The 56,007-nt window shown below is 63.9% G+C and carries 56 protein-coding genes (2 of these 56 running past the window's edge); 43 read left to right on the plus strand and 13 right to left on the minus strand.

What is annotated here, in order from left to right; translation table 11 throughout:
* A protein-coding gene (gene trpA, locus KPL81_RS06220) for a tryptophan synthase subunit alpha (RefSeq protein ID WP_219791108.1) crosses the window boundary here: on the minus strand, positions 1–405 show its 5' end (the start). Its footprint begins 441 nt before the window's first position; 405 of the gene's 846 nt are visible here — the first part of the coding sequence; the start codon lies at positions 403–405; the stop codon falls past the left edge of the window.
* Complete coding sequence (trpB, locus tag KPL81_RS06225) at positions 402–1,607, minus strand: tryptophan synthase subunit beta (protein ID WP_219791109.1); 1,206 nt, start codon at positions 1,605–1,607, stop codon at positions 402–404. Before trpB ends, trpA begins: the two co-directional genes overlap by 4 nt.
* A gap of 104 nt (positions 1,608–1,711) precedes the next feature.
* On the opposite strand from trpB, the gene KPL81_RS06230 reads away from it, so the two are divergent.
* The 3 genes from KPL81_RS06230 to KPL81_RS06240 all read left to right on the plus strand — a co-directional run bounded on the left by KPL81_RS06230 (position 1,712) and on the right by KPL81_RS06240 (position 7,034).
* The gene (locus KPL81_RS06230; RefSeq protein WP_219791110.1) at positions 1,712–2,620 is read left to right on the plus strand and encodes a LysR family transcriptional regulator; all 909 of its coding nucleotides are present in this window, start codon (positions 1,712–1,714) and stop codon (positions 2,618–2,620) included.
* A gap of 76 nt (positions 2,621–2,696) precedes the next feature.
* The gene (locus KPL81_RS06235; RefSeq protein ID WP_219791111.1) at positions 2,697–4,520 is read left to right on the plus strand and encodes a DEAD/DEAH box helicase; all 1,824 of its coding nucleotides are present in this window, start codon (positions 2,697–2,699) and stop codon (positions 4,518–4,520) included.
* A 6-nt stretch (positions 4,521–4,526) separates the two neighbouring features.
* Entirely contained in the window at positions 4,527–7,034 is a 2,508-nt protein-coding gene (locus tag KPL81_RS06240) for a DNA glycosylase AlkZ-like family protein (protein WP_219791112.1), read from the plus strand.
* A 3-nt stretch (positions 7,035–7,037) separates the two neighbouring features.
* On the opposite strand, the gene KPL81_RS06245 is transcribed toward KPL81_RS06240, so the two are convergent.
* Positions 7,038–7,196 carry a hypothetical protein gene (locus KPL81_RS06245; protein ID WP_209476434.1) on the minus strand — a complete coding sequence of 53 codons (159 nt, stop codon included), beginning with the start codon at positions 7,194–7,196 and terminating at the stop codon, positions 7,038–7,040.
* Positions 7,197–7,771: 575 nt separating this feature from the next.
* Between KPL81_RS06245 and KPL81_RS06250 the strand changes: the two genes are divergently transcribed.
* The 6 genes from KPL81_RS06250 (at position 7,772) to KPL81_RS06275 (ending at position 13,638) form a co-directional block, all read left to right on the plus strand.
* Positions 7,772–8,881, plus strand: coding sequence for a TRAP transporter substrate-binding protein (locus KPL81_RS06250; protein WP_219791113.1), 1,110 nt, complete (start codon positions 7,772–7,774; stop codon positions 8,879–8,881).
* A gap of 121 nt (positions 8,882–9,002) precedes the next feature.
* Positions 9,003–9,527, plus strand: a complete 525-nt coding sequence (locus KPL81_RS06255) for a TRAP transporter small permease subunit (RefSeq protein ID WP_209476437.1) — start codon at positions 9,003–9,005, stop codon at positions 9,525–9,527.
* Positions 9,528–9,530: 3 nt separating this feature from the next.
* Positions 9,531–10,856, plus strand: a complete 1,326-nt coding sequence (locus tag KPL81_RS06260) for a TRAP transporter large permease (protein ID WP_219791114.1) — start codon at positions 9,531–9,533, stop codon at positions 10,854–10,856.
* 111 nt (positions 10,857–10,967) lie between these two features.
* On the plus strand, positions 10,968–12,401 hold the full coding sequence (locus tag KPL81_RS06265; protein ID WP_219791115.1) for a cache domain-containing protein: 1,434 nt from the start codon (positions 10,968–10,970) through the stop codon (positions 12,399–12,401).
* A complete protein-coding gene (locus tag KPL81_RS06270) occupies positions 12,367–12,990 on the plus strand; it encodes a response regulator transcription factor (RefSeq protein WP_240549080.1) in 624 nt (207 codons plus the stop codon). Before KPL81_RS06265 ends, KPL81_RS06270 begins: the two co-directional genes overlap by 35 nt.
* A gap of 99 nt (positions 12,991–13,089) precedes the next feature.
* Positions 13,090–13,638, plus strand: coding sequence for an NADPH-dependent FMN reductase (locus KPL81_RS06275; RefSeq protein WP_209476443.1), 549 nt, complete (start codon positions 13,090–13,092; stop codon positions 13,636–13,638).
* Positions 13,639–13,717: 79 nt separating this feature from the next.
* Here the strand turns inward: KPL81_RS06275 and nfo are convergent, their stop codons facing one another.
* Positions 13,718–14,566, minus strand: coding sequence for a deoxyribonuclease IV (gene nfo / locus KPL81_RS06280; protein WP_219791116.1), 849 nt, complete (start codon positions 14,564–14,566; stop codon positions 13,718–13,720).
* Between the two features lie 122 nt (positions 14,567–14,688).
* Here nfo and KPL81_RS06285 point away from each other — a divergent pair, with 122 nt between their 5' ends.
* Genes KPL81_RS06285 through pdxR form a run of 4 tightly spaced genes read left to right on the plus strand, consistent with a single transcriptional unit; the run spans position 14,689 to position 18,422 of the window.
* A complete protein-coding gene (locus KPL81_RS06285) occupies positions 14,689–15,312 on the plus strand; it encodes a LolA family protein (RefSeq protein ID WP_219791117.1) in 624 nt (207 codons plus the stop codon).
* Positions 15,313–15,351: 39 nt separating this feature from the next.
* A complete protein-coding gene (locus KPL81_RS06290; RefSeq protein WP_219791118.1) occupies positions 15,352–15,837 on the plus strand; it encodes an SRPBCC family protein in 486 nt (161 codons plus the stop codon).
* Positions 15,838–15,895: 58 nt separating this feature from the next.
* Positions 15,896–16,903, plus strand: coding sequence for a GGDEF domain-containing protein (locus KPL81_RS06295; RefSeq protein WP_219791119.1), 1,008 nt, complete (start codon positions 15,896–15,898; stop codon positions 16,901–16,903).
* Positions 16,887–18,422, plus strand: coding sequence for a MocR-like pyridoxine biosynthesis transcription factor PdxR (gene pdxR, locus KPL81_RS06300; protein ID WP_219791120.1), 1,536 nt, complete (start codon positions 16,887–16,889; stop codon positions 18,420–18,422). The genes KPL81_RS06295 and pdxR overlap by 17 nt, the downstream gene beginning before the upstream one ends.
* Here pdxR and KPL81_RS06305 read toward each other — a convergent pair.
* The 3 genes from KPL81_RS06305 to KPL81_RS06315 are packed head-to-tail and all read right to left on the minus strand — an operon-like array spanning position 18,419 to position 20,252.
* Positions 18,419–19,168 (minus strand): GNAT family N-acetyltransferase, encoded by a 750-nt coding sequence (locus tag KPL81_RS06305; protein ID WP_219791121.1) that lies wholly within the window; start codon positions 19,166–19,168, stop codon positions 18,419–18,421. The two genes, pdxR and KPL81_RS06305, sit on opposite strands and share 4 nt — an antisense overlap.
* Positions 19,165–19,776 carry an FMN-binding negative transcriptional regulator gene (locus KPL81_RS06310; protein ID WP_219791122.1) on the minus strand — a complete coding sequence of 204 codons (612 nt, stop codon included), beginning with the start codon at positions 19,774–19,776 and terminating at the stop codon, positions 19,165–19,167. The genes KPL81_RS06305 and KPL81_RS06310 overlap by 4 nt, the downstream gene beginning before the upstream one ends.
* An 11-nt stretch (positions 19,777–19,787) precedes the next feature.
* The gene (locus KPL81_RS06315) at positions 19,788–20,252 is read right to left on the minus strand and encodes a GNAT family N-acetyltransferase (RefSeq protein WP_219791123.1); all 465 of its coding nucleotides are present in this window, start codon (positions 20,250–20,252) and stop codon (positions 19,788–19,790) included.
* Between the two features lie 156 nt (positions 20,253–20,408).
* Here KPL81_RS06315 and KPL81_RS06320 point away from each other — a divergent pair, with 156 nt between their 5' ends.
* On the plus strand, positions 20,409–21,905 hold the full coding sequence (locus tag KPL81_RS06320) for an AlkA N-terminal domain-containing protein (protein WP_219791124.1): 1,497 nt from the start codon (positions 20,409–20,411) through the stop codon (positions 21,903–21,905).
* On the plus strand, positions 21,889–22,416 hold the full coding sequence (gene ogt, locus KPL81_RS06325; RefSeq protein WP_219791125.1) for a methylated-DNA--[protein]-cysteine S-methyltransferase: 528 nt from the start codon (positions 21,889–21,891) through the stop codon (positions 22,414–22,416). The genes KPL81_RS06320 and ogt overlap by 17 nt, the downstream gene beginning before the upstream one ends.
* Before the next feature lie 15 nt (positions 22,417–22,431).
* Here ogt and KPL81_RS06330 read toward each other — a convergent pair whose 3' ends face one another.
* Positions 22,432–22,923, minus strand: coding sequence for a MarR family winged helix-turn-helix transcriptional regulator (locus tag KPL81_RS06330; RefSeq protein ID WP_209476465.1), 492 nt, complete (start codon positions 22,921–22,923; stop codon positions 22,432–22,434).
* 69 nt (positions 22,924–22,992) lie between these two features.
* Between KPL81_RS06330 and KPL81_RS06335 the strand changes: the two genes are divergently transcribed.
* Both KPL81_RS06335 and KPL81_RS06340 read left to right on the plus strand, forming a co-directional pair.
* Positions 22,993–23,931: an EamA/RhaT family transporter gene (locus KPL81_RS06335; RefSeq protein ID WP_219791126.1), complete on the plus strand. Its 939-nt coding sequence runs from the start codon at positions 22,993–22,995 to the stop codon at positions 23,929–23,931.
* Between the two features lie 16 nt (positions 23,932–23,947).
* Entirely contained in the window at positions 23,948–24,586 is a 639-nt protein-coding gene (locus KPL81_RS06340) for a nitroreductase family protein (protein ID WP_219791127.1), read from the plus strand.
* Here the strand turns inward: KPL81_RS06340 and KPL81_RS06345 are convergent.
* The gene (locus KPL81_RS06345; RefSeq protein ID WP_219791128.1) at positions 24,583–24,894 is read right to left on the minus strand and encodes a cupin domain-containing protein; all 312 of its coding nucleotides are present in this window, start codon (positions 24,892–24,894) and stop codon (positions 24,583–24,585) included. The genes KPL81_RS06340 and KPL81_RS06345 overlap by 4 nt on opposite strands.
* Before the next feature lie 102 nt (positions 24,895–24,996).
* On the minus strand, positions 24,997–25,665 hold the full coding sequence (locus tag KPL81_RS06350; RefSeq protein WP_219791129.1) for an FMN-dependent NADH-azoreductase: 669 nt from the start codon (positions 25,663–25,665) through the stop codon (positions 24,997–24,999).
* Between the two features lie 261 nt (positions 25,666–25,926).
* On the opposite strand from KPL81_RS06350, the gene KPL81_RS06355 reads away from it, so the two are divergent.
* From KPL81_RS06355 to KPL81_RS06395, 9 genes are all read left to right on the plus strand, one after another.
* Positions 25,927–26,793, plus strand: coding sequence for a LysR family transcriptional regulator (locus KPL81_RS06355; RefSeq protein WP_219791130.1), 867 nt, complete (start codon positions 25,927–25,929; stop codon positions 26,791–26,793).
* A gap of 209 nt (positions 26,794–27,002) precedes the next feature.
* Entirely contained in the window at positions 27,003–33,758 is a 6,756-nt protein-coding gene (locus KPL81_RS06360; RefSeq protein WP_219791131.1) for a LysM peptidoglycan-binding domain-containing protein, read from the plus strand.
* A 288-nt stretch (positions 33,759–34,046) separates the two neighbouring features.
* Positions 34,047–34,244: a hypothetical protein gene (locus tag KPL81_RS06365; RefSeq protein ID WP_219791132.1), complete on the plus strand. Its 198-nt coding sequence runs from the start codon at positions 34,047–34,049 to the stop codon at positions 34,242–34,244.
* A 131-nt stretch (positions 34,245–34,375) separates the two neighbouring features.
* A complete protein-coding gene (locus KPL81_RS06370; protein ID WP_219791133.1) occupies positions 34,376–35,614 on the plus strand; it encodes a SctD/MshK family protein in 1,239 nt (412 codons plus the stop codon).
* A gap of 37 nt (positions 35,615–35,651) precedes the next feature.
* Positions 35,652–36,050: a hypothetical protein gene (locus KPL81_RS06375; RefSeq protein WP_219791134.1), complete on the plus strand. Its 399-nt coding sequence runs from the start codon at positions 35,652–35,654 to the stop codon at positions 36,048–36,050.
* A complete protein-coding gene (locus tag KPL81_RS06380; protein ID WP_219791135.1) occupies positions 36,047–36,379 on the plus strand; it encodes a tetratricopeptide repeat protein in 333 nt (110 codons plus the stop codon). The genes KPL81_RS06375 and KPL81_RS06380 overlap by 4 nt, the downstream gene beginning before the upstream one ends.
* Positions 36,376–38,583 (plus strand): type III secretion system export apparatus subunit SctV, encoded by a 2,208-nt coding sequence (gene sctV, locus KPL81_RS06385; protein ID WP_219791136.1) that lies wholly within the window; start codon positions 36,376–36,378, stop codon positions 38,581–38,583. Before KPL81_RS06380 ends, sctV begins: the two co-directional genes overlap by 4 nt.
* A gap of 44 nt (positions 38,584–38,627) precedes the next feature.
* Positions 38,628–39,965 (plus strand): type II and III secretion system protein family protein, encoded by a 1,338-nt coding sequence (locus KPL81_RS06390; RefSeq protein ID WP_219791137.1) that lies wholly within the window; start codon positions 38,628–38,630, stop codon positions 39,963–39,965.
* 17 nt (positions 39,966–39,982) lie between these two features.
* Entirely contained in the window at positions 39,983–40,411 is a 429-nt protein-coding gene (locus KPL81_RS06395; RefSeq protein ID WP_219791138.1) for a CpaD family pilus assembly protein, read from the plus strand.
* Positions 40,412–40,460: 49 nt separating this feature from the next.
* On the opposite strand, the gene KPL81_RS06400 is transcribed toward KPL81_RS06395, so the two are convergent.
* Positions 40,461–41,228, minus strand: a complete 768-nt coding sequence (locus KPL81_RS06400) for a tetratricopeptide repeat protein (protein WP_219791139.1) — start codon at positions 41,226–41,228, stop codon at positions 40,461–40,463.
* 34 nt (positions 41,229–41,262) lie between these two features.
* Between KPL81_RS06400 and KPL81_RS06405 the strand changes: the two genes are divergently transcribed.
* The 16 genes from KPL81_RS06405 (at position 41,263) to KPL81_RS06480 (ending at position 52,681) form a co-directional block, all read left to right on the plus strand.
* Entirely contained in the window at positions 41,263–42,021 is a 759-nt protein-coding gene (locus KPL81_RS06405) for a hypothetical protein (RefSeq protein WP_219791140.1), read from the plus strand.
* Positions 42,022–42,074: 53 nt separating this feature from the next.
* On the plus strand, positions 42,075–42,254 hold the full coding sequence (locus KPL81_RS06410) for a hypothetical protein (protein WP_219791141.1): 180 nt from the start codon (positions 42,075–42,077) through the stop codon (positions 42,252–42,254).
* Between the two features lie 60 nt (positions 42,255–42,314).
* The gene (locus tag KPL81_RS06415; RefSeq protein ID WP_219791142.1) at positions 42,315–42,740 is read left to right on the plus strand and encodes a hypothetical protein; all 426 of its coding nucleotides are present in this window, start codon (positions 42,315–42,317) and stop codon (positions 42,738–42,740) included.
* Positions 42,741–42,745: 5 nt separating this feature from the next.
* The gene (gene sctJ / locus KPL81_RS06420; protein WP_240549081.1) at positions 42,746–43,537 is read left to right on the plus strand and encodes a type III secretion system inner membrane ring lipoprotein SctJ; all 792 of its coding nucleotides are present in this window, start codon (positions 42,746–42,748) and stop codon (positions 43,535–43,537) included.
* Positions 43,534–44,229 (plus strand): hypothetical protein, encoded by a 696-nt coding sequence (locus KPL81_RS06425; protein WP_219791144.1) that lies wholly within the window; start codon positions 43,534–43,536, stop codon positions 44,227–44,229. The genes sctJ and KPL81_RS06425 overlap by 4 nt, the downstream gene beginning before the upstream one ends.
* Positions 44,201–44,797 (plus strand): type III secretion system stator protein SctL, encoded by a 597-nt coding sequence (gene sctL, locus KPL81_RS06430; protein WP_219791145.1) that lies wholly within the window; start codon positions 44,201–44,203, stop codon positions 44,795–44,797. Before KPL81_RS06425 ends, sctL begins: the two co-directional genes overlap by 29 nt.
* The gene (locus KPL81_RS06435; protein ID WP_219791146.1) at positions 44,794–46,131 is read left to right on the plus strand and encodes a FliI/YscN family ATPase; all 1,338 of its coding nucleotides are present in this window, start codon (positions 44,794–44,796) and stop codon (positions 46,129–46,131) included. Before sctL ends, KPL81_RS06435 begins: the two co-directional genes overlap by 4 nt.
* Positions 46,128–46,616 (plus strand): hypothetical protein, encoded by a 489-nt coding sequence (locus KPL81_RS06440; protein WP_219791147.1) that lies wholly within the window; start codon positions 46,128–46,130, stop codon positions 46,614–46,616. Before KPL81_RS06435 ends, KPL81_RS06440 begins: the two co-directional genes overlap by 4 nt.
* Positions 46,604–47,755 (plus strand): type III secretion system cytoplasmic ring protein SctQ, encoded by a 1,152-nt coding sequence (gene sctQ / locus KPL81_RS06445; protein ID WP_219791148.1) that lies wholly within the window; start codon positions 46,604–46,606, stop codon positions 47,753–47,755. The genes KPL81_RS06440 and sctQ overlap by 13 nt, the downstream gene beginning before the upstream one ends.
* The gene (gene sctR / locus KPL81_RS06450) at positions 47,748–48,404 is read left to right on the plus strand and encodes a type III secretion system export apparatus subunit SctR (RefSeq protein WP_219791149.1); all 657 of its coding nucleotides are present in this window, start codon (positions 47,748–47,750) and stop codon (positions 48,402–48,404) included. The genes sctQ and sctR overlap by 8 nt, the downstream gene beginning before the upstream one ends.
* Positions 48,405–48,409: 5 nt before the next feature.
* The gene (locus KPL81_RS06455) at positions 48,410–48,679 is read left to right on the plus strand and encodes an EscS/YscS/HrcS family type III secretion system export apparatus protein (protein ID WP_167111613.1); all 270 of its coding nucleotides are present in this window, start codon (positions 48,410–48,412) and stop codon (positions 48,677–48,679) included.
* A gap of 6 nt (positions 48,680–48,685) precedes the next feature.
* Positions 48,686–49,531, plus strand: coding sequence for a type III secretion system export apparatus subunit SctT (gene sctT / locus KPL81_RS06460; RefSeq protein WP_219791150.1), 846 nt, complete (start codon positions 48,686–48,688; stop codon positions 49,529–49,531).
* Positions 49,528–50,577: an EscU/YscU/HrcU family type III secretion system export apparatus switch protein gene (locus KPL81_RS06465; protein ID WP_219791151.1), complete on the plus strand. Its 1,050-nt coding sequence runs from the start codon at positions 49,528–49,530 to the stop codon at positions 50,575–50,577. Before sctT ends, KPL81_RS06465 begins: the two co-directional genes overlap by 4 nt.
* An 87-nt stretch (positions 50,578–50,664) precedes the next feature.
* Entirely contained in the window at positions 50,665–51,024 is a 360-nt protein-coding gene (locus KPL81_RS06470) for a YciI family protein (RefSeq protein WP_219791152.1), read from the plus strand.
* Positions 51,025–51,033: 9 nt separating this feature from the next.
* On the plus strand, positions 51,034–52,281 hold the full coding sequence (locus KPL81_RS06475) for an RNA polymerase sigma factor (RefSeq protein WP_338035596.1): 1,248 nt from the start codon (positions 51,034–51,036) through the stop codon (positions 52,279–52,281).
* Positions 52,282–52,318: 37 nt separating this feature from the next.
* Positions 52,319–52,681, plus strand: coding sequence for a DUF1428 domain-containing protein (locus KPL81_RS06480; RefSeq protein WP_219791153.1), 363 nt, complete (start codon positions 52,319–52,321; stop codon positions 52,679–52,681).
* Here KPL81_RS06480 and KPL81_RS06485 read toward each other — a convergent pair whose 3' ends face one another.
* Positions 52,682–53,959, minus strand: a complete 1,278-nt coding sequence (locus tag KPL81_RS06485; protein WP_219791154.1) for an MgtC/SapB family protein — start codon at positions 53,957–53,959, stop codon at positions 52,682–52,684.
* A gap of 170 nt (positions 53,960–54,129) precedes the next feature.
* Here KPL81_RS06485 and KPL81_RS06490 point away from each other — a divergent pair, with 170 nt between their 5' ends.
* Positions 54,130–55,002, plus strand: a complete 873-nt coding sequence (locus tag KPL81_RS06490; RefSeq protein WP_240549082.1) for a bifunctional nuclease domain-containing protein — start codon at positions 54,130–54,132, stop codon at positions 55,000–55,002.
* 56 nt (positions 55,003–55,058) lie between these two features.
* On the opposite strand, the gene KPL81_RS06495 is transcribed toward KPL81_RS06490, so the two are convergent.
* Positions 55,059–56,007 carry the 3' portion of a methyl-accepting chemotaxis protein gene (locus KPL81_RS06495; protein ID WP_219791155.1) on the minus strand. The gene runs 791 nt beyond the window's last position, so the window shows 949 of its 1,740 coding nt (coding positions 792–1,740); the start codon falls outside the window, past its right edge; the stop codon is at positions 55,059–55,061.

Genomic DNA, 56,007 nt, shown 5'->3' on the forward strand with positions numbered 1-56,007 from the left:
GTCGACACCGGCGCGGGCAGCATCCTCGAGGTAGCGCTCCACGCCGTAGCGGTGTATGGGGTTGTAATAGCCCATCAGCACCAGCGGCGTTTGCGAATCCCGTTGGCGGAAGGCGTGCACCAACTCGAGCGTCCGGGCCATCGTTTGCCCGCCCTCCAGGGCGCGTAGCGCTGCCTTCTGGATCGTGGGGCCGTCGGCCATGGGATCGCTGAACGGCATGCCGATCTCGATCACGTCGGCACCTGCCGCGGGCAGCCCCTGGAGGATCTCCAGCGAGGTCTCGAAGTCAGGGACGCCGGCAGTGACGTAGGTTACCAGGGCCGGCCTTTTTTCCGCCTTGAGCGCGGCAAAGCATTCATCGAGGCGAGTGGCGGCGTTCACGGGGTTCTCCTTGGCGGCGTTCATTGGACGTTCTCTCCCAGGTGTTGGGCGACGCTCATCATGTCCTTGTCGCCGCGTCCGCTCAGGTTGACCACCAGGAGGTGATCGCGGGGCAGCGACGGCGCGCGCTTGGCGACCTCGGCCAGGGCGTGGGCCGATTCGAGCGCCGGGATGATTCCCTCCTGACGACAGCAGAGCTGGAATGCCGCGAGCGCCTCGTCGTCGGTGATCGAGACGTACTCGACGCGCCCTTGCTCATGCAGCCAGGCATGCTCGGGGCCGATGCCGGGATAATCGAGCCCGGCGGATATCGAGTGAGCATCGGCGATCTGGCCATCCTCGTCCTGCAACAGGTAGGTGCGATTGCCATGCAGTACGCCGGGCTCGCCGCCGGTGAGGCTCGCCGCGTGCATGCCGGTGTCGATGCCCCTGCCGCCGGCCTCGACGCCGATCATCGCGACCGACTCATCGGCGAGGAAGGGATGGAACAGCCCCATGGCGTTGGAGCCGCCACCGATGCAGGCGACGAGAGAGTCGGGTAGGCGTCCTTCCCTCTCGAGGATCTGGGCGCGGGACTCACGCCCGATCACCGCCTGGAAGTCACGCACCATGGCGGGGTAGGGGTGGGGTCCGGCCACGGTGCCTATGATGTAGAAGGTGTCATCGACGTTGGTCACCCAGTCGCGCAGTGCCTCGTTCATCGCATCCTTGAGCGTACCGGTACCCGTCGTGACCGGAATGACTTCGGCGCCGAGCAGTTTCATGCGAAACACGTTGGGCTGCTGGCGTTTGATATCGGCCGCGCCCATGTAGACGACACAGGGCATGCCGAAGCGTGCCGCCACGGTGGCAGTGGCGACGCCATGCATGCCGGCACCCGTTTCGGCGATGATGCGGGTCTTGCCCATCCGCTTGGCGAGCAGGATCTGGCCGATGCAGTTGTTGATCTTGTGAGCTCCAGTATGGTTGAGCTCTTCGCGCTTGAGATAGATCCGGGCGCCGCCAAGGTGCTCGGTAAGACGCTCGGCAAGGTAGAGCGGGCTGGGCCGGCCAACGTAATCGCGCTGGAAGTAGGCGAGCTGGCGCTGGAATTCGCTGTCCTGCCGGGCCGTATCGTATTCGGCCTGAAGCTCGCTAATCAGCGGCATCAACGTCTCGGGGACGAAGCGGCCGCCGAAACGGCCGAACATGCCATGGGTATCGGGCTGCATCGAAAGGTCGGTCATGAGGTGCCTCGAAGGTTCAGGGAGCTTTCGACGAAGCTAGCGCAGACAGGCGGGGCGAAAAATCGATAAGATCGCCGCTATATGTGAGCCAGGGTCACAGATCGATGCTTAACACCATGCCTTCCCTCAGCGCCCTGCGCGCTTTCGAGGCCACCGCGCGGTTGGGTAGCGTCACGGCTGCGGCGAACGAACTCAGCGTGACTCACGGCGCGGTCAGCCGACAGTTGCGCAGCCTGGAAGAGCACTTCGGCGTGGCGCTGTTCACCAAGGCGGGGCGCGGCCTGCAGCTCACCAGTCACGGGGAGCGGCTGCAGCACGGCGTTGGCGAGGCGTTCCTGCGCCTGCGAGATAGCTGCGCGCAGTTGAAACGTGAAGTCGAGTCGGCGCCGTTCATCCTGGCCTGTCCGGGTAGCCTTTTGGCACGCTGGCTCATTCCGCGGCTCGATCACCTGTATCGTGCGCTGCCGGAACTCAAGCTGCATGTCGTCGCCAGCGCGAGCGAAGCTACCCCGGGAAGGGACGAGGTAAGCGCAACGCTGACGTTTGCGGAACCGCCATGGCCGGCCGACCTGGAGGTGGTCGAGTTGGCCGCGGAACACATCGGCGCGGTGGTGAGCCCGCAGCTGGCCGCTCGGCTCGATCCGCAGCGGCCAGCGACGCTGTTTGACGCCAAGCTGCTGCATACCGCTTCGCGGCCACAGGCCTGGCCACACTGGGCGCGTGCGCACGGCCTCGATGCGGCGCGTCTCGACCGGGCGCTGGCCGCAGGGCAGGGCTTCGATCATCTCTATTATCTGATCGAGGCGGCAGTGGCCGGATTGGGGGTGGCGATAGCGCCCCGGCTGTTGGTTGAGGACGAGCTGCGTCAGGGACGGCTGATCGCGCCCTGGGGCTTCGTCGAGACGCCCGCACGGCTGTGCCTGTGGCTTTCCCCTGAAGACAATCGACGCTGCAGCGCTCGACTCACCGAATGGCTCGAGGGTGAGCTCGACACCACGCTCTCGTCACGGTAACAGGCGTTCGCCTCGGGAACATCGCGTATCTCCCTGTACTCGATTACGTTGTAGAAAAGCGATTTCCGGAGCGCCCATGCCGCTCGATGCCTTTCATTCCGCCGTCAGCGACTGGTTTGCACGCGACCTCGGTGCGCCCACCGAGGTGCAGACGCGCGCCTGGCCGGCCATCGGCGTGGGCGGCCATGTGCTGATCGCCGCGCCCACCGGCTCGGGCAAGACCCTGGCGGCCTTTCTCGCCGCTATCGATGGCCTGGTGCAGCGTGGGCTCGACAGCGAGCTGCCTGACGAGACGGTGGTGCTCTACGTCTCACCGCTGCGAGCGCTCTCCAACGACATCCAGCGCAACCTGCAATTGCCCATCGCCGGCATCGGCGAGGCGCTGACGGTGAATGGGCAAAAAGCACCGGAGATTCGCGCCTGGGTGCGCACCGGCGATACCACCTCGTCGGAGCGTGAGCGCATGCGCAAGCGCCCGCCGCACATCGTGGTCACCACGCCGGAATCGCTCTACGTGCTGCTGACGTCCGATTCGGGGCGGCGGATGCTGTCGACCGTGCGGACGGTGATCGTCGACGAGATCCATGCGGTGGCCGGCACCAAGCGTGGCTCGCACCTGGCGCTGTCGCTGGAGCGCCTGGCCGGATTGACGGAGCGCCCGCCGCAGCGCATCGGGCTCTCAGCGACGCAGAAGCCGGTCGAGGCGGTGGCGGCGTTCCTCACCGGCGGCAGCGAGTGCACCATCGTCGACACCGGCCACGTGCGTGAGCGCGACCTGGCCATCGAAGTCTCCGGCTCGCCGCTCACCGCCATCATGGCCAACGAGGTGTGGGAGGAGATCTACGATCGCCTGGCGGCGCTGGTACGCCAGCACCGCACCACGCTGATCTTCGCCAATACCCGACGGGTCTGCGAGCGGGTGGCGCGCCACCTGGCCGACCGCCTCGGTGAAGAGTGGGTGACCTCGCATCACGGCAGCCTGGCCCGCGAGCACCGCCTGGACGCCGAGCAGCGCCTGAAGCAGGGCGAGCTGCGCGCGCTGGTGGCCACCGCTTCGCTGGAGCTCGGCATCGACATCGGCGAGGTGGACCTGGTCTGCCAGCTCGGCTCGCCGCGCTCGATGTCGGCCTTCCTGCAGCGCGTGGGGCGCTCCGGTCATGGCGTGGGGCGTACCCCCAAGGGGCGGCTGTTCCCGCTGACCCGCGACGATCTGGTCGAGTGCGCCGCGCTGATGGGGGCGGTGCAGGCCGGCGAGCTGGATCGCCTGCACATCCCCGAGGGACCCCTCGACGTGCTGGCCCAGCAGGTCGTCGCCGAGGTCGCCGGGGCGGGCGAGAGCGACGAGGCAGAGCTGTTCCAACGGATACGAGCGGCCTGGCCCTATCGAGAGCTGAGCGCGGAGCGCTTCGATGCGGTGGTGCAGATGCTCGCCGACGGCTACACCACACGCCGCGGGCGTCGTGGCGCCTACCTGCATCGCGACCGGGTCAACGGCCGCCTGCGCCCGCGGCGCAATGCGCGGCTGGTGGCGCTGACCAACGGCGGGGCGATTCCCGACCACTTCGACTACGACGTGATCCTGCAGCCCGAGGAGCTCCGCGTCGGCACCGTCAACGAGGATTTCGCCTTCGAGAGCATGCCGGGCGACATCTTCCAGCTCGGTAACCAGGCCTATCGCATCCTCAAGCTCGCCACCGGCAAGCTCTACGTCGAGGATGCCCGCGGGGCGCCGCCGAGCATTCCGTTCTGGTTCGGCGAGGCGCCGGCGCGCACGGCAGAGCTCTCGCAGGCGGTCTCGCGGCTGCGCGAGGGTGTCGACCGACAGCTGGCCGCTGGCGACGAGAGCGATGCCCAAGCGTGGCTGGAAGCCGAGTACGGCCTCACGCCGGCTGCGGCCTAGCAGTTGGTGCGCTACCTCGCCGTGGCGCGTGCGGCGCTGGGCGTGATTCCCAGCCAGCACCATCTGGTGCTGGAGCGCTTCTTCGACGAGGCCGGCGACATGCACCTGGTGCTGCACTCGCCGTTCGGCTCCAAGCTCAACCGCGCCTGGGGATTGGCGCTGCGCAAGCGCTTCTGCCGCAAGTTCAATTTCGAGCTGCAGGCAGCGGCGCTGGAGGACAGCATCGTGCTGTCGCTGGGGCCCACCCACAGCTTCCCCCTCGACGAGGTGTGGAGCTATCTCAGCAGCAAGACGGTGCGCGAGGTGCTGATTCAGGCGCTGCTCGACGCGCCGATGTTCGGCCTGCGCTGGCGCTGGAACGCCTCGGTGGGACTCGCCGTGCCGCGTACCCGCAACGGCAGGCGGCGCCCGCCGCAGCTGCAGCGCCAGGACTCAGAGGATCTGCTCTCGGTGGTCTTTCCCGACCAGCTCGCCTGCGCCGAGAACTTGGCCGGCGCGCGCGAGCTGCCCGATCACCCTCTGGTGGACCAGACCCTGCACGACTGTCTGACCGAGGCCATGGACATCGATAGCCTGGAGTGCCTGCTGCTGCACCTGGAAGCCGGCGAGATCGCCGTCAGCGGGTGCGACCTGGCGGTACCTTCGCCGCTCTCCGAGGAGGTGGTCAACGCGCGCCCCTACGCCTTCCTCGACGACGGTGCCCAGGAGGAGCGGCGCACCCTCAGCGTGCGCACCGGCGGCGCGCTCGACGTGGCCGAGGCCGCCGCTTCGGCACGCCATGCTCCCGAGGTGGTCGCCCGGGTGCGCGAAGAGGCATGGCCTGCGCCGCGCGATGCCGACGAGCTGCCCGACGCGCTGGTCGTGAGCGGCTTCATCGCCATGCACGAGGCCGAAGAAGAGTGGCGGCCCTGGTTCGATGCTCTCGCCCGGGACAGGCGTGCCGCGGTCGTCGTGCCACCCGACGGCGAGCCGCTGTGCACGGCAGCGGAGCGCCTTGGCGAGCTGCTGGCGCTCCACCCCGGGGCAGGCATCGAGCCGCCCATCGAGGCGGCGGGCGAGGGGCCGGAAACCCCAGACGAGGCGCTGACCGAGCTGCTGCGCTCACGGCTCGAGACGCTGGGGCCGGTCACGGCGGCTAGTCTGGCCGCGCCTTTCGGTATATCGCTGGAGCGCTGCATGGCGGCGATGGCGCGCCTGGAGGTCGAGGGCTTCGTGCTGCAAGGGGCTTTCCTCGGCGGCAGCCAGGTGGCCTGGTGCGAGCGGCGCCTGCTGGCGCGCATGCATCGCTACGCCATCGACCGCCGGCGCGCCGAGATCGAGCCGGTGAGCATCCAGCACTACCTGCGCTTCCTGCTCGACTGGCACGGCCTGAGCGAGCGGCCGGAAGGCCCGGAGGCGCTGGCCGCGGCGGTGGAGCGGCTGGAGGGCTTTCCCGTGGCTGCGGGCGCCTGGGAGAGCGACGTGCTGCCGGCGCGGGTGGCTGATTTCTCGCCGCACATGCTCGACCAGCTGCTCGCCAGCGGGCGCTTCATCTGGCTGCGCCTGCTGCCACCCAGAATCGCCGAGGGCGACGAGCGCCAGCGCCCGGGCCCGCTGCGCAATACTCCCATCGCGCTCATCGAGCGCCAGGCGTTGCACGACTGGCGTCAGGCGGCGCCGGCACCCGATGTCGGCGAGCTGCCGCTCTCCGGCGGGGCGCGCCGGGTGCTGGAGGCGTTGCAGGGCGGCGGGGCGATGTTCTTCGCCGATCTCATGGGCCCCACGCGTATGCTGCGTACCCAGATCGAAGAGGCGTTGGGCGAGCTGGCCTCGTGGGGCCTGATCACCTCCGACAGCTTCACCGGCCTGCGGGCGCTGATCGCCCCAGCCAGCAAGCGACCGCCCATTGCCGCGAGCGGGCGCAGGCGCAGGCGGCATGCCCCGGGAGTGGACGCTGCCGGGCGCTGGTCGTGGCTACCCGCTCCCGAGCGTGAATCGCCAATCGAGAGGCGTCGTATCACTACCGACATGGAGAGCCTTGAGCATATCGCCTGGGTGTTGCTGGAGCGCTATGGGGTGGTGTTCCGCCGCGTGATCGAGCGCGAACCAGCTTTGCCGCCGTGGCGCGAGCTGCTCTACGTCTACCGCCGCCTGGAGGCGCGCGGCGAGATTCGCGGCGGGCGCTTCGTGCAGCAGTTTGCCGGCGAGCAGTTCGCCCTGGCCGGGGCGGTAGGGGGGCTCAAGGCCATGCGGCGCCGCGAGCCGGACGGCACCCGCGTGGTGGTGGCGGCCGCCGATCCGCTCAACCTGGTGGGGATCCTTACGCCCGGTCAGCGGTTGCCTGCCGTCTCGGGCAATCGCCTGCTCTATCGCGATGGGGTGCCGCAGGCGGTACTGCAGAACGGCGAGGTGCACTTTCTCGAGACGCTGCCCGCCGAGGCGAAGTGGCAGGTGCAGCAACTGCTGCGGCGTGGCCCCGGCATGGAAAAGCCCCCGACACCGGAGGTGCCGGGGGCTGCGATATCAGTGCGTTGACGCTCAGTCGTGCCGTGTGCGATTCCGATAAGGATCGCGCTCATGCTCCTCGATACGCACTTCCTTGCGAACGGGGTGCCTCTGTTTCTCGCTCGCAGCATAGGCCAGAGCCAATAGCGCCACTGCGGCCACGCTCACGGTCAGCATTTCGATGATACCCATGCGCATGTCCTCCTGCGGGTGAATGGGGCGACCCTCGGGACCTCACTGTCCCTACGAGAGGCGTGCCTGTCACTTGAGGGTGGCAGCTTTCTCGCCGGCCGACAAATGCTTTGACCCGAAGGCGTGGACTAAGTTTTAACGCTTCGCTAGAAAAAACCGGCTCGACGCCTCGCATGGGGGTGTTGCTAGCCGTCGACCCGAAGCGAGGCCTCAGCGAACGGCCCTTCCCGTGTTGCTTCTGTCGAGGCGCGCTGCTTGAGTTCATGATGATGTCTTGCGGCTCCGTATCGCCATTGCTTTTTTGACGGATTTAGTGAAATATATTTCCAAGTATATACTTCTGGCTAATATCCCGGGCGGTTTTACGTAGTTCTACGGAGGAATTAAGCGTATGAATAACTAAGGGATTGCTGCAGAAAAATTTACGCAACCCTCCGGATTTATTTTACTTCCCTCTGTTTTATTCTCCCCGGGTCAGTTCGCTGACCAGCTCAAGATTCACTCATTAAAATAAACAAGGGCGTGGATCGACCGCTTCTTGAAGAGTCATCGAGCCCGCCGGGAGAACGTATTTCATGAGCGTCAACAGGCGTAATTTCCTCAAGTACGGCAGTGCCGCCGCGGTGGGTACCGTGATGGCACCAAGCATCGTCAAGGCCCAGGAGACTTTCAACTGGCGCATGACCACCAGTTGGCCTTCGGGCTTTCCTTTCTTCCAGTCGGGGCCGGGGTCCGCCACGGACTTTGCCAAGCGAGTCGAGGACATGTCGGGTGGCCGCATCCGAATTCGCGTCTACGGTGCCGGTGAACTGATCCCCGCCTTCGATGGCTTCGATGCCGTTTCGCGGGGTCAGCAGGTACAACTCAACCATGCCTGCTCCTACTACTGGGCCGGGGAGTCGTTTGCCGCCCAGTACTTCACCACCGTGCCGTTCGGCATGACTTTCCAGGGCTTCAATGCCTGGCTGGCGCATGGCGGCGGCTACGAGCTGTGGAAGGAAACCTACGAGCCCTACAACCTGATTCCGCTGGCCGTGGGCTGTACCGGGGCGCAGCCGGTGGGATGGTTCCGCGAGCCGGTCACCAGCGTGGAGGACTTCCGTGGCCTGAACATCCGCATGCCGGGGCTCGCCGGCGACGTCTATAACGCCATCGGTGCCAATGCCCGCCTGTTGCCCGGCGGCGAGATATTCTCGGCCCTGGAACGTGGCGCCATCGATGCGGCGGAGTGGGTGGGGCCCTATCTCGACCGCGCGCTGGGGCTGCACAACGCGGCCAAGCACTACTACTCCTCGGGCTGGCACGAACCCTCCACCACCACCGAGGTGATCGTCAACAAGGACGCCTACGACTCCTTGCCCAGCGACCTCCAGGCCGTGCTGCACAATGCGGCCGCAGCCTGCAACATCACCTCCCACACCTGGATCGAAGCGCAGAACGGCGAGGCCCTGGACGACCTGGTCAATAACCACGGCGTGGCGTTCGAGACGCTTCCCGACGACGTCATCCGGGCCCTGTTCGAGGCCACCCGCGACATTCTGGCGACCGAGGCCGACAAGGACCCGCTGGTCAAGAAGATCAACGACAGCTTCTGGGCGTTCAAGAAGAAGCATGACGGCTGGCAGGCCAACAGCGAGGGCGTCTTCGCCAACACGATCAGCCGCTACGGCCAGGGCATGATCTGACCCGGCCCGACCCTCGGCTCCGGTCCCGTAGCCGAGGGGCTTTCCCGGACCTGCCTTTCAAAGGCGACCTCTACCTCGCTTCATACGTCCACCGGGGGCCAGCCCGGGGGAGGGAGATTGCATGCTGCGTTTCTGTACGTCACTCGAGCGCCTGCTCGAGCGCATCACCGGCCTGGCCGGCTTCATCGGCTGCACAGCCATGGTCATCATGATCGCACTGATCTTCGGCAACATGCTGAGTCGTTATGCCTTCGGCCTGGGTGCGGTGTGGGCCCAGGAGCTGGAGTGGTACCTACTGTCCGTCATGGCGATGATGGGCATTGCCTACGCCATGAAGTTCGACGATCACGTGCGTGTGGACATCCTGTCGAGCCGCTTCAGCCCGGTCGGCATGATGTGGTTGAACCTCATCACTGCCCTCCTGGTGGCGCTGCCCTGCGCACTGCTCATCATCCATTACAGCCTTCCCTTCGCCGAGACCTCGTTCCACCGCGGCGAGGGCTCACCCAATTCGTCCGGCCTGCCCTGGCGCTGGATTCCCAAGGCCCTGGTGGTGGTCGGCTTCGTCTTCGTGGCAACCGAATCGGTGCGCCAGGCGCTAGAGAACGGCAGGCGCCTCGTCCAACACTATGCTGGGAGGGCCTGACCCATGCCCTTGGAATATTACGCCCTGGCCATGATCGTGGCCTTCTTCGTGCTGGTGATGACCGGCATTCCGGTGGGCTTCGTGGTGGCCTTCGTCGGCTTCGTGTTCGGCTTCATCGGCTTCGACGGCTGGCTGTTCGAGCTGCTGCCCTCGCGGATCTACGGTGTCGTTTCCAACTACACCCTGCTGGCCATACCGCTGTTCGTGTTCATGGGCGTGATGCTGGAACGCTCGAAGATCGCCGAGCGCATGCTCGACGTGATCGGTCACCTGTGCGGCGGCCTGCCGGGCGGCATGGCCCTGGCGGTGATCATCGTGGGCGTGCTGCTGGGCGCGGCAACGGGCATCGTCGGCGCGGCCATCGTTACGCTGACCCTGATGGCTCTGCCCACCCTGGTGCGCCGCGGCTACAAGAAGACGGTAGCCTGCGGCACCATCTGTGCCGCCGGCACCCTGGGGCAGATCATTCCGCCCAGTCTGGTGCTGCTGGTGCTGGCCGATATCATGAACCTCTCCGTGGGCAGCCTGTTCGCCGCGGCCCTGGTGCCCGGCCTGCTGCTGGCCGGCATGTATCTGGCCTATCTGCTGGTGCTGGCCTTCTTCTTTTCCGCCGACGTTCCGGCCATCGACGAAGAGGAGCGCGCCGCCGTCAGCAAGAAGGAGCTGGGCAAGGACTTCGTCAAGGTCGTGGTGCCGCCGCTGCTGCTGATCTTCGCCGTGCTGGGCTCGATCATCGGCGGAGTAGCCGCACCCACGGAGGCGGCGTCGGTGGGGGCCGTGGGGGCGCTGGTGCTGACCGTCGTCTCCGGCCGCCTGACCCTGCCGGTGCTCTCCGATACCGTCAAGACCTCGCTGCGCATCAGCTGCATGATCTTCTTCGTGCTGATCGCCTCCCAAGTCTTCGCCCTGGCGTTCCGCGGGCTGGACGGCGAGTTTCTGATCGAGGCGATGTTCGAATGGGTACCGGGCGGCATGTACGGCACATTGATCTTCATGCTGCTGCTGGTCTTCTTCCTGGGCTTCTTCCTCGAGTGGATCCAGATCTCCTATATCGCCGTGCCGCTGTTCCTGCCTTTCCTGGCAAGCCAGGGCGACATGTCCATGGTCTGGGTCGCCATCCTGATCGCTATGAACCTGCAGACGTCGTTTCTCACGCCGCCCTTCGGTTGGTCGCTGCTGTTCATGAAGGGCGTGGCGCCGCCGGGGATCACCACGGGCGATATCTACAAGGGCGCCGTTCCCTTCGTGCTGATTCAGCTCCTGGCACTGGCATTGATCATCGTCTTCCCCGACGTGGTGCTGTGGTTGCCGGCGGTGGTAGGATGGTAAGTCGCCTCGAGAGTTGACCCCGAGTTTGAAATCAGGCCCTGCCGAATCTCGTTCGTATCGAGTTCGGTGGGGCTTTCGGGCACACAATAATAATGAATCAGGTATACGCCAGTGTTCACGTTCAGAACCAAGCTGACACTGCTTACCTTGCTCCCTCTGTTGGTTCTCATCGCCGGTGTGACGGTATTCGCCATCCATCAGAGTGCACGATTGAGTGGGGTGCAGTCGGAAATACTCAAGGAGGGGTTGTTAGAAGCCAAGAAGGCGGAACTCAAGAACTACATGGAGCTCGCCTATACGGCGGTCCGTGATATCTATGAAGACCCATCCTTGCCCCGAGACGTGGCGCAACGCCGCGTGGCGGAGGCTTTCCATCGGATGGAGTATGGCTCCGATGGCTACTTCTTCGTCTATGACTACGACGGCCTGAGCATCGTCCATCCGCGGCTGGATCACCTGGTGGGCCAGAACCTGTGGGACTTTCGCGACGAGGACGGCAAGTTGTTGATCCAGAGTCTCGTCCAGCGCGCCCGGGAGGGCGGGGGTTATACCGAATACCGCTGGGACAAGCCGTCCGGCGGTGAATCGGTGCTCAAGCTGGGCTACTCCATCGGAATGGAAGACTGGGGCTGGATGGTCGGCACCGGCCTCTATCTGGATGACATCGAGCAGGTCGTCGGCCAGATGGAACAACATATGCTGGAGAATGCGCGCAGGACCATCCTGCTGATGGCGTTCTTCACCGTTTCCTGTCTGCTGGTCATTGCCGTGATAGGCCTTGCAGTCAACCTGAGCGAAGCCCGGGTGGCCAATCGCAAACTGGTCAAGATGGCCCAGAAGACCTTCGGCTTCCTGGAGAAGGAGCGTCGGCGGATCTCCCGCGAACTCCATGATGGTATCAATCAACTGCTGGTGTCGGCGCGCTTCAAGCTGGAGCGCATCGACGATGCCCTGGACCGGGGCGATCACCTCGATGCCTCCGCCGCCCTGGCGGCGACCGACCGTATCCTGGAGACGGGCATCCAGGACCTCCGCCGGCTGGCCTGCGACCTGCGCCCGAGCGTGCTCGACGACCTGGGCTTGGTCGCGGCTCTCGAAAGCCTCTGCTCGGAGCTGGCGGAGCGCCAGCCCGTCCGCATTCACTTCGAGTCGAACATCGACAGCCGGCATTGTCAGCCGGTGCTGGCGACGGCGCTGTATCGCATTACCCAGGAGAGCCTGCACAACATCGAGAAACACGCCGGTAAGGTGCGCGAGGTCAGGGTGAAGGTCCTGCGGCGTCGCAGCTGGGTGTATCTGGAGATCGCCGATGATGGCGAAGGCTTTGCCTGGCGTCCTGACCCGCACCGCGAACAGGACGGTAGCGGCATGGGGTTGCGCAACATTCAGGATCGCGTGGACCTGCTGGGGGGGCGCCTCACGATCGAGGCGGCACCCGGCAAGGGTGTGCGCATCAGGCTCAAGGTGCCGTTTCAGCGAGCCTCCAGCATGACGAGTGGGGAGAGAAACGATGGAAAGGTCTATACGCGTACTTTTGGCGGATGACCATCCGCTGGTGCTGGAAGGGCTGAGGTACCGGCTGGAGGCGCAGCCGGGAATTGACCTGATAGGCGTGGCGAGTTCCGGGCAGGAGCTGCTGACGCTGGCGCAGGAGTTGCGACCGGACGTGGTGGTTACGGATATCACCATGCCCGGCATTTCCGGTCTGGAAGCCTGCAAGATTCTGCAGGAGACCTGCCCCGGTATTCGGGTCCTGGTGCTGACCATGCACGACAACGAGGAGTACATTCGGCGCGCGGTGGCCTGCGGTGCCGCCGGCTATGTGCTCAAGGATGCCTCGGCGGAGGAGATGGTCTTCGCCCTGCGCGAGGTGGCGAGCGGACGCAGCCACTTCGGCTCCAGCGTCTCGCGGGTTCTGCTCGAGGAGAAGGAGGGGCGATTGACCCAGCGCGAAACCGACATCCTGAAGCTGATGTTCGAAGGAATGAGCAGCCGCGATATCGGCGAAGCACTGGCCATCAGCACGCGCACGGTCGAGTCGCACCGCAGCAACATCTATCGCAAGCTCAATACCAATTCCCTGGCGGGCCTGTTTCGCTACGCGATGCGACATGGGCTGGTCGAGCTTGAATAGCCAGATCCTATCGAAGCCATTGGTACGTCGATCTTTGACCTCAACCTTGCTTGAAGTCTTATCGTTCATCGCATCTTCACCCCGCAAGGAGAAATAGCGATGCGCGATACGATCAAGGTGGCCGTGATCTACGGCAGCGTGAGAGAAGGACGGCTCTGCGATACCGTGGGGCAGTGGGTCGTCGAGCAGGTCCAGCGCCGGGAGGCGTTCGCGCCGATTGTGATCGATCCCGCCGCCGAGGCCGACTCGGCATTCGCCGGACGCCTCGACGAAGCGGATGCCTTCATCGCGGTCACGCCCGAGTACAACCACTCGTACCCCGCCGCGCTCAAGGCATTGATCGATAGCTACAAGGCGGAGTGGCAGGCCAAGCCAGTGGCCTTCGTTTCCTACGGTGGCGCCTCGGGTGGGCTGCGGGCGGTGGAGCACCTGCGCCATGTCTTCGCCGAACTCCACGCGGTAGGGATTCGCGATGGCGTGATGTTTCCCAGCGTCTGGGAGCAGTTCGATGAGCAGGGCCAGCCGCTTCAGGCACAGCGCTACGAGCGTGGCATGCAAACCCTGTTGGCGCGGCTCGCCTGGTGGGCCGAGACGCTGCGCGAAGGGCGCGCCGCACGCGACTATGCCCAGGCGGTGATGCTGGATTGAGTGGCATGAGGGGAGCCGGCGCGCTCATGCCCGGGCGCGCCACGTGCCTCAGCCGGCGTCCGCTTGGTCAGTCAAGAAGTCATCCATCTGCGATCTGGGCGCGCAGCCAGGCGATTTCCTCGGCCCAGATCCCGGGCTCGATAGTCTCCAGCACCAGCGGGATCTCGTCGATGCGCGGGTCGCGCATGATGGTGGTGAAGGCATCGAGGCCGATGTTGCCCTGGCCCAGGCTGTGGTGGCGGTCGACGCGGCTGGCGTATTCGCTCTTGGCATCGTTGAGGTGCATGCCGCGCAGGTAGTCGAAGCCGACCACCTTGCCGAACTCGTCGAGGGTGGCGGTACAGGCCTCGGGCGTGCGCAGGTCGTAGCCGGCGGCAAAGGCGTGGCAGGTGTCGATACAGACGCCGACCCGCGACTTGTCGTCGACCTGCTCGATGATCTCGGCCAGGTGCTCGAAGCGCCAGCCCAGGTTGGTCCCCTGGCCGGCGGTGTTCTCGATCACTGCAACGACGCCGCGGGTCTCGGCCAGGGCGTGGTTGATCGAATCGGCGATGCGAGTGAGACATTCGCTCTCGCTGATCTTCTTGAGATGGCTGCCGGGGTGGAAGTTGAGCAGCGTCAGGCCGAGCTGCTCGCAGCGCTGCATCTCGTCGAGAAAGGCGGCGCGAGATTTCTCGAGCCCCGCCTTGTCCGGGTGGCCGAGGTTGATCAGGTAGCTGTCGTGGGGAAGGATCTGGCCAGGGCCGAAGCCATGTTCCCGGCAGGCGGCGCGGAAGGCCTCGATGGTGGCATCGCCGAGGGGCTTGGCCCGCCATTGGCGCTGATTCTTGGTGAACAGCGCGAAGGCGTCGGCGCCAATTTCGACGGCACGCAATACGGCCTGGTCGGGCCCGCCGGCGGCACTGACATGGGCTCCGAGGTATTTCATCTGGCCTCTCCATGGGTTGGCGACGCCTCTACGATAGCATGCACGCCGCCTCTCGACCTTTATGTCTCACTCGCCGCCGTGGCCCCTGCTAGGCTCAAGGGAGGGATTCGAGGAGAGCCCACATGTTGCTACTCGTACTGGTGGCGATGAGTGCTTCCATCGAGGAGGACCCGGTCGCCGCGGCGCTGGCGCGCATCGATGCGCTGCAGGGCTATCGCCTCACGCTGCGCAGCCAAGGCAGCGGAGGGGAGGAGGTCATCCGCTACAGCTATCGGACTCCCGGCTACGTGCGGATGGACATGGAGTCTCCCTACCGTGGCGCGGTACTGATCTACCGCCCCGATACGGGCAAGGTACAACTGTGGCCCTTCGGTTCGCCGGGCAAGCGGCCGGGGCTGTCCCTGCGCCCGACCAACCGCATGGTACGCAGCTCGCGCGGGCATCGCGTGGACCAGTCGGACGTGGGCACGCTGCTGCGCAACGTCGAGCGATTGCAGCAACACGGGAGCGCTCGCCTGCTCGGGCCGACGGAACTCGAGGGGCACCCGGTGCAGCACGTCGTGGTGGAGGCCGAGCCCGGCCGCGCCGTGCACGAGGTGGCACGCTACGACCTCTGGCTCGACGGAGAGACGCTGTTCCCACGCCGCGTGATCAGCTATGACCGTCGGGGCGAGCGCCTCGAGAGCGTGCATCTGGAGGATCTCGACCTCGACCCAGCCTTCCCCCATGACCATTTCTCGCCCTGAGGTTCATGGGGCCTGTCGTTCATGAATGAGTCGCGCCTCATGCCAAGTTTTCACTTCGAGACCGTCTGGCATCTCGACGCTCCGCTCGAGGCGGTCTTCGATGCCCTGGCCGACTCGCTACACTGGCCCGACTGGTGGCCCGGCCTGGTGGAGGTACGGCAACTCGTGAGCGGGGACGAGCAGGGGATCGGTCGCACCCAGCGTTTCGTCTGGAAGAGCCGGCTGGGCTATGGCTTGCGCTTTGACATCCGCATCACCCGCGTTTACCGGCCCCGTCTGATCGAGGGCGAAGCCTGCGGCGATGTGGTCGGTATTGGTCGCTGGCAGTTGCAGGCGAAGCAGACGGGTACCCGGGTCCGCTATCTATGGCAGGTTCGCACGGCGCGACCCTGGATGGGGCTGTTGGCCTGGATGGCGCGGCCGGTCGTGATCTGGAACCATCATGCCATGATGCGTGAAGGACGTACGGGACTGTCGCGACATCTGCGAGACCGCGCGCAGCTCGGGAACGGGGAGCGTTGGTAGAGAGACACGACAAGCGGTATGCTGCATCCAACTTACTCGAAATTGTCGCAGAGATGACATGAAGGGTTCGCAGGGTAGAATCGATCATGAGCGGCTTACCCGGGAGGCGAATGGCCGCTTTCCAGAAGATCCCTGTGCCGAAATTCGCCGCGAGCTCGAGCAGGCTCGCGAGGAGATCGCGAACCTCAGCCGCACCCTGCAACGCATCCAGCAGATCGCCCGGATGGGCTATTGGCGAGCCAGCCTCAAGGCCAACGAGCTGTTCTGGTCCGAGGTGGTCTACGACATCTTTGGCGTCAATCCAGACACGTTCACTCCCAGCATTCGTGCCTTCAAGGTCATGGTCCATCCTGACGACCTGGAAAGCGTCGAGGCCAGCATGCGGCGTGCCCAGGAAACCGGTAGCCATGACGTGGAGCATCGCATCGTGCGCCCCGACGGTGAGGTGCGCTGGGTGCATGAGCTGGCCGACTACGTGCCGGAAGGCGACGAGCAGATCCTGATCGGCACGGTGCGCGACATCACTGAGCAGAAGAGGCTGGAGCTGCGCCTGCGCCAACTGTCACGCACCGATGAGCTCACGGGTCTGTTCAACCGTCGCTACTTCATGCAGCGCTTGCTACAGGAGCTGGCACGCTATCGTCGATACGGCAGACCCACCTCGGTGGTGCTGTTCGACTACGACCACTTCAAGCGGATCAACGATACCCATGGCCATCCCGCCGGGGATCAGGTGCTGGTGACGGTGAGCAAGTTGCTGCGTGAGCGGCTGCGAACGAACGATATCCCGGCCCGGCTCGGCGGTGAGGAGTTCGCTCTGCTGCTGCCCGAAACCGGCCTCGAGGAAGCCGTCGGTGTGGCGGAGAAGGTTCGCCAACTGGTACGCGAGCAGACATTTACCTCGGAAGAGGGACGGCGCTTCGAGACCTCGATTACCTGTGGTGTTTCGGCGTTTCACGGTACCGAAGAAACGGTCGAGGCCATCCTGCATCGCGCCGACCAGAATCTCTATGAGGGCAAGCGAGCCGGCCGCAACCGAGTGGTGGCGGATGAACCGGATCGCTGAAGGCGTAGCGTTACGAAATGCGGTTCCCCTCGAACAGGCGGAAGGACTGACCGATGCGCTGGGCCTGGTGTTGGGAGAGCCGTCGAGCCTGCCTTTGAGCACGCGGCTCTATCACGCTCTGCGCGAATGGATTCGTGCCGGTCGTCTGACCAGCGGCCAGCGCTTGCCGTCCACCCGCCAGCTGGCCCGCGACCTGGGCCTGGGGCGAAACACGCTGCTGGCTGCCTTCGACCAGTTGCTGGCCGAAGGCTTCCTCACGACCCGCCAGGGGGCGGGTACCTTCATCGCCGACCTGCCGTTTCCGCAAGCGCAGGTTGCCGCCGAGAACGTCGCCATCTCATCGCGGTTGCCGTCCGATGCAGGACCGCTGCTCTCCACGCGCGGCACCCTGCTGCTTGGATACAGCCACGCCCGCCAGACGACCTCGTCCGCCTTCGCTCCCGGCGTGCCCGCACTGGACCGCTTTCCCCATGACCAGTGGCAGCGGCTGCTGCACCGGTACCAGCAGCGCATGCCGATGGACTGGCTCGACTACCAGGCCCAAGGGGGCGTGCCGGCACTGCGCGAGGTGCTGGCCGACTATCTGCAGCTCTCCCGCTCGGTGCGCTGTCGTCCCGAGCAGATTCTCATCGTGCAGGGTGCCCAGCAGGGCTTCGAGCTGATCGTGCGGCTACTGACCGACAGCGGCGATGAAGTGTGGCTCGAGGAGCCGGGCTATCACGGCGCCCAGGCCTGTTTCGCCGCCGCCGGGCTCGAGATGACCCCGGTTGCGGTGGATGCCGAGGGCATGGGTGTCGTGGAGCCAGCATGCCCAGGCTCCCCTCGGCTGATCTACGTCACGCCATCGCACCAGTACCCCAGTGGCGTGACCATGAGCCTCACTCGGCGCCTGGCGCTGCTGGAAGCCGCCGAGCGACATGGCGCCTGGATCGTGGAGGATGACTACGACAGCGAGTTTCGCTATGGCCAGCGGCCCATTGCCGCCTTGCAGGGGTTGGTGGAAGACTCGCGAGTGATCTATGTCGGCACCTTCAGCAAGGTGATGTATCCCGGCCTGCGGTTGGGTTACCTGGTATTGCCCGATGGGCTGATCGAGCCGTTTCGCCGGGCCAACGCCAGGCTGCATCGCGAAGGGCAGTACGCGGTGCAGGCGGCGCTCGCCGAGTTCATCGCCCGTGGCCACTTCTCGCGCCACATTCGCCGCATGCGTGACTGTTACCGTCGGCGCCAAGCGCTGCTGCGCAAGGCGCTGGCGCCGGCGGTGTCGCGTGGCTTGCGGCTGTCAGACGGACAGGCTGGCATGCATCTGGTGGCCTGGCTCGACGCGCCCGAGCAGGAGCGGATTCTCGTCGAGCAAGCCAGGCGCGAGGGCATCTCGCTGTCGCCGCTGTCGAGCTACTACCTGACCTCTCCCGGTCAGCCGGGCCTGGTGCTGGGCTACGCCGGCACCGTGGAGGCCGAGATCGGTCGTGCCGGGCAGTGGCTGGCCCAGGCGTGGTGCGATCTGGAGAAGGGCTAACCGGCCTGGCAGGCCTCGTACGTCAGCGCCGATAGCGAACTCAACTGTCTTCCCTTCGCGTCGAAGTTCTCTGGCGCGAGCCAACCCTCAAGGCGAGCCTCGACGGCCGGCCATTCACCGTCGAGCAGCGAAAACCAGGCGGTATCGCGGTTATGTCCGCCTTCCACCCGGTGCTGCCGGAAAATGCCCTCGAAGCGAAAGCCCAGGCGCTCGGCGGCACGCCGCGAGGGGGCATTGAGGGCGTTGCACTTCCACTCGTAGCGCCGGTAGCCCAGCGCGAAGGCGTGGCGCATCAGCAGCAGCATGGCTTCGGTGGCGGCCGGTGTGCGCCGAAGCGAGGGCGTGAAGTGGATATGGCCGACCTCGATGCTGCCATGTTCCGGCACGATGTTGAGATAACTGGCCAGTCCCAGGGCACGACCGGAGTCCGCTTCGACGATGGCGTAAAAGAGGGGATCTTTGCTGAGCGCCCGGTCGGCCAGCCAGATACGGCACTGCTCGGCACCGGTGAACGGCATGCCGCCGGAGTAGGTCCAGCGAGCCGCCGGGGCGTCGTGCGGACCTTCGCCCGCCATCATGAAGGCGGGGTGCAGCGAATCGGCATGGCGTTCGGCCGAGAGTGGCTCGAGGCGGACCCGGTCTCCCGACAGGGGATCCCGCTGCGGCCGGCGTGCCGGCTGCCAGGCAGGCTGGGGGGCACCGACCGGCTGGCCGAAGTCGTTTTGCGTTACGTCAGCCAGGGTCATGTAGGGCTCTCCTCATTGGTCAATCGCTGCATGTAGTGCCACAACTGGCGTGCCTGTGGGTTGCGGCTCTCGGCCAGAGCCGCCTCGACGCCGGCTTGGTCGGCCTCAGAGCGCTGGCGACCGAGCTTGGCTTTGCCCGTAAGTGTCTCGATGGGCAGTCGAAAACCGACCACGCCGACCTGCATCTTCTCCAGATAACCCTGTTCATGGGACAGCGAATCGAGCAGGGCGGGCTCAAAGTGCGCCAGGCTGCGCTCGAGCAGTTCACGCGTGGCCTCTGTCCCCAGCAATTCGAGGGTGCCCGTGGCGTGCACGGCCAGGTAGTTCCAGGTGGGCACGGCTGGCTGACTGGCATACCAGGTCGGTGAGACATAGGCATGGGGGCCGTTGAAAATCGCCAGCGCCCGGCTGCCATTGAGCATCCGCCAGTGCGGGTTGGCTCGGGCAAAGTGGCCATAAAGCGTACCCTGCTCGCCTTCGCTGCGTTCCAGGAGGAGGGGCAGGTGGGTAGCCTCAAGGTCGGCGCCGACCAGGACGGCGAAGTCGTGCCTCTCTATCAGACTCCAGGCCTGCTCGCGCGAGAGCCGCATCGATGGGGGAACGTACATGGCGTCTCCGGTCAGCCCTGGCCCGCTGTGGTATCGAACAGCAGGCCGTAATGGTAGAAGGTGGTGTCGCGCTGCCAGCCGAGCGACTCGTAGAGCGCCTGGGCCGCGTGGTTCTCGATCTCGGTGGCAAGCTTGAGGTGGCCGACGCCATGGCTCTCGGCCAGCTCCCGGGCGGCCTGCATCAGGGCGCGGCCGACACCGCTGCGCCGCGCCGCGGGTGAGACGAACAAGTCATTGAGCAACCAAAGTGGCGCCAGGCGCACGGTAGAGAGCAGCGGATAGAGCTGTACGAAGCCCTGCAGCTCTCCTGCGCTGCCTGCATGCACCAGGATGTGCGAATCACCGCGTTCCAGGCGTGCCTGCAGGAAGCGCCGGGCGTCCTCGAGGTCGGGCTCCTGGCGGTAGAAGCGGCGGTAGGCGTCGAGCAGTTCACTGAGTGGCTCGAGGTCGGCCAGGGTGGCATGGCGGATGGGCATCGGTGAATCCTCACAATTGCGGCTGTCCTTCGAGTGTGAGGCCTGGTTGGTTCCTTGCTAAGAGCCAGTTCGGGGATATTTCGCAGAGCCATTTTGCATTGCCGTTCACGTCCGAAAACCGCCAGACATTGGCAGCACCCAGGCTAGAATGGGTCCATGAACCTCTCGACCGATACCTGCTACCAGGCGCTGCTGGCTCGTGATGCGCGCTACGACGGACGCTTCTTCACCTGCGTGACCAGCACCGGCATCTACTGTCGTCCGATTTGCCCGGCGCAGACGCCGAAGCACGAGCATTGCCGCTTCGTCGCCTCTGCGGCAGCGGCACAGGAAGCAGGCTATCGACCGTGCCTGCGTTGCCGACCGGAGAGCGCTCCGGACTCCCCGGCCTGGGCCGGTACCTCGACCACGGTGAAGCGGGCGCTGCGGCTGATCGACGAAGGCGCACTCGATGACGACGGAGTAGAGGCGCTGGCCGACCGCCTGGGATTGGGCTCGCGCCAGCTGCGCCGGCTGTTTCAACGCCATGTCGGGGCATCCCCGCTGGCCGTGGCCCAGACCCGGCGCGTGTTGCTGGCGAAACAACTGTTGCATGAGACGGGGCTGCCCCTTGCCGACGTGGCGCTGGCCAGCGGCTTCGGCAGCGTGCGCCGTTTCAACGAGGTGTTCAGGAAGCTCTTTGGCCGGGCGCCAGGGACGCTACGTGGCCATCAAGGAGGCGCTGCCCAGGCGCCTGCGCTGACGCTGTGTCTGCCGTACCGACCCCCCTATGACTGGCAGGCGATGCTGGCCTTCCTGGCCCGGCGTGCGATCCCGGGGCTCGAACGTATCGACGGGGAGTGCTATCACCGTCTCTTCCGCGTAGGTGAGGCAGTGGGCAGCGTCAGCGTGCACCATGTTTCCGACGCCAAGGCACTGCAGGCGTCGATCCGGCTACCCGACCTTGCGGTGCTACCCGGGGTGATTGCCCGGCTTCGGCGGCTCTTCGACCTGCAGGCCGATCCCGAGGCGATACGCCAAGGGCTAGGTCGCGACCCGGCTCTGGCGGTGTTGGTCGAACGCCGCCCCGGGCTGCGCGTGCCCGGCGGGTGGGATCCCTTCGAGGTCGCCGTGCGCGCCATTCTCGGCCAGCAGGTCAGCGTCGACGCCGCCACGCGGCTGGCCGGCAGGCTGGTCGAGCGGCTGGGCGAACGCGTGGCAGGCCAGGAGGAGGCCGGCCTGGGCCGGCTGTTTCCCGCCCCCGAGCGCTTCACCTTCGACGAGATCAGGGCGCTGGGCATGCCCGGCGCACGCGCCACGGCGCTGGTGCGGTTGGCAGCGACCTACCGCGAGCAGCCGCAGCTGTTCGACCGCCGCCTGCATCTGGACGACACCGTGGTCCATCTCTGTACCCTGCCGGGTATCGGCGAATGGACCGCGCACTACATCGCCATGCGCGGCCTGCAGGAGAGTGACGCTTTCCTGCCCACGGATGTGGCGCTGCAACGCGCGCTGGCGGAGCAGGGCCGGCGCCCCACGCCACCTGAGCTGCTCACGCGTGCCGAGGCCTGGCGGCCCTGGCGTGCCTATGCCGTGATGCACCTGTGGCAGGCCGATATGGCGACAACGATGGCAAGACCAAGAGAGGAGAGAGGTGATGCAGCTCTGGCTTGATCTGATGGCGTCCCCGGTGGGCGAGCTGAGCCTGGTCAGCGACGACCAGGGAGCGCTGCGGGCACTGGAATTCGACAGCCACGACGAGCGCCTGCATCGCCTGCTGGGACGTCACTACCGCGAGTATCGTGTTGCCAAGGGCAGAGCGACTGCCGTCGTGCGTGAAGCCCTGGAGGCTTATTTCGCCGGTGATCCGTCCCATCTCGACGCGGTGCCGGTGGCGACCGGCGGCACCGCATTCCAGCGCCTGGTGTGGCAGGCGCTGCGCCAGATTCCGGCCGGCACCACGATCAGCTATGGCGAGCTTGCGACACGAATAGGGCGACCCGGCGCCAGTCGCGCCGTGGGTCTGGCCAACGGCGCCAACCCGGTGGCCATCGTGGTGCCGTGCCATCGGGTGATCGGCGCCAACGGCACCTTGACCGGCTATGGGGGCGGACTGCCGCGCAAGCGCTGGCTGGTGGAACACGAGCGGCGCCACCGCCAGGGTGACTTGTTCACCTTCGCCTAGCGTGGCCTGGTCGGCTCATGTCTCGCGGGCCAAGCCCACCAGCAGCTTGTCGAGAAGCCGGCTCAGCTCTTGCTGCTCCTCGCGGCTGAGAGCAGCGAGAATCCTGGCCTCGTTCTCCACGTGTCGGGGAATCATCTCCTCCATCAGCGCGATGCCCTTGTCAGTCAACGACACCAGCGTGCCGCGCCGATCCTCGGGATTCGGCGAGCGTGCGATCCAGCCCGCCTTCTCCAGCCGATCCAGCCGGCTGGTCATGCCGCCCGACGAGATCATCAGCGTCTCGAACAGCTGCGTCGGCCCCAGGCGATAGGGCGGCCCCGAACGGCGCAGCGTGGCCAGCACGTCGAACTCACCGGCCTGCAGGTCGTACTCCTTGAACAAGGTCAGCAGACGCTCCTGGGTGAGCTGATGGGTGTTCTTCATATAGCCCACCACCTCCATCGGCAGCAGGTCGAGATCGGGCATTTCCCGTTGCCATTGGGCAATGGCTTGCTTGACACGGTTCATAGGTGCGTTTATCTTTCCATCGAGATACTTTTCGGCAAGATTCTTTTTGCCGTGCTATGGGGGTCGATCATGACTAACTCTACGAATACACGCAACCGCACCGGCTGGTACGCATTGGGCTGCCTGTTGCTGGTCGGCAGCCTCCTGGCCTTGTCGCTGGTCGTGGCCAAGCTCGCCGACGGGGCCGGCGCGCCGCGCCTGAGCTTCCTGATGGTGGCGGTGAGCGGTGCCGGCCTGCTGTTGCTGGTCCTGGCCGGCCTGCAGCGTCAACCGATGCGGCTCGACCGTCGCATCGTCGAGTACGCGCTGGTCTCCGGCGCGCTGTTCGCTCTACCCAACGCCCTGGGCTTCCTGGCGGTGCGTCATGTGGGCGCCGGCTTCGTCTCGCTCAGCTTCGCTTTCCCGATCCTCGTTACCTGGATGCTGGCGGTGGGGCTAGGCATGGAGCGCATCAGAGCACTGCGTCTGTCCGGCGTGCTGCTGGGGTTGGCCGGCGGGGTGCTGCTGGCATGGGCCAAGGCAGGCGGCATGCAGGGCGCCCAGGGCTGGGTGGCGCTGGTGCTGACGATCCCGCTGATCATCGCGCTGGGCAACATTTATCGCACCCTGCGCTGGCCCGGAGAGGCCGGGCCGGTCTATCTCGCCGCGCTGATGCTAATGGGCGGAGCGCTGACGCTTGCCCCCTTCGTGCTGGCGTTCGAAGCGCATCAGTTCGGCCAACTGATCGACTCGACAGGGGTGCTCCGCCTGCTGCTCGTCGAAGTCGCCGTCTTCACCGTGCTCTACGTCTTCTACTTCGTGCTGCAGAAGCTTGCCGGCCCCGTCTATCTCAGTCAGATCGGCATGGTGGCTGCGCTTGTGGGCACCCTGATTGCCGTCTCGCTGCTGGGGGAGGCGGTACCACCCTACCTGGGCCTGGCGGGGGTATTGGTACTCCTCGGCGCGGTCCTCTTCCACCGCGGTGCCTCGCGCCGCAATACCGCTCCGCCTGTCACGGCGGAAGCCTGACCACAGGAGAATCCCAATGTCGCTCATGGAAGCCCTGCACTGGCGCTACGCCGCCAAGCGCATGAATGGAAAGAAGATATCTCGAGGAACGCTGGATACCATCCTCGAGGCCGCGCGCCTGGCACCATCGTCCTACGGCCTGCAGCCATACAGCGTGCTGGTTGTGGAAGATGAGACACTACGCGAGCGAATCCGGCACGCGGCATGCGATCAGCCCCAGGTCAGCGAATGTTCCCATCTGCTGATCTTCGCCGCCTGGACCGAGGTGGAGGGGCGACACGTGGATGAGCTGATCGCACTGACTGCCGCGGCGCGCGATCTCGACCCAAAGGAGCTGGAGGGCTATCGTCAGTCGTTGCATGCCGCCATTGCCGGTTTCACCCCGGAAGAGAAACAACAGTGGGCGGCGCGGCAGGCCTATATCGCCTTGGGAACGGCACTCACCGCCGCCGCCGCGGAGCGGATCGACGCCTCGCCGATGGAAGGCTTCGACCCGCCGGCGCTGGATGACCTGCTGGGCCTCGAGGAGAGGGGGCTGCGCAGTGTGCTGCTGCTGGCGCTGGGCTATCGCGACATGGCGGAGGACCGCCTGGCCGGGCTAGCCAAGGTGCGCTGGCCCAGGGAGCGCTTCGTGGTGGAGTGGAGCGGGGCCTAGACGCTGCCTTCCTTCTCGACCACCAGCACCCGGGCTTCTCCCAGCGGGCAGGCGACATGTTCGGTGCCCACCGAGGCGAAGAAGATGTCGCCCACTTCCAGCAGTTGGGAATGCTCGACACCATCGCTGCGATAGCGCATCTCAACCTGACCATCGAGTACCACGAAGACTTCCTCGCCGTCGTTGACGTGCCAGCGGTATGGCTGGTCGGTCCAGTGCAGGCGGGTAGTAATGCCGTTCATGTTGGCGATGTCCTTGGCTCCCCAGGCGCGTTCGGCGGTGAAGTCACGGCTGCGGGTGATTTCCATGAGGCTGTGTCCCTCGCGCTACGATATGGTTTTCCGGACGAACCCCCGAAGCCATTATGCTCGGCGAATCGGTCGTTTTGCCATCCTTGACGTTGCCGGCGTTCAGGATGGGATTCGAGCCGCCCGCTGGGAGAGCGCCAGGCTTTCTGCGAGTTGCTCCGCCTGCAGGCAGGCGTGTAGTCGCGCTTCGCCATCGACTTCGCTGCCAAAGAGAGTCTTTTCCACGATCACCGACTCGATATCAGTAATGCCGACAAATTTCAGCCACATCTCGAAGTATACTTTTTGGTAGTCGTATTCTTGCGATGGCGTAAACGAATCGTTGGCGTAGCTCAGCCCCCTGGCATAAACCACGATGGCTTTCTTGCCAGTGAGCAGGCCGCTGAATCCAAACTCGGGGTCGAAGGAAAACAGAAGATCCTTCTGCGATACCAGATCAATGAAATGCTTGAGTTTATAGGGTATGCCGAAATTCCACAGCGGCATCGAGAACAGCAGAAGGTCGGCCTCGTGCAGGTGGGAAGCGAGCTGACGCAGACGGCCCCAGGCCTGTTGCTGAGCTGGCGTCAGCGGTGTGCCGGCTAGCCCGGCGTACTTTGCTGTCATGGCGCTGTCATCGAATTCGGGTAGGCCCATCTCCCAGAGGTCGAGATGTTTCACCTGGACCTGGGGAGAATAATCCCGGTAGTGAGATATGAAGCTCCTCGCGACTTCCAGCGATGCAGAGCGCTGCTTGCGGGGTGAAGATGAAACGTGCAGGAGAATTGTCATGATACAAATAACCTCACTTGGTTGTTGTCTTCTTTTATGCCAGCACCTCCGAAAGGAAAAAATAAATCAAATAGTGTGATGGTATTTATAATGAACCAAGATGATACTTTTTTCTTAACTCTGCTACTCTGGATGAGGGGGCGAAAGAGCGGCTTTAGGCAGCTTGAAGAGGGCGAGGCAATCATCAGGCGGCGTGTCACGACACGCTGCCGAGTGATACATAAGAAATGAAAGCCATACTTATCATGGAAAGATATGCACATGCTCGACTTGCTTCTCCTGAGGAGTTTCGTTGCCGTCATCGATGAAGGTAGCTTCACTCGCGCCGCCAACCGCCTGCACCTGACCCAGCCGGCCATCAGCGGACATCTACGCCGGCTGGAGGCCCAGGTCGGCAAGCCGTTGCTTCGGCGTACGACGCGTGCCTTCGAGGTCACGCCGGATGGGGAATGTCTGGCGGCCTACGCCAGGGCCATCCTGGCACTCAATCGCGACGCCATGACCCAGCTCTCCCGCTCTACCTATCAAGGCAACGTGCGCCTTGGGGTCGCGGAGGACTGCGTCAATGCCTCGCTGATGCGCGCGCTCAGGGAGTTCGTGGAAGACAACCCTCAGGTCGAACTCGGCGTACGGGTCGGCATTCCCGGCGACATGATCGTGGCCATGAAGCGTGGCGATGTGGACATTGTGTTGGGTGCTCAATGCGGTTCCCAAGAGCCGGGTCGCCTGCTATGGCACGACCCCCTGGTCTGGGCCTGGGCCGAACACTGCCCCGTGCGCCTGCCCTCGCCACTGCCTCTAGCCCTGTTCCCCGAAGCATGCCCCTATCGTGAGGCCGCCTTGACTCAACTGGCGCTTGCCGGCATCCCGCAGCGCATGGCGATGCTCTGCTCCAGCGGAGCCAGCCTGCGCGCCGCGGTAGAAGGCGGATTTGCACTGGCGCCAATGCCCGCCAGCCAGCTTGGACCCGGGCTGATTGCCCTGGCGGAAGAGCACAGCCTGCCACCGCTGCCGGAAGCCGAGTTCATGCTGATGACCAGTCCGTCGGGGGACCAGACAGTATTGGCCGCCTTGGCAGATCGGATCGCCGAGCATCTTTGTCCCAATCCGATAGCGGAGCCGGCCTAGCCTTGCAGAGCTGACAACGGTAACAGTCATTACCCATATCTTTTGTCCTCGTCATGAAGGAGAGAACAACAATGGTGAGGCTGAACAGTGTATTGCGGCTGGCCAGCAGAATTGCGTCCGGCAACGATTCGGCTTTTTCCCGTGCGCTCATGTTGGCATCCGCCAAGCCACGCCCTTCCAGCCCGCCAGCGTTCACACCGCAACAGACGGTGACACCAACACTACCCCAGTGGAATGGGGGGACGGCGTTCCAGCCGATCAATACCAGCCACACCCCTATGGTGGGCTATGGGGTCTACTCGCCGGAATACCTGCAGCAACTGGAGCTCAACTCGGAACCTCCGGTTTATGGTCCCACGGTACCGGAGAGTTTCGATTCCCCGAGTTTCGAGCCGCTGAACTTCGATCCCCTGAACCGGAACGATGTTTTTCTGCCTGTCGATAACGTAGCCGAGCAAGAGCCTGTCATCGACGAGGAATCAGCCGAACAGGCTCAGGGCCTGGCTGATGAAATTGCAGAGGGCAAAGGTCTCGACCTTGTCGGAGACGACGAACTGAGTCGGGAGGATGTCGTCGAACGGCTCGAGGCGGGTGGCTACGAGGTGGAGTCAGCTGAATGGGGCCTTGCCGGGGACAACGTTACCCGCACGACGATCACCGACCCCGGGACAGGCGAAACCATCCACGAATACTACGATCACGACACCGACCGGTACTGGATCGAGGTGACGGGTGAAGATGGCGAAACGCTGAGTCAATCGCCTGTCCGGGACGATGAGGGACGCAAGGTCACCGTCAGTGAGGACGAAGAGAGCGGCGAAAGGGCAACACGCCTTGAAGACGATTTGGGTGATGGCAGCGTCGTAGAAATAACCGAACTGACCGGCAGCGATGTCGTAACGATCACGACTACCGATAGCGACGGCAACAGCGAGACGGTAGTGGTGGCCGAGGATGGTACGCGAACGACGCTGGACCCTGAGCAAGATACGAGCCGGGGGGGTGTCGATGGGATTGTCGATGGAGTCGCTAATGGCCAGAGTATCGAAGAGATTGCCGAGGAGCAGGGGCTCACTCGCGAGCAGGTGATTGCCCAGCTAGCAGCGGCCGGTTTCGAAGTCGACTCGGGAGTGGAAGGGCAGGGTCCCAATTACACCGATATCACGAGGATCACCGAATCAGGAAGTGGCGATCTCGTCGTCAGTCACGAGACAGGGCCCGATGGAACACAGACCTCCCGCGTCATTGATAATGATGGCAACGAGACTCGTCGGACCGAGAACACTGACGGTAGTACCACCAACGTATTGATCGAGTCGGATGGCCGTGTGACCGAGACCGTCGTGGATACCGATGGCAAAACAACTACGACCGTCACGTATGAACAAAACGGAGTGACGGTCGAGGAAGTCACTATTGACGACGGTAAGACCACGACAATGATCATTGACGATGACGGCAACCGCACGGAACTCGATCCTGAGCAGGATACGAGCCGGGAAGGAATCGATGAGATTGCCGAGGCAGTCTCAGAAGGCAAGAGCATCGATTCGATCGCCGAGGAGATGGGGCTCGATCCTGCTCAGATCATCGCTCAACTCGCGGCTGCCGGTTTCGAAGTTTCAGAGTATACGGAGCCGGACGACAGCGTGACCCGGCGTATCGTGGATGCCGATAGCGGCGAAGAAATCGCCCGCTATCGTTTCACGATGGGCGAAGTTACCCAAAGTACCTTCTTTGTCGATGCTCAGGGTAACGAGGTGCAACGCACCGAATACCGGAATGGACGCAGCATCGAGACCGTCGTGGAGGCCAACGGCCGCAGGACCGTTACCAGCGAGAGTGCCGATGGCGAGAAGACGGTCAGTGTGACCCACAACGGCTATACCGTGACCACTCCACCGGAGGGGGATATTACGGTTCGTCATGACGAGAAAGGAATGGAAGTTGATGTCGAGAGGGGCACGTATATGGCTTCCCTCATCGATACGCTACTAGAAATCGATCCTGACAGCGATGATGCCGATGAGGCTAAGGCCTCGGAAATTGTCATGGAAGTCGTTGAGAGCCTTATTGCGGGTGAAGCCGTAGAAGACCAGCAAGCGGCTATCAATGAAAAGCAGGAGGAATTAGCCACGGCTATGGATGCCTATGGCAAAGGTTTCCTGCCCAGTACGAACGTCTCCGTCGAGAATCCCTATGGCGACCCACCTCCAGGGCAGGCACCTTCCGGCGGTGAGTGGGTGCCGATGTATGACAAATGGCATGACCCCGAGGTGGCCAAGGCCATGGCTGCATTAAATGTGTTGCTTGTCCAACAGATGGAGGCGAATGACAAAGGGCTTTATCACCAGGAGCAACAGGATGTTTATGCTCTTGATCCGGAGTATGAGGATGCTATTGAACGCGCTGGTGAGATTCTCGATGAAGCATTGGCCCCCCATGGGCGGAGATGGGTGCGCCCTGAGCCAGAGGGCTCCCTCGAGGAGGCCGAAGAGCGATTGCGCGAAGCCGAATCCAGACTTGAGGAGGCGGGGGAAGCCAAGAGGGAGTATCAAGAAGCAGAACGCCTGCTCGGTGAGGCGATTACTACCCAAGATAACATGCCTTTTTATCCTGACGGTACAGTTCCGGTAATAAGTGAGGCAGGTAGCGGTTATAACTATTCGGCCGAGGTGGAAAAAGGTAAGGAAGCTCAGGCAGAAGTGGATGCTTTGTTCAGTAAGGCGGATTTTAACCATAGGCATGGAGATAGCCTCTTGGCTGATTATGTCGTCGATATGCTTGAGCAGCACTCGGATGCCACAGACTCTGAAAGTGAGATATCTGTTGAGCTGGAAAAAGCGAGAGATAGTCAGGAGGAAGCGAGTCGGAGACTTGAGCTTTCTCAGGCCTATTTAAATTACTATAACTCAGTTTACGAGAGCGCTGAATTCACAGTTGAAATAGAGGATATAAAGTCTCGTCTGCTTGCAGAATACAACGAGGACAATCCTCACCTCTTCGAGGAGGGACGGAAACATAAAACGCTGGGTGGTACCTATCTTGGAGAATTCACTGTCCAGGAGCTCGACTATCGTGATGGTCAAGTCTGGGTCGTCAACCACTTTGATACAGGTAAAACAACGGAGCAGCAGCTCACTGTTGATCCCGACGATTCTCGTGAATGGAATGAAGACTACCGACAGCGTCCGCTGAATGTTGAATGGCATGAGCTTAACTCCGGCGTAGATATGTCCGAAAATATCTGTAGGGTGGAGACTCCGGCTGCATCAGTTACGAATCTGGAGGTCGCTCATGCTCGACTGTATGGAACGCTTGGAAACCAGCTTGGTTTAGATATTGAAAATGTAGACGATATAATTTCTGAGCTTGAAGATGAAGAACAGTCTTTCATAGAGGTTTTTGGTGAAGGTGAGGAAGTTCCTCCAGAGGATCTATTGAAGCCAGGGGAGGAGCCCATTACCGTCCCGATAGGGGAGGGTGAGATCAAAATCTCACTAAGCTCCTCCGAAGACTATGACCAAGGTGGCCTGGAAATACTGGCAGAGCGAGATGAGTGGGTGGGGGTAAAGGTCGAGGTGAACTGGGTTTGGGTTCATGCAGACCAAGCCATTACCATGTTGGCATTGAAGGAAGCCAATAACCACCGAGACGCGCTGGAAGAGGCGCAGAGTAATATGCGTAGCTTGGAGGAGTGGTATCGCCACCGAGCCAGCCAGCCGGTCGACTTGTTCGAAGAGCGTGAATCTCCTGAGCAGGAGGCACGCATGCAGTTCAGCTACCTGGTGGAGTCGACCGATCGAGCCTTGGAAGATATCTATAACCCACGTTTTCGGAGCATGCTAGAGAACGAGAATGTCTCTCGCTTTCAGCGAATGGAGAATGAAGATAATTTGAGGTCTGTTGTAAAGAGTTGGCTCAATGTGGATCCTTCTTCGAGTGAAGGAAAGGATGTCGTCGATAGCGTGGTCGATGAGATTTACAGTCAGGGTGGGGAAAGTCCAGAAGTCAAGGTAGTGCCGTTCTTTTATGTTGATAACCAAGTGGGAATGGTGGAGAGTGCTCTGTTTTCCGTAAAAAAAGAGGACGGTGAGCTAAGATATGTCGATGCATCCGGGAAGAATTTTTCAGACTTGGAGGATTTCCAGAATCACAATAGGCAGTTCGATCAGAACGGGTTGATAGTTGCTCCGGAGGGACTGGATCTCAAGGAGGAGAATGGAAACATATCTCTGGACGTTGTCCAGGCGCGCAATGTTTCCACGGCAGAGAAAATTGTCGATCCATTGATTGGTATCGGTACCGGGATCGCCTCCGTGGGCATGATGATCCCCACTCCGTTGGCCCCGGTTTTTGCTGGTGCGACTCTTTTGGGAACATCTTATTTAGGAGGCAGGGCGATACAGAATCAGGTTGATCATATAAAGAGAGGAGGTGAGTGGGGCGAAAAAGAGTCCTGGATGAATATGGGGATGATCGCGACGACGTTCTTGCCTATTGGTTCGGGCATGTCGAGAGCGGCTGGTTTCGCAAGATTTGGAGACGATATATCGATTGGTCGAGCCTTTTTCGCAACCATGGGAATGAGCCGTCCAGGAGCGACCACTGCCAAGCTGACGGACTATATGCACAGCGCGTCGGGCTGGAACCTGGCTGGGCGCATGATGGATGGGGCGGCGATTGGGACCGGCATGCCGGTCATGGCGGTATCGGTTCATGACCTGGTGGTCTACGGCGACCAGATGTCTGACCTGCAGAAGGCAGATGCCATCATTGGCTTGGGAACCGGCTTTGCGGGCACTGTGACGGGAGCCTATGGGGTCGTCGTCACACGACCGACCCATTCCAAGCCAAGCCCCCACAACATGGTGAATCCACGTACCTCTGCAGCTACACCAAGTGTCGCAGGCAAGCCGGGAGCTTCGGGAACATCTTCGACCTTTGTCTCGTCCCGTATCTCTGATCTCAGGCCGGTGGAGATAAAAGCGCTTACAGATGCCGAGGTTGGCTCCATTGCTCCTGAGCATCTTTCACAAATGACGCCAGGCCGCACTACGGCTTTTACTCGAGATCAAGTTGCGCTCTTCTCGAAAGAAAAAATTGGTGCTCTTACCGACGCCCAGGTGAAGAAGCTAACTCTGGACCAGATCAGGGGCCTGTCAACGGATCAGATGTCGTACTTCAGTCGCGATCAATTGGCTGTCATGCGACCAAAACAAATTGCTGCCATGAGTGGCGATCAGGTTGGCGCTTTAAGTGCGTCTCAGCTTCGTGTCTTGTCGGATGTTCAGCTACAAGCCGTTTCCACCGATGCACTGGTGCAGATCAAGGGGAATCGATTGATGTGGCTCCTCCCTGAGCAGGTGACATCATTAACCCCGAGCCAGGTTTCAGCGCTGACAACACGCCAGATAGCCTCTTTGACGCCTGGTCAAGTTGCAGCAATGGATCAATCTCAGGTATCGGCGCTGTCTTCCCAGCAGTGGAGGGCTTTCAATCCCAATCAGTTGAGACGGCTGGATAGCGAATTGTTGCAGCTCGCTTCTCCAGGGGCTCTCGATAGGGCAGGCCGGCCGGGAACTATTACGCATGCTCTGGACGCTGAAGGTTCCTTCGTCAAGTTGCATGGCAGTGTACGAATCAGTGAGCAAGGCATTTTGCTTCAGGCTGCGGCTCCCCAGCACTCGAAGGACCATGTGACGTGCATGCTCGTGATCGAACGGGATGCTCTAGTGCCATTGCTCAATGCGGAGGCTGCCGGGACGATACCTAGCGATGCAAGAATACGCGTTCAAGCCAGAGTTTATGTACCACCCGTAACCCGTACGCCAATGGAAACCGCAGCAACGGGACTGCTGACTACCTCTATGGCCCTCGGGGCTGGGGTAGGTTACACGGGATGGGTGCCCGCCCAAGCTGGCGCTTTTCTTGTCCGCGGTGCCAGCATAGCCACTAGGTCACTCCTGCCAAATCATACGGCTGTAAACACCAAACTTGGCCGTATCCTGCGTGGTGTAGAAGCCGTTACGTTTTCGATCAATCTTCCCCAGTCCTATATTTCGACAGTGGAAGGGAATGGGGTCGTGGCTAGCGGTAGCTTTGCCTTCGCCAACAGCTTTTACATGAGCAAGGGCTATATGGAGGCTATTACTGGAAGGCCGTTCATGCCGCATGTGGATGATATTGGGTCCCCATTTTATATACTGGGAAGCAATGATATTGCCTTGGCTTCCTTCGGAGATGTTGTTACACGGGATGGGACTATGGTGTCATATATCGACGCCCTTTCCGGAGGAATGTTTATTTACGGCACGGCGGCTGGTTGGGTTCAGGCGCCGGGCTACCAGGCGAAAGGACAAGGCATCCCGGGAACACCTGAAATTAACCATCCTCAAGTGGCTTTGTATGAATCCACTACTGCCAGTTCACCTGAGTCAGGTGCTTCCGATAAACCAAAGGCAAAAAGAGACTACACCACGGCCATTACATTTGGAGGAGGGCTGGGCTTGTTCTCTCTCTCCACAGTTCTGGCGGATATGGAAAAAAACAAAAAAGATGACGGTCAAGCCTCTATTCCCGAAAAGTATGGGGAACCAAGGCCGCAGTGGGTCGTGCAGCCGCCCGATAATCCAAGTCCAACATTTCCGTCGTCTTCCAGTTCCGATCAAATGCCATTGGTGATGGTCGAAGGAGGAGGAGGGGTACTGCAAGATGCTGGAAATTTCAGAAGTTATGATGTCACGCCGGTTGAGGAGGGAGCAGTGGGAGGACGCTTCAATCCATACTTGGTGAACGTTCATGAGGTCGTGGTTGTGCAGAAGGGACAAACGCTAGGAGGCATTGCTAGGCACTATGGCTATGATGTGAGAGAAGTGGTTGAGCTGAATATGAATCATATACCAGAGCCAGGTTTGATCGCGCCTGGCGACCATGTCTATCTACCAAGGATGAAAGTTTCATGATACCTGCCTAAAGGCAAAGCCGTTTTGGTGCGGGGTGTGGGCTTGGAGTGGCATTATTTATCACGATTTATGATCGATGGTCGTTTTTACGGTTTTATAACGATTCTTTATGAAGTTGTTTGTCTTTTTTGATTAATTCTTCATCTGTTTTATATTGCATTAGTGTTTGTTGTGTCTATTATAAAAGTGGCGTGTTGCCCAGTAAGATTGCGAACTTCTCATCATCTCGGAACGACCCGGGCGGGTAGCCGCTTGTTCAGTTTCTTCCATCCTAAAAGGAGGCAAGGCATGGCGATCTTCAAGATCAAGGAAAAGAAAATGGCTGCTGATGGTGTTTCAGGCGCTGGCGGTGGCGGTGGCATCGATGTACAGCAACTAAAGGATATCTTCGATCAGGCCGCCAAGAAATCGATGGAGGTCAGCAAGGTCAAGACCGAGGGTAACACCGAGGTCGATACGGCCAGGGCGGCACGTCCCAACAACTGACATTGCCACGGCGGACGCTGGCGGGCACCAGCGTCCGTTCAGGCTTTCATTATCCAGGCTGCGTATCTTGGCTGCCGTCATGTTCGAGATGGGGGCTCGGGCTTGATGGTATTTCATGACAGGTGGCATCCATGGCTTCCGTGACTTCGTTCTTGATGCCGACGACCGAGATGTTCTCCACGCTGGAAGTGAGGAGCGGTCTTCATGCGGGAGTGTCCGTTCCGCTCGAACAGCCGGTCTGTCGTATCGGTTCCGCGGCCAGTTGCGATGTGTTGCTGAGCGATGCCGGCGTTGTCGCTGAACATGTCGTTCTGCGTTTTCACGCTCGAATGGTGGCCATCGAGGCGGTCGGAGGTTCTGTCGAGGCCAACGGTAAGCCGCTGGCGCAAGGTACCGGTTGGCGTACGCCTTTGCCGGTCACCCTTGCCATTGGCGAAGTGAAACTCACGCTTACCCGCCCTGAGCTGATGCTTCCGCCAGCCCTGCAGAACGCCCGGCGAGGTATGGGCACACTTCAGCGCCGTGTGCAGGCAAGCGTGCCCGTAGCAAGGGCGACCCTGAGGCACCGATTGGCGCCTTTGCGAGCCGCCCTGCAGCGCTTCGCTTTACCCCTCGCATTGGCACTTCGGGGCAAGCTGGTGCAGTGGTGGTCTCGCATCGGAGGAGTCCTGGCGCCGGTGAGTCGACGCCTCGGTATCCGGTTCGCACCATTGGTAAGCCTCGTCTCCCATCAATGGCGTCGGGCGCCGATTCCGGCGCACTGGCGCCACCGTCTGGTCCAGGCGCGCCAGGGGCCGGCACATGTGCTGGCCAGTCGCAGCACCGCGGTGACGGCACTCTGCACGACCCTGGCGATCGTTGGCATCTACCAGCTCGTTGGCGTCGGCACGGCGGGGGCCAGTATCTCTGCCAGCGCGCTCCATTCAACAGGCATGTTGCATCCACAGGCCGCCGAGGCGGCCCGCTCGCTGATGGCCGTCGATACGCCACCCGGCGAGGCATTGGCCCGGCGGCTCGCTGAGGCCGGGCTGGAGGGGCTTCAGGTTCGCGATGCCGGCAATCACCTGGTCGTTGACGGTGAGTTCCCCCCTGAACGCTATGACGAGTGGCGCGACGTGCAGCTCTGGTTCGATCGGCACTATGGCGGTAGCCAGTTGCTGATCAGCGAAGCTCGCCCGCAGCTGTCGACCGATTCGCCAGCCCTGCAGTTCCAGGCGGTGTGGTTCGGTGAGAATCCCTATGTCGTTGGCCCTGGGGGTGAACGCCTCTACCCCGGTGCCGCCCTCCAGGAGGGCTGGGTACTGGCCGAGATCGCCGATAACCGCGTCACGGTACGCCGTGGCAATGATGAGTTCTCCCTGACGCTGTAGCGAAACGCTGCCGGCCCTTTGCCATGGAGGCGACGCCATGAGAGTCACCGCCGATCGTATTCAGGACGATCAACGTCTCCGCACCAGCGCAGGGACAGTGCCCCATGCTGGCGAGGCCGGCGGCAGCAAGCCCGTCGATCCGGAGCGACAAGCCGACTTCGCCAGGGCGGTGGAGGGCAGCCAGGCGCGTCGCCAGGAGGGCGGCACGCTGCGTGAGCAAATCGAGCGCATGGCGCAGCCCGCAGCCGGCGATCCTTCGCTTTACGCCAATGAGCGCAGCATTGGGCTGCTGCAGCACGTGGTCGATGCGGTCTTGCCCGAGATGGACACGCAAGCCGAGGTCGTCGAGATGGCAGCGCAACTGCTCAACGAAGAGATCGCGCAGCGCCTGGAGTGGGCGGAACGACGTGCCGAGGCCGAGGAGCTCGAGCGGTGAGAGATGGTGACCAGGGAGCGGCGGAGTTGATGCACATGATGGGGCATCTTTACCTCAAGAGCGGCGAAGCGAAGCGTGGTCTGGTGCTGTTGCTGATCGCGGCGCATATCGCCCCCGATCATGCCGGCATCCTGCACACGCTGGCCCGGGCCTTCATCGCGGTGGGCGACACGCCGAGGGCGCTCGACGCGATAGCGCGCTTGGAGCGCCTACAGGGAGCCTCGCCCGGGCTGATATTGCTGCAGAGCCGGGCGCTATGGGTAGCTGGGCAGAAGGATGAGGCCCGGCGCCGTTTCCGCGACTTCCTTCAGCAGCGGAGGGAGGCATGAGCGCGGCCCTGGCGAAGTTCAATCTCGTCGCCCAGCGGGCTGCCCAGCGCAGCGACGTGGTCATTGCGCTTTTCATCATACTGGCGGTGGTCATGATGATCATCCCGCTGCCGACGGCGCTGGTGGATGCACTGATCGGCATCAACATAGGCTTCAGCCTGCTGATTCTGGTCGTGGCGTTCTACATCTCGCACCCGGTCGAGTACTCCTCGCTGCCGCCGATCATCCTGCTGGCCACGCTGTTCCGCCTGGCGCTGTCGATTACCACCACGCGCCTGATCCTGCTCGAGGGCGATGCCGGGCAGATCGTGTCGGCCTTCGGCAATTTCGTCATCGCCGGCGAAGTGGTAATCGGCCTGGTGGTGTTTCTGATCATCACCGTGGCCCAGTTCCTCGTAATTACCAAGGGGGCTGAACGGGTCGCGGAAGTGGCCGCCCGCTTCATTCTCGATGCCATGCCGGGCAAGCAGATGAGCATCGACAACGACTTGCGCAACGGCGACATCGAGCAGGCAGAGGCGCGCAGCAGGCGTCAGCGCCTGGAACAGGAGAGCCAGCTCTACGGGGCGATGGACGGCGCGATGAAGTTCGTCAAGGGCGATGCCATCGCCGGATTGGTGATCCTTTGCGTCAACCTGATCGGTGGCCTGTCGATCGGCATGGTCAAGCGGGGCATGCCGTTCGGCGAGGCGGTGAATACCTATTCGCTGCTGACGGTCGGCGACGGGCTCGTGGCCCAGATCCCGGCGCTGCTGATCGCCGTCGGCGCCGGCACCGTAGTGACACGGGTCAGCTCGAACTCCGGCCACAGCGGTGACCTGGGCAGCGAGATCGTCGGCCAGCTCGGCAGGAGTTCCCGGGCGCTGGGGCTGACCGCCGTCATCCTGCTCTTCGCTGCCTTCATCCCGGGGTTCGCTCCCGGCGTTTTTCTCACCCTGGCGGCCGGTCTGGGCTTCGCGGCCTACGTGATACGTCGCCGGGAGCGCAGGTTGGCGACGCAGGTCGATACCGGAGGGGAGATTTCGTCCCCAGCACCCATGGCGGCAAGCGCCGCTCCCTCTCCCACTAGGGAAGCGGCAACGCCGGCTGACCAGGAGCCCGCGCCTAACGCCGGCACAGTGCCGGAGTCGGGTGAATCACATCGTGTGGTGCTGTGCCTGTCGGCTTCGCTGGCCGAAGCACTCTCTCTTGATGCCCTGCGCTGGGAACTCGACGAGGCGTGCCGCCGGGCCGGAGCGAGCCTGGGGATCGAGATGCCGGGCGTCGGCCTGCATGTCGATGCGTCGCTGGAAGCCGACCATTTCGCCATCGAGCTAGATGAAGTCCCGATCAGGCAGGGAGAGCTTCCCGCCGAAAAGGTACTGCTCGACGACGATCCCGTGCATCTGGAAATGTTGGAGGTCGAGGCCGTCGAGCATCTATCGCCGCTGGGGCGGCACTCGGGGCACTGGGTGGCCGTGCAGGAGGTCGAGCGCCTTGATGAGGCCGGGATCGGTTATCGCCGGGCCGATCAGGTGCTGTGCCTGTGTCTGGAACGCACCCTGGCACGTTATGCCGGAGAGTTCGTTGGCATTCAGGAGACCCGGACGCTGTTGTCGCGCATGGAGCAGGACTATGCAGAGCTGGTGGGCGAGGCGGTGCGCGTGGTCTCGCTGCAGAAGATTTCGGACATCCTGCGCCGCCTGGTGGACGAGGGCATTCCGCTGCGCGCACTGCGCACCATCCTCGAGGCAGTGGTGACCTGGGGCCCCCAGGAAGCCAACGTGCCGCGCCTGACCGAGCGCATTCGGGCCGCCCTGTCGCGCCAGATCTGTCATCGCTTCGCCCGGGCCGATCGGGTGCTGCCGGCCTGGGTGGTGACCCGACAGCTCGAAGAGGCCATCCGCGCCACGCAGCGCAGTACCGATGGCGTCGCCAGAAGCGGCAGCGTGCCGGCAGCGCTGTCGCGCGCCCTGAACCGCTGGTTCCAGCAGCGCCTGGAGATGCTGGACAGCGACGTGTCGCCGGTAGTGGTGGTTTCCGCCGATGTGCGTCCGGTGCTGCAGCAGTGGGCCAGGCGACACGAGCTGGACCTGCCGGTGATCGCCTGGTCCGAGGTGGCGCCGGAGTTCAGTCTCCAGTCGCTGGCCCAGGTCAGGTTGCCGCAATCGCACTCCCGGGGCGATGGCGAAGCTGCCAGCGCGCCCAAGGGTGAAGCGGAATGAGCAGTTCGAACGACAACCCCTCCCATCAAGGAGCAGTGACTGCGATGGCAGCCAGACCCTCGTTATTTCCTCCTTCCCACGGCTCGGTACTCCTTCGCTGCCTGGCCACGCTGTTGTCCTGGCTCGTGCTGATGGCTTCCGCGCACGCCCAGAATGCCGACGGTAGCGGGGAACAGGGGCTTACGCTGGAAACCGGGCAGGGGCGCATCCTGCGCTTCGGCGAGCCGGCCGAGTCGGTTTTCGTGGCCGACCCCGAGATCGCCGACGTACAGGTCGTCTCTCCCGGGGTGATCTACCTCTATGCCAAGGCTCAAGGCGATACCAACCTGATCGTGCTGGGCGCGGACGAGCGTACCCAGGCGTCGATGCGCCTGCAGGTGCGTGACGGCGCCCAGGCGGTCAATCAAGCATTGCAGGAGGCGGGAGGTGGGGCGCCGATCGTGCTGCGCATGGCCGGTAACCAATTGGTGGCGGAGGGCGAAAGCACGGATGTCGGCAGCGCCATGGCCATCCAGTCGACGCTCGAGAGCCACACGCCGGAACAGGGGCAAGCTTTGGATGCCACCACCTACCAGGGCAGCACCCAGATCAACCTGCGCGTGCGCTTCGCCGAAGTATCGCGCGAAGAGTTGCTGCAGTACGGCGTCAGTTGGAGTGCATTGATAAATAACGGCTCTCTGTCGCTGGGTGTGCTGCCAGGCTCTCAGGCCGGCATGACCTTCGGCACTCTGGGTGGCGGTAGCGACAGCATCGATGGGTTGCTGCAGGCGCTGCAGGAGAACGGTCTGCTGCAGATCCTGGCCGAGCCCAACATCACGGCAGTGACTGGGGAGACCGCCAGTTTCCTGGCCGGTGGCGAGATTCCGATCCCGGTGCCGGTCAATCGCGACCTGGTCGGCATCGAGTACAAGCAGTTCGGCGTCTCGCTGTTGTTCACGCCGGTGCTGCTGCCCAACGACCGCATCTCGCTGCAGGTACGTCCCGAGGTGAGCAGCCTGACCGGCAGCAGCGTGGAAATCGGGGGCATCAGCGTGCCGGGGCTACAGGTACGGCGCGCCGATACCCTGGTGGAGGTGGGCAGCGGCCAGACCTTCGCCATCGCCGGCCTGTTCCAGCGTGACACCTTCAATAACATCGAGCGTGTTCCGGTGCTGGGTGATGTCCCGATCCTCGGCAACCTGTTCCGTTCGCGGCGCTTCCAGCGCAACGAGACCGAGCTGGTGATCCTGATCACGCCCTATATCGTCGAACCCGTCTCGTCGCCGTCGCCGGTGCGACAGCCAATGGATCATGCCCGGGTCGTCGGGGACGAGGGGATGCTCGACACGAGCAGCGCCTACCGGGTCGCGAGTGACGACCCCTTCGGCTTCCATCTGCAATGAACAAGGAGAATGAGGGCATGCGCTATCACGCAAGCTGGCGATCCTGGCGACTTCTCCCCCTGACTCTGCTGCTGAGTGGCTGCGTTTCGTCGATGGGGCCGAGCTCCTGGGAGAGCGGCTATCGCCAGGTGGACGAGCCCGCAGGGAACGATGCCGAGGCGCTGCGACGTGCCATTGCGCCCAACAGCTGTCGGGTATCACCCGGGCAGGCCGGCATCGTCCCCCTGCCACCTGGCTGTGCCAACGATCTCAATCTGCAGGCCATGGTCGAGCGCCCCAGCGATCTGCTCTACGGCCGCGAGATGGGGCCCGCACGGGGCGCCCCGGTAGCGGCAGCGGCCCGTGAACGCCTGGAAGACCGCGAGCGCGCCAACAGCCGGCGCATTCAGCTCGAATCGGAAGCGCGCGGTTCCGCCAGCCGCAGCGTCACCACGGGGGACTTGTGAGCATGCACCTGCAGCCACTGCTCCCCCGGGGCACCTGGCCCCAAGTGCTTTATCGCGCCATGGCCAGGCCCATGGCGCGAGCCCGGGTGGCAGGGTCGGCGATCTCGCCGATGCGTGAAGCCTGTTCGATCAGCGATTGGCGCTGGCTGGGGGTCATCTCCGGGAGGCTGACGCTGTGGGCCTGTTCCAGTTCCTGGGCCAGCACCAATATCAGGATCATGTTGCGGAAGTGGCGCTCCTCGGCCAGCGGTGAATCGCTGACACGACGCATCAGCTCGATGGCCTCATCGTCCTCTCCGGTCAGCGAATGTGCCAGGGCCAGGTTGGTGAGGGCATCGGGGCTGTGCGGCGAGAGTGCCGCCGCCTGGGAGAAGGCGTGCTGCGCCGACTCTCCCTGGCCCATCAGGGCATGGGCGACACCCAGGCGGCTCCAGGCAGCCAGAGTGTCTACTTCCGGCGCTGCCTTCTGCAGGTTGCGTATCGCACTCTCGACCTCGCCGAGGCGAAGTTGGGCCGTGCCCAGCCCCAGCAGGGCATCGGTGTTCTCGATATCGAGGGTAAGAGCGGTACGGAAGGAAGCCTTGGCGGCCTCCGCGTTGCCGGCATCGAGCCGGGCATTGCCGAGCCGCACATGGATCTGTGGATCGTCGGCAGATAGCTCCGCCGCCCTCTCATACATGGCGGCGGCCGTGGCGTGGTCGCCGCGCTGGCCGATGTCGTCCGCCAGGCTGAGCAGGCGAGCTTCCTCCCCGCCTTGGCCGCTGCCGGTGGTCGAGCAGGCACCGAGTGTTAGGCAGGAAAGCAGGAGAGCGGCCATTCGTAGGTCATTACGCATCACCGATGAAACCTCCTTGTATGTGGAAGCACGCCCCGAGATTGCTTGGCGTGGAAAACGCCTTTCAAGGAGCTTTCCGCTGCGGGTATTCCAGGGAAGCCTGTCACCTCGTCAGGCAAAGACGCTTCGATACTACTGCACCTTTATCCTTCTTGGTATAGGAAAGGTTCTTTCGATCTCGGTGCGAAACAGTTATGCAATATTCGCTCTTCTTGGCGTGGGCTTGACCACCGTTGCAGGGAATTGCATTGCCGAAGAGCAGGCAAACGGATGGCCAATGGAAGAGTGGAAGGAGCGCGAGTATCGCTACGTCATCATCGATCAGGACGTGCGCGACGTGCTCCGGGAGATGGGACATAACCTGTCGCTTCCGGTAGAGATTTCGCGTGAAGTCGAAGGGCGGGTGCGAGGTGATATACGTGCCAGTACTGCTGAAGAATTCCTCGCAAGGGTCAGCGCAGCCAACGGCCTGGCCTGGTTCTTCGATGGCGGTGTACTGCATGTCGCCACGCGGGGAGAGATGTCTCAGCGCCGCTTCGAGCTCGATGGAATCGACTCGCAGCAACTGATGGAAAACATCGAAGCATCCCGCATCGGTACGCCGTTGCGTGTGCGGCTGGTGGATGGCGGCTCGACGCTCCAGGCTTGGGGGCCGCCGGCATGGATCGACAGCGTGGCCAGGCACGTCGAGCGTCTACGTCAACCGACCCCGCGCGGTCCATCCGCTGTCAGGGTGTTTCGCGGCGGAACGACCGAGACCGCCGTCAGCGAGTGACGGCGAGACGAAGATAGTAGGCGAAACGTAGAGAAGAAAAGGAGGAAGCGATCATGGCGACTGAAGCCGTAGGTGCACCCGGTGGCAACGACCTCTCCAGCACGGACCAGCAGGCGTTCGATGCTGCCATCGAGAACGCCCAGGCTCAGGCCATCGTCGGCCAGGCTGTGGGATCCCTGGCGATGATGCACCTGATGGATTATGCCGGCGACATGCTCAAGGACGAAGGCTGATCGGCACGAATGTGGCAGGAATTGTCTGCCGTTCAGGCACACGTTATGAGGTGATTCGTAATGATGTCCGCAATGACGACAGGTGCGACGCCCGCCCCTATGGCGGAGGGCATGGCGAACTCTGGAGCGCTTGCCGAGCAGAATCTGTTCGAACACATGGCACGCGCATCCGGCTCGACTCTGCAGGCCGTGACCCCGGCCGAGCTGGGCGAGAAAATCCTCAATGGGTTTGAGGGCACCCTTGAGCGGATGCAGGTGTTCTCATCCGGCCAGGGCGGTGAGGGGAGTGACGCCTCACGGGTCTTGTCGAGCGCCGAAAGCGGCGAGAGCGCTGGTGGCGCCAATACCGAGGCGCTTGGAGACGCCGAGTTCGAACGCATGATCGAAGCGTTCGGCTCGATGTTCGACCATGCGGTCGAGTCGAGGTTAATGGCGTCCTGCGCCGCCCAGACGTCGGGCGCCTGCTCGACGCTGCTGCGGGGATGAGCGGCTTGCCATTTATTCAACGACGCAGGGGCTGGCTCAGAGCGCTGTCGATTCTCGTCGTGGCGCTGATGCTGCAGGCGTGTGACACCGAGTTGTATACCGACCTCAGCGAGCGCGAGGCCAACGTCATGGTGGCGGCGCTGGCCAGGCACGGTATTGCCGCCAAGCGGGTCGCCGCCGATGGCGGGCGCATGACTGTCTCCGTCGACGAGGATCGCTTTGCCGAGGCGGTGGAAATACTCGATCGCCTGGGGCTTCCCCAGGAGCGCTTCTCCAATCTGGGCGAGGTCTTCCAGGGCAACAGCCTGGTCTCGTCGCCGGTGCAGGAGCGTGCGCAGATGCTCTATGCGCTCAGCGAAGAGCTGTCGCATACGGTGTCGCAGATCGATGGCGTTCTCACGGCTCGGGTACATGTCGTGCTACCCGAGAACGACCTGGTGCGCCAGGACAGCACGCCCTCGTCGGCTTCGGTGTTCATTCGCCACGCGCCCGAACTCGAGGTGGGCCCACTGATCCCGCGGATCAAGACGCTGGTGGCGAACGGCATTGCCGGGCTCTCCTACGACAACGTATCGGTGGTGCCGGTGGCGGCGGTCAGGCTGGAGCCCCGGGTGCAAATACTGCCACCACTGACGAGCACCTTTCTCGGCATCGCCATGCCGGCGAGCAGCGTCAGGCGGGTCAGCTGGCTGTTCGGTATTTTCGCAGTCGCCCTGCTGGGCCTGGCCGGGGTGGTGGGGTGGATGACCTGGCAGCGGCGCCGGCGCACGTCCTACGACCTGGAGCCGCCTACATGAGCGCAGCGGATACCATCAGCGAGCGGGGGCCGTCGGCCCCATGGCGTTCCTTCGTCGAGGCGCCGGCGCGCGGCGTTGCATTCTCCTGGCTGCAGGACTGCCTGGGGGAGATCGCCGATGACGCCACCCTGGAAGCGCTGGCGCACCATCCCCGCTTCCAGCGCCGCCTGGCACAGCGGCTGGTCGACCGCCATGGCCTGACACCGCCCGAGGCGCTGCCCGTACCCACCGAACAGGACGCCCGGCTGCTGGCGTTGCCGGCGTGGGCTGGCACCACCCTGAACCTGTATTGCGGCGTGATCTGCCATGCCACCGCCTTCGTACGTGAGATTCGCGCGCCACGCGTGGTGGCGCTCAAGCAGCGCTTTGGCGACGCCGCCTTCGCCACCGCGCTGGCCAACCGCGAGCTGGCGGTGGCGGCAGCGAGCGGTGACGACATCGAAGCGTTGGCGCGGGTGGTCGAGCGCGACGGGGAGGCCTGCGTCTTGGCCTGGCTGTCGCAGCAGCCTCCCGAACTCGCCGCCTGGCTGAGGCTGGGGGTGGCCAGCGGCTTGCCGCGGGAGGAGGCGCTGGATGACGCCTCCCCCGAGGTTTGCCGGCAGGGGCCGCGCATCGTGCGCTGTGCCGCTGCCATCGTCGATGCAGAAATCAGGGAGTCAGAGCATGCATCAACTGCCGACACGCCCGGGTAAGGTCATCCTGCGCGGCGACGAGGCCCAGGCCTGGATCGATGGTTATGCCTTTCTCGAGCGCGCCCGGGAGCACGCCAGGGAGGTGGAATCCAGAACCCGGCATACCGCCGCCAGCGCCTACGCCGACGGCTTCGAGGAGGGACGCCGGGAAGGCGAAGCTCAGGCGGCCGAACTGCTGGCGCAAGCCACCCAACGGGTGGAGCGCTACCTGGCGGGGCTCGACCAGGCACTGGCCGAACTCTCCCTGGGCATGGTGCGCCGTATCCTGGGCGAGTTCGACGATACCGAGCTGGTGAGCCGCTGTGCGCGCCAGGCCCTGCGCGAATTGCGCCACGACATGCGGGTCAGCGTACGCGTGGCGCCGGAGCGGGTGGCAGCCGTCGAAGCGCTGCTGGCCCAATGGCCGTCGATAGCCGAAGGCCCTGCCTATCGCGTCGAGGGCGATACGCAGCTGGGGCCGGGCCAATGCCTGTTGGTCAGCCCGGTGGCGATCATCGATGTCGGGCTTGATGCCCAGTTGACCGCCCTGCGTCGAGCGCTGACGAGTGGCCAGGAGCCGCAGCTATGACGCCCCCCGAGATCGACCTCGAGGCGCTGCTGCCGCGGCTGGGCGCGCGGCTGGAAGATGCCCAACTGCGCCCGGTGCACGGTCGGGTACGGCGCATTCGCGGCCTGCTGGTGCATGCCAGCGTCGACGGCACCGGCATCGGTGAGCTGTGCTACCTGCGCGACCCGTTAAGCGGGCGTCACGTCGCCGCCGAGGTGATCGGCTTCGAGGAGGAGCACGCCATTCTCTCGCCCATCGGCGACCTCCAGGGCATGTCCACCCGGGCCGAGGTGATCGCTACCGGGGGGCCGCAGGGCGTGCCGGTGGGGGAGGCGCTACTGGGGCGGGTGATCAGCCCACTGGGCACCTTCATCGATGCCGCACCGGAGCGCGAAATTGATACCCTGCGCATCTGCCCCGTGCATGCCGAGCCCCCAACCCCCCTGGCGCGACAGCTGATCCAGCATCCGCTGGCGCTGGGCATTCGCGCCATCGACGGCCTGTTGACCGTGGCACGTGGCCAGCGCGTCGGCATCTTCGGCGAGCCTGGGGTGGGCAAGTCGTCGCTGCTCTCCGCCATCGTGCGCGGCAGCGAGGCGGAGGTCATCGTGCTGGGGTTGGTCGGCGAACGTGGCCGCGAAGTGCGCGAGCTGCTGGACGTGCAGCTCGATGCAAGGGCCCGCCAGCGCACGGTCTGCGTGGTGGCCACGTCCGATCGCCCGGCCATCGAACGGGCGCGGGCCGCGATGGTCGCCACCACCGTGGCGGAACACTTCCGCGACCAGGGGCGCGACGTCCTGCTGCTGGTCGACAGCATCACCCGTTTTGCCCGGGCCCAGCGCGAGATCGGCCTGGCCGCCGGCGAGCCGCCAACCCGACGCGGCTACCCGCCTTCGCTCTTCGCCGCCTTGCCACGCCTGCTGGAGCGGGCGGGACCGGGGGCCCACGGAAGCATCACCGCGCTCTATACCGTGCTCACCGAGGGCGACGGCAGCCTCGATCCGGTCGCCGAGGAGACACGGGCCATTCTCGACGGCCATATCGTACTCAGCGCCGACCTGGCCAAGCGCGACCACTTTCCGGCCATCGACGTCCTCGCCAGCCGCAGCCGCCTGATGGATGCCGTCATCTCGAACGAGCAGCGCCGCAACGCCGGTCGAATTCGCGATCTGCTGGCACGACATCGCGACGTCGAGCTGCTGCTTCAGGTCGGTGAGTACCGTGAGGGCAACGATCCCCTTACCGACGAGGCGGTTGCCAGGCATGCCGCCATCGAAGCCTTCCTTCGCCAGAGCGAGAAGGAACACAACAACTTCGAGGAAACCTTGAAACGCATGGATGAACTGCTGTCATGACCGATCGATTCCGTCTCGAGCAACTCATGGCGCTGCGTGAACGGCGCGAACGTCTGGCCGAGGCCGCCCTAGTGGCGCAGCAGCGGCGCTGCCGGGACGAGGCGCACCGCATCGATGAGCTCGACCTCACCCTGGCGCGCGAGCAGAGCGACTTCGACCGGCTAGAGCAGGCGTGGTTCGAGGCGGCGGAGGGGACGACGCTGTCGCCCGCGGAGCTGGAGCAGGCGCGCCAGGCCATCGAGGATCATCAGTGCCGCCAGGCCGAGCTGGCCGATGCGTGTGCGCTGGCAAAAAGGGAGCGGTGCCGGCTGCTCGAGGAGTGTGCCCGGCAGGCCGAGGTCTGGAGGCAGCGTTCTCATGCCCGAGAGGCGCTGGGGAGGCTGGTCGAACGTCGCCGCGGCGACGTTCGCATCGTGCAGGAGGGGCGCCTCGAGGCGGACCTCGAGGACACCTTTCCGCGCGGAGGCTCGGAATGGCGGAGCTAGACCTAATGCCGGAGGCGGGGCGGCAGGGCTCGGTGGCAGGGGGCAAGGTCGTGGCCGCGCGTCTGCCCCGGTACGCGCCGGAGCAGGTGGCCATGCTCAACGCTCTGCATTGCCCGCGCCCGGCACTTGCGCTCTCCCTGGGCGGGCGGGCGCTGCGGTTGCGCATCGTCCCGGAAACCGAGCCACCCTCCTTGCCCGTGGCACTGGGGCTATCGATAGGCGGCGCCTCGGCGCTGCTGCAGCTCTGCCATGACAGCCTGGCGCTGTTGTCGGATCGCCTGGCGCTGCGCGCTGGGCTGGCGACGTGCGAGCCCGACCTCATGGCGCTGTGGCTGGAGTACGCCCTGCTGGAGTGGCTCGAGCCCCTGGAAGCACGACTGGGCGTTGCCGTGCACCTAGATGCGGCGCTCCCCGCGGCCGAGGAGCTCGCGGCCATGCGCTTGACCCTGTCCCTGATGGCCGACGGGGACGCCGGCCATCTGCGCTTGTCGTTGGGCACCGCCGCCATGCGGGCCGTCGCACCGCTGCTGGGGGCTCTGCCTGCCGTCGACCCCAGGCCCTGCTCGACGCTGCCCATTTCCGTGCAGTGGGTCGCCGGCCATCAACGGCTGCGACTGGACGAGCTGTGCGGCCTGATGCCGGGCGACGTGGTGCTGCTTGAACGACCGGCCGAGGCGCTGGCGATCGCCGGACGCCCCATGGCCAAGGTGGTGGAACAGGACGATGGCCTGAAACTGCTCACGCCACTTACCGCCGGGCATGGCGACGACCTCGATGTGCCCCGGCCGGCGCGGGCCGGCAACGATATCCCCAGCAGCCATCTCCTCGAGAACCATCCCCTCAGTAACGACAGGAGCCGTGACGCCATGGCAGAAGACTCTCGTAGCCCAAAATCGCCGCCCACGGATGCGGCGGCCCTGGATGGCCTGCCGATGCGCCTGGTGTGCGAGCTCGGCCGTCTGGAGCTCACCCTCGGCGAACTGCGCGAACTGGGGCCGGGCAGCGTGCTGCCGCTGTCCCGGCCGACGGAGGACGCCGTTGACCTGGTCGTCAATGGGCGACCCATGGGGCGAGGGCGGCTGGTGGAGATCGGCGACAGCCTGGGCGTGCAGATCGTAAGGCTTACGGGCGATGAGTGAGTTCGAGCCCAACCTGATAGGCATGATCATCGTCATGGCCGGCCTGGGGCTGCTGCCCCTGGCGGTGGTGACCATGACCTCGTTCCTCAAGATCGCCGTGGTGCTGTTCCTGATTCGCAACGCCCTGGGGATCCAGCAGACGCCGCCCAACCTGGTGCTCTACGGCATCGCCCTGGTGCTGACGGTCTACATCACCACGCCGCTGGTCGGCGAGATCACCTACCGGCTCGAGAACCACGGCGGTTCACTGGAGAGCGTCGAGGACATCCGCGAGACCGGCACGCTGCTTCGCGGGCCGCTGCAGGAGTACCTATCGCTCTACGCCAACGAGCGTGAGCGCGTCTTCTTCATCGATGCCACGCAGAACATCTGGTCGGAGCAGGCGCGCGAGAATCTGCAGGATGACGACCTGGTGGTGCTGATCCCGGCCTTCGTCACCTCCGAGCTCGTGCGGGCCTTCGAGATCGGCTTTCTGATCTACATCCCGTTCCTGGTCATAGACCTGGTGGTGGCCAATGTACTGATGGCGATGGGCATGGTGATGGTCGCGCCGCCGCTGATCTCGGTGCCGCTGAAGATCTTCCTGTTCGTTGCCGTTGACGGCTGGTCGCGCCTGATGCACGGCCTGATCCTCAGCTACGGAGGCTAGCCACCGTGTCCGGCGAGATCTTCCTCACGCTGATGAACAATGCCCTGTGGACCGTGCTGCTGCTGTCGGCCCCTGCGCTGCTGGCGGCGATCGTGATCGGCTTCGGCATCGGCCTGCTCCAGGCGCTGACGCAAATCCAGGACCAATCGCTGCCCCAGGCGGTCAAGGTCATCGTGATCATGCTGGTGCTGATCGTGGGCGGGCCGCTGCTGGTAGGGCAGCTCGTCAACCTGACCGATCAGGTGCTGGACAACTTTGCCGCCTGGTCGCGCTGAGGTCCCATGGCATTCGAGGAATTCTTTCCCTTCCTTACCGAGATGGTATATCCCATACTCGTGGCCGCTTCCGTCGGCATGACTCGGGCGCTGGGGGTGATCCTGATCACACCGGCCTTCAATCGGCTCGGCCTGACCGGGATGATCCGCTCCGCCGTCGCCGTGACCATCGCCTTGCCGGCAATACCGTTCATCTTCTCCGCACTACCCTTGCTGGGGCCGCTGTCGGCCTTCGGTCTTGCCGCCCTGCTGATCAAGGAGCTGATGATTGGCGCCGTCATCGGCGTGGTGTTCGGCATACCGTTCTGGGCGGCGGAGGTGGCGGGAGAAGTGGTCGACCTGCAGCGTGCCTCGACCATGGGGCAACTGCTCGATCCGATGGGCAGCACCGAGTCGGGCGTCACCAGCACGCTGTTGGTGGTGACCCTGGTGGCGCTGTTCTTCGTCTCGGGTGGCTTCATGATCATGCTCGAGGGGTTCTATGCGAGCTACGCGCTGTGGCCGGTGGAGCGCTTCGTGCCGGTGCTGGAGTCCCGCACTGCCCTGACAATGCTGGATATGCTGGACCAGGTGATGCGGGTGGGGGTGATGATGGTCGCGCCGCTGGTGATCGCCCTGCTGGTCGCTGACCTGATGCTTGCCTATCTGGCACGCATGGCGCCCAGCCTGAACGTGTTCTCGCTGTCGCTGGCGATCAAGAACCTGCTCTTCACCTTTCTGATGCTGCTCTACATCGTCTTTCTGATACCACTGCTGATGGAGGAACTCGGCACGCTGGGCGACGGCTATCGGCGCCTCGAGATGCTGCTTGGCAGTATCGCCTGGCCGCCGGGGGAGCAGGGGCACGCATGAGCGAGAAACCCAGCGAAGAGAGATCGCTGCCGCCCTCCGAAAAGAAGCTGCGCGACGCGCGCAAGAAAGGGCAGGTCAGCAAGAGTTCGGACATGGTCACCGCCATGGTGATGCTGGGCTGCACGCTCTACCTCGTCATGGCCGTCGGCGGAATCGAACGCCGGGTGCGTCACCTCATCAGCACCACCACACGCCTCTATCACGAGCCGTTCGACACCCTGTGGCCACGCCTGCTGGCGCTGGGGGCGGAAATCGTGGTGCGCTCGGCACTGCCGATCATCATCATCTCTGTCGTGGCCGCCGTACTGACCAACATCCTGATCATGCGCGGCCCGGTATTCTCGGTGGACCCGGTCAAGCCGAGATTCGAGCGCATCAACCCCGCCGAGGGCTTCAAGCGAATCTTCTCGGCCCGCGGCGTGATCGAATTCATCAAGTCGCTGATCAAGATGGTCGCGCTGGGCACGGCGTTCGTGATCGTCTTTCGATTGGGGCTGCAAACCCTGATGGGCTCGCCGCGCTGCGGCTTCGATTGCCTTGACGGTATCTTCATGGCAATGCTCGAGCCTCTTATCGTTACCGCCCTGGTCGCGTTTCTCGTAGTCGGGACGATCGACGTGCTGATGCAGCGCTGGCTGTTCCGGCGCGACCAGCGCATGACCCGAACCGAGCACAAGCGCGAACGCAAGGACTTGGAGGGAGACCCCGAGATCCGCCGGGCCCGTCAACGCGAGCGGCGCGACATGTACGCCCACACCGCAAGAACCGGCGTGGAGCACGCCTCGTTCATGCTGGGCGCCGCCGGCGACTGGCTGGTGGGGCTACGCTACGTCAAGGGCGAGACTCCCGTACCGGTGGTGGTGTGCAAGGCCTCTCCCGAGCAGTCCGCCGCGCTGTTCGAAGCGGCCGTCGCGCGAGGGGTTGCCGTGGCCAACCGGCCAGAGCTGGCGGCCCGAATCGCCAAGCGGGTGGATAACGGAGGGCCGATTCATCAGGATACGTTCCAGGCAGTCGCCGACGAGTTGGTGGCGGCTGGGTTGATCTAAAAGGAAATGTCGATTCAGAGGGAGGTCGTACGACTCATGAATGACGGCGGATGCGCTAGTCTTATGAACCACCCAGGAGAGACCAACATGCAATACATGCTGATGTGCTGTATCGACGAGGCGCTGTGGAACGGCCTGCCGGATGCCGAGCGAGATGCGGTCATGAATGACTACAATTCTCTGATCCAGGACATGGTCACCAGTGGCCACTATCGGGGCGGGGCGCGGCTGCAATCGGTGGCGTCCGCCACCACGCTTCGCGAGCAGAATGGCAAGACGGTGATGCTCGACGGCCCCTTCGCCGAGAGTCGCGAGCAACTGGGCGGCTTCCACGTAGTGGAGTGTCGCGACCTGGATGAGGCCCTGGGGCTGGCCCGGCGCATCCCGCCGCTGCGGGTCGGCGGCTCGGTCGAGGTGCGGCCGGTGGACCCTGCCTATCGACTCTGAGGGATTTGCGTGACCCTGGACGAACTCTATCGCCATGAATATGGCCGCGTGCTGGCCAGCCTGATTCGCCGCTTCGGCCATTTCGAGCTGGCCGAGGATGCCGTGCAGGCGGCCTTCGAGGCGGCAATGTTGCAGTGGCCGACGCAGGGCTGGCCGCCGAACCCGACCTCGTGGCTGATCGCTACCGCGCGTCACAAGGTAGTCGACCAGCTGCGCCACCAGCAGATGCGCGAGCGCAAGGGCGACGAGCTGCGCCAGCACCTGGAGCTGCTGCATGACAATGACCTCGAGGCTGAGCCTCTCGACAGCCTGCGCCTGATCTTTGCCTGCTGCCATCCGGCCCTGGCCCGGCCGGCTCAGGTGGCGCTGACGCTGCATACCTTGGGCGGGCTGCGCACCGAGGAGATCGCCCGTGCCTTCATGGTGCCGGTGCCGACGCTGGCCCAGCGCCTGGTACGGGCCAAGGCCAAGATTCGCGATGCCGGCATTCCCTTCGAGGTGCCCGACGACGCTGCCCTGGGCGAGCGCCTGGAAGCGGTGTTGGCGGTGATCTACCTGATCTTCAACGAGGGTTACGCGGCCAGCTTCGGCGACGACTGGGTGCGCGGCGACCTTTGCGCCGAGGCGATTCGTCTGGGGCGCATGCTGGTACGACTGTTGCCGGCCGAGCGCGAGGCACGCGGCCTGCTGGCGCTGATGCTGCTGCACCATGCCCGGCGTGACACGCGTACCGACGAAGCCGGCGATATCGTGCTGCTGGAGGAGCAGGATCGTACGCGGTGGCATGCCGAGGAGATCGAGGAGGGCAGTGCCCACGTCGAGATCGCGCTGCGTGGCGGTATGCCCGGCGGCTACGCGGTGCAGGCCGGCATCGCCGCGCTGCATGCCCGGGCGCCGGCGCCGGACGCAACCGACTGGCGGCGCATCGCCGCGCTCTACAGCCTGCTCCATGCCATCCAGCCCACGCCGGTGGTGGCGCTCAACCGGGCCGTGGCGGTGGCCATGGCCGATGGCTTGGAAGTGGGGCTCGAGCTGCTTGAGCACGTGCATCTTCCTGGCTACCACCTGCTGCCGGCGACGCGTGCCGACCTGCTGCGCCGATTGGGGCGCCACGCTGACGCAGCCGAACATTACCGACAGGCGCTCGAGCTGGTGACGCACGGCGCCGAGCGACGTTTCCTCGAGCGTCGTCTGGAGGAAGTGACGGCATGGCGGCACGCTGTCGATTTTGCCGCTGCCGATTCGAAGGGAGCATGAGCCGTTCGGCTCAGCCACCCTCACAGGAGACAAGACCATGAGCTATGTCGATGGATTCGTGCTGCCGGTGCCTGAAGGCAATCTCGATGCTTACCTGGAGATGGCCCGGCAGGCCGGCGAGGTCTGGCGCGATCACGGCGCGCTGGAGTACGTCGAATGCGTTGCCGATGACGTCAAGCCGGGGGAGCACACCTCCTTCCCCCAGAGCGTCAAGCTGGAGCCGGGGGAGACGGTGATCTTTGCCTGGATTCGCTACGCTTCGCGTGAGGAACGCGATCGCATCAACGCCAAGGTAATGGAGGATCCGCGCCTGGCGGCCATGATGGATCCGGCCAACCATCCGTTCGACGGCAAGCGCATGTTCTGGGGCGGCTTCCGTGAGGCGCTCAGACTGCCCTGATCACATCAGCCAGGCCACGCTCGGCCCGGCCACCGCCGAGGCTGCCACGGGGCCTGTGATGCTTCGGGTCAGGCGTGGGTTACCCGCGCTTGCGGTCAGTACGACCTTGAACAGGTTGTTTACCGCGGCGGCCAGTACAATGCCCTGCACGGCAACGGTGACTTCGATGGAACTCATCGCCATGCGGCTCAGCGACAGCGCGATAGCATGCACGTCGGCAATCCCCGAGACGCCTGCCAGCAGGTAGAGGCCGGCATTGCCGAGCCAATCCCGTAGCCATTCGCCCAGCACCATGACCAGCGCCAGCAGGGCGCCGAGCAGCAGGGCGGCACGCAGCTCCAGTGGGTTCTGGGTCATCGGCCGGTCGGCCTTGAGATGGCGGCGATGCCGGTGCCATAGCCACAGTGCCGGCAGGTAGAGGGTGGCGCCCATGGCAATCACCGGTGCCAGCAGCTGAGGCAACAAGGCAGGGCCGACGAGCGCGGCATAGAGCAGCAGGCGCGGCAGCATGGTGCCGCAGGCCAGCAGGATGCCGGCGGCAAGCATCGGGGCGAACTGGGGCTCACGCCGTGACTGACGGGCATACTGCAGGGTCAGGGCGGTGGAGGAACTCAGCCCGGCGAACAGTCCGGTGAAAATGATGCCCTTCTCGGTGCCGCCAAGGCGGACGGCGAAGTAGCCGACGAACGAGATCGAGGCGATCAATACCACCAGCCACCAGATCTCCCGGGGATTGAGCACGCCGCCGGGGCCCATTTCCTCGTTGGGCAGCAGTGGCAGCATTACCACGCTGATCAACAGCAGCTTGAGACCGGCGTCGAGTTCGTTGGCCTGCAATTTGTTGAGCAGGCCGTGGATTTCGCGCTTGTTGTCGAGAATCAGCGCCGTGACCACTGCGCAGGTCGTGGCCAGGGCCATGCCTACCGCCACCGCCAGGGCGCCGAAGCAGAAAGTCAGCAGCAGCCCGACCAGCCCGGTAATGCTGTAATCACGGCTCTGTTCCATGCGCGCCCGATAGCCGACCAGGGCGATGATTGCCACGGCCAAGAAGATCAGCGGGAACGCCCACGGTGTGAGCGTTTCCGACAGCAGGGCCGCCACGCCACCGAACAGTCCCACCAGGGCATGGGTGCGCACCCCGGCCACGCGTTCGCCCCACTCCCGCTCGCGGGCCACCCAGCCACGTTCGATGCCGATCAGCGCTCCTAGCAGCAGCGCCACGGCAAGCTCGACGAACAGGGCATTGTTGGCCAGGAAGTCGCTGGCGACGTCGTCCATTGCCTGTCCTTCCATGGAAACGAGACTTAAGAATGAAGCGCCATGCAGCCGCTTTCAAGCCGAAGAGGGCCGGGCTCGGTCTGTGGCGGTAGCCATGGCGGAGCGTGACATGGCAGGCGTGCGTCACGGGTGCCATGCTGAAGAAACCACGCTTGAACCTGGAGAGGCTCATGTCACTGCCGTTGCGCTGGCATTGTCTGATGTCACTGCTATGCGGTGCGTTGCTGTCGGCGGGCTCGATGGGCGTGGGCGCGCGCGAGCTGGCCGCCGATATCGCTGACATGGTCGAAGTGGAAGTCGCCACGGTGGGCTGGGCCGGCTTGGGTGGGCCACCGGTGGTGTTGCTGCGCGAGCCGGGCGCGCGCGAAGTGATCCCGATTTTCATCGGTGTCAGCGAAGCGGGCGCCATCTTGCGCGGCTTGGCTGGCGAGCGCCCGCCCCGGCCCATGACGCATGACCTGCTGGGTGACGTACTCGGTGAGTTCGACGCTACTCTGGAGCGGGTGTATGTCGATGCCATCATCGACGGCACCTTTTATGGCATGTTGGCGCTGCGTCTGCCGGGGAGCGAAGCGTTGCGTCTCATCGACAGTCGGCCCAGCGATGCCATCGCCTTGGCGCTCCATGTGGGCGCGAGCATCCACGTGGCGCCGCAGGTACTCAAGGCGGCCCGAAGGATCGACTACGAGGGGGTGGAGGACCAGGTGGTCGTGGCGCTGGGAATTTCCGTTGTGCCGGCGACCGAGGATCTTCGCGAGGCGCTGGGCCTGCCCGATCGCTCCGGCGTGCTGGTCAGCGACGTGCACGGCCCGGCCGCCGAGGCCGGCCTGCGGCCCGGTGCGCTGCTGCTCGAGGTGAATGAAGAGGTACCCGAGACGCCGCTGCGCTATCTCGAGTTGGTGCGCGATATTGCAGTGGACGAGGATGCCCGGTTGCGCTTCTGGCAGGCAGGGGAGGTAGGGGAGATCGAGGTCCCCATCGACGTGCCTCCACGACAGCCCATGCCGAAGCTGCAGGAGGACGTGCCCGGTATTCGCACCTGAGCGCTGCGCCCCGCACGACGGTGTCGGGCGGGGCGCCTCTGGCTTCAGAAGGTTTCTCACTCCTCTTCGGTTGCGTGCGCCCGGCGTGGCTTGGGATCAGCGACCGGGCGCGGCAGCGCGGCGGGACGCTGAAGGCTGGTGGTGCGCTGCTGCGGCTGGGAGGGCTCGTCCTCGCCGAGGACGAAGGTCCCGATCAGCTCGCCGAGGTGTTGGGCGTGACGGCGCATTTCGGTGGCGGCAGTGGAAGTCTGCTGCACCATGGCGGCGTTCTGCTGGGTCATGGTGTCCATTTCGGCCACTGCGGTATTGATCTGGCCAATGCCGGCATTCTGCTCCCGTGCCCCGGCGCTGATCTCGGCGATCACATCGCTGACCCGTGCCACGCTGGTGACGATTTCCTGCATGGTGGCGCCAGCACGCTGGACGATCTCGCTGCCGTCGCGGGCATGAGCGACGGAGGTATTGATCAGCTCACGAATCTCTTTGGCGGCCTCTCCGGAGCGGCTGGCCAGGGTGCGGACTTCCTGGGCCACCACGGCGAAGCCGCGACCATGTTCACCGGCGCGGGCCGCCTCCACCGAGGCGTTGAGCGCCAGGATGTTGGTTTGGAAAGCGATGCCGTCGATCAGACCGACGATTTCGGCGATACGGCTCGATGAAGCGTCGATATCGGCCATGGTGCGCTCGACCCGCTGCATGGCGCTCTCCCCGTCGCGAGCGACCTGAGAGGTTGCCACCACCAACTGGTTGGCCTGCTCGGCCGATTCGGTGCTGTGATTCACCGTCGCGGTGATCTCCTCCATCGACGCTGAGGTCTCCTGCAGGTTGGCGGCGGCCTGCTCGGTGCGGGTGGCCAGTTCGTCGCTGCCCTGGGCGATCTCTTCGGCGGCCTGGTTGACGCTCGCGGTGCTGCGACGCACGTCGCGCAGAGTCTCCTGCATACGCGAGACAAAGGCATTGAACTGACTCGCCAGTTCGCCGATCTCGTCGCGACTCTCCACCTTC

This window comes from Billgrantia antri (assembly GCF_019430905.1).
In the GTDB taxonomy this organism is placed as follows: domain Bacteria; phylum Pseudomonadota; class Gammaproteobacteria; order Pseudomonadales; family Halomonadaceae; genus Halomonas; species Halomonas antri.

Coding starts and splice junctions, on each gene's coding strand:
- KPL81_RS06470 (WP_219791152.1), top strand. CDS start 50,665: ATGCAATACATGCTGATGTGCTGTATCGACGAGGCGCTGTGGAACGGC.
- trpB (WP_219791109.1), bottom strand. CDS start 1,607: ATGACCGACCTTTCGATGCAGCCCGATACCCATGGCATGTTCGGCCGT.
- KPL81_RS06390 (WP_219791137.1), top strand. CDS start 38,628: ATGGCAGCCAGACCCTCGTTATTTCCTCCTTCCCACGGCTCGGTACTC.
- pdxR (WP_219791120.1), top strand. CDS start 16,887: ATGAACCGGATCGCTGAAGGCGTAGCGTTACGAAATGCGGTTCCCCTC.
- KPL81_RS06340 (WP_219791127.1), top strand. CDS start 23,948: ATGTCGCTCATGGAAGCCCTGCACTGGCGCTACGCCGCCAAGCGCATG.
- sctL (WP_219791145.1), top strand. CDS start 44,201: ATGCATCAACTGCCGACACGCCCGGGTAAGGTCATCCTGCGCGGCGAC.
- KPL81_RS06320 (WP_219791124.1), top strand. CDS start 20,409: ATGAACCTCTCGACCGATACCTGCTACCAGGCGCTGCTGGCTCGTGAT.
- KPL81_RS06350 (WP_219791129.1), bottom strand. CDS start 25,665: ATGACAATTCTCCTGCACGTTTCATCTTCACCCCGCAAGCAGCGCTCT.
- KPL81_RS06330 (WP_209476465.1), bottom strand. CDS start 22,923: ATGAACCGTGTCAAGCAAGCCATTGCCCAATGGCAACGGGAAATGCCC.
- KPL81_RS06485 (WP_219791154.1), bottom strand. CDS start 53,959: ATGGACGACGTCGCCAGCGACTTCCTGGCCAACAATGCCCTGTTCGTC.
- KPL81_RS06440 (WP_219791147.1), top strand. CDS start 46,128: ATGACCGATCGATTCCGTCTCGAGCAACTCATGGCGCTGCGTGAACGG.
- KPL81_RS06480 (WP_219791153.1), top strand. CDS start 52,319: ATGAGCTATGTCGATGGATTCGTGCTGCCGGTGCCTGAAGGCAATCTC.
- KPL81_RS06285 (WP_219791117.1), top strand. CDS start 14,689: ATGTTGCTACTCGTACTGGTGGCGATGAGTGCTTCCATCGAGGAGGAC.
- sctQ (WP_219791148.1), top strand. CDS start 46,604: ATGGCGGAGCTAGACCTAATGCCGGAGGCGGGGCGGCAGGGCTCGGTG.
- KPL81_RS06245 (WP_209476434.1), bottom strand. CDS start 7,196: ATGGGTATCATCGAAATGCTGACCGTGAGCGTGGCCGCAGTGGCGCTA.
- KPL81_RS06395 (WP_219791138.1), top strand. CDS start 39,983: ATGCGCTATCACGCAAGCTGGCGATCCTGGCGACTTCTCCCCCTGACT.
- KPL81_RS06295 (WP_219791119.1), top strand. CDS start 15,896: ATGAAGGGTTCGCAGGGTAGAATCGATCATGAGCGGCTTACCCGGGAG.
- KPL81_RS06365 (WP_219791132.1), top strand. CDS start 34,047: ATGGCGATCTTCAAGATCAAGGAAAAGAAAATGGCTGCTGATGGTGTT.
- KPL81_RS06255 (WP_209476437.1), top strand. CDS start 9,003: ATGCTGCGTTTCTGTACGTCACTCGAGCGCCTGCTCGAGCGCATCACC.
- KPL81_RS06270 (WP_240549080.1), top strand. CDS start 12,367: ATGGAAAGGTCTATACGCGTACTTTTGGCGGATGACCATCCGCTGGTG.
- KPL81_RS06400 (WP_219791139.1), bottom strand. CDS start 41,228: ATGGCCGCTCTCCTGCTTTCCTGCCTAACACTCGGTGCCTGCTCGACC.
- KPL81_RS06435 (WP_219791146.1), top strand. CDS start 44,794: ATGACGCCCCCCGAGATCGACCTCGAGGCGCTGCTGCCGCGGCTGGGC.
- KPL81_RS06230 (WP_219791110.1), top strand. CDS start 1,712: ATGCTTAACACCATGCCTTCCCTCAGCGCCCTGCGCGCTTTCGAGGCC.
- KPL81_RS06355 (WP_219791130.1), top strand. CDS start 25,927: ATGCTCGACTTGCTTCTCCTGAGGAGTTTCGTTGCCGTCATCGATGAA.
- nfo (WP_219791116.1), bottom strand. CDS start 14,566: ATGAAATACCTCGGAGCCCATGTCAGTGCCGCCGGCGGGCCCGACCAG.
- KPL81_RS06370 (WP_219791133.1), top strand. CDS start 34,376: ATGGCTTCCGTGACTTCGTTCTTGATGCCGACGACCGAGATGTTCTCC.
- sctR (WP_219791149.1), top strand. CDS start 47,748: ATGAGTGAGTTCGAGCCCAACCTGATAGGCATGATCATCGTCATGGCC.
- sctV (WP_219791136.1), top strand. CDS start 36,376: ATGAGCGCGGCCCTGGCGAAGTTCAATCTCGTCGCCCAGCGGGCTGCC.
- KPL81_RS06465 (WP_219791151.1), top strand. CDS start 49,528: ATGAGCGAGAAACCCAGCGAAGAGAGATCGCTGCCGCCCTCCGAAAAG.
- KPL81_RS06410 (WP_219791141.1), top strand. CDS start 42,075: ATGGCGACTGAAGCCGTAGGTGCACCCGGTGGCAACGACCTCTCCAGC.
- KPL81_RS06235 (WP_219791111.1), top strand. CDS start 2,697: ATGCCGCTCGATGCCTTTCATTCCGCCGTCAGCGACTGGTTTGCACGC.
- KPL81_RS06345 (WP_219791128.1), bottom strand. CDS start 24,894: ATGGAAATCACCCGCAGCCGTGACTTCACCGCCGAACGCGCCTGGGGA.
- KPL81_RS06290 (WP_219791118.1), top strand. CDS start 15,352: ATGCCAAGTTTTCACTTCGAGACCGTCTGGCATCTCGACGCTCCGCTC.
- sctT (WP_219791150.1), top strand. CDS start 48,686: ATGGCATTCGAGGAATTCTTTCCCTTCCTTACCGAGATGGTATATCCC.
- KPL81_RS06305 (WP_219791121.1), bottom strand. CDS start 19,168: ATGACCCTGGCTGACGTAACGCAAAACGACTTCGGCCAGCCGGTCGGT.
- KPL81_RS06260 (WP_219791114.1), top strand. CDS start 9,531: ATGCCCTTGGAATATTACGCCCTGGCCATGATCGTGGCCTTCTTCGTG.
- KPL81_RS06310 (WP_219791122.1), bottom strand. CDS start 19,776: ATGTACGTTCCCCCATCGATGCGGCTCTCGCGCGAGCAGGCCTGGAGT.
- KPL81_RS06375 (WP_219791134.1), top strand. CDS start 35,652: ATGAGAGTCACCGCCGATCGTATTCAGGACGATCAACGTCTCCGCACC.
- KPL81_RS06335 (WP_219791126.1), top strand. CDS start 22,993: ATGACTAACTCTACGAATACACGCAACCGCACCGGCTGGTACGCATTG.
- KPL81_RS06275 (WP_209476443.1), top strand. CDS start 13,090: ATGCGCGATACGATCAAGGTGGCCGTGATCTACGGCAGCGTGAGAGAA.
- KPL81_RS06425 (WP_219791144.1), top strand. CDS start 43,534: ATGAGCGCAGCGGATACCATCAGCGAGCGGGGGCCGTCGGCCCCATGG.
- KPL81_RS06490 (WP_240549082.1), top strand. CDS start 54,130: ATGTCACTGCCGTTGCGCTGGCATTGTCTGATGTCACTGCTATGCGGT.
- ogt (WP_219791125.1), top strand. CDS start 21,889: ATGCAGCTCTGGCTTGATCTGATGGCGTCCCCGGTGGGCGAGCTGAGC.
- KPL81_RS06250 (WP_219791113.1), top strand. CDS start 7,772: ATGAGCGTCAACAGGCGTAATTTCCTCAAGTACGGCAGTGCCGCCGCG.
- KPL81_RS06415 (WP_219791142.1), top strand. CDS start 42,315: ATGATGTCCGCAATGACGACAGGTGCGACGCCCGCCCCTATGGCGGAG.
- KPL81_RS06315 (WP_219791123.1), bottom strand. CDS start 20,252: ATGCCCATCCGCCATGCCACCCTGGCCGACCTCGAGCCACTCAGTGAA.